Source organism: Rufibacter sp. LB8 (genome assembly GCF_014876185.1).
Classification (GTDB): Bacteria; Bacteroidota; Bacteroidia; order Cytophagales; family Hymenobacteraceae; genus Nibribacter.
This window is the reverse complement of sequence record NZ_JADALJ010000001.1, coordinates 1,440,012-1,497,682: the sequence shown is the minus strand read 5'-3', so window position 1 is coordinate 1,497,682 and position 57,671 is coordinate 1,440,012. Positions and strand designations below refer to the sequence as shown.

The following is a 57,671-nucleotide window of genomic DNA, read 5'->3' as shown; positions in this document are numbered from 1 at the left end:
TTTGGCAAAGGTCCACCCAGTAGGAATGGGAATACGTTAAGTGCACATGCCAGGCCTGGTCCACCGCGTCTGAGGGAGCCATGGTTTGGTTGGAGATGCAGCAGAGGTATAGAAACTTCTTGTATTCGCGCATCACTTTTAAGGCATGGCCTTGGGTACACCCGTTTTCGCGCGCCAGCCTTGCAGAGAAAGGAAATGGGGCATACGGGTCATTTAATTCAAAGGCATCCAGTTTTTCCCATAAGGCAAGGTCAACGGAAGGGGAGTCCCACATGGCGCAGCAGTTTCTGAAATTTTATGGCAGGAATATAAGGCAAAGTCTCCAAAGTTCTGGCTTATACCTTCAGCTAAAATTCCCTGTTTTCGGGCTCATTTCTGGAAATGAGCCCGAAAACGGAAGCTGAAAAAATAATTTCTAGAAGAAGTTATGAAAGGACACGAGAAGGAAAAGTCCTTTTCATGGGAACCCAATTTGGGGTACTTAAAATCAGGAAGAACCTTAGAAGTTGTCTTGTGTTATGGCATTTACGCCCAACGTGTGCAGGAAATCAGAGAAAGACTGGCTGGCGTTGTAGAGTGACATCAGGTAGGTGTGCAGATCTGGTTTGGCGGTGTGGGTGTAATTGAACGCCTCTTTCAGAAATATGTCTACGTGCCATTCAGCAGATTTGGCCTGGACAACCGCGCTCTGGGGCAGGTCTGAGAGGTGCTTGAGGAAATACTTGCATTTTAGGGCAAGCACTTCCGCTGCCTTGCCAGATTCTCCAGAGGCAATGGCGGGCATTCTGAATTCCTCCAGAATTTTTACACCTAGATATTTTTGACTTACGAACAAAGCCGGATTCGACATGAACATCAATTATAAATAACCCTTAAGTATACCTATTAACAAGGGCTGATAAGTGTCTTTTAGTTTAACCCCAGTATTCACCGGTTGAATGAGAGGGTTCACTCGATGAGTAATCTTTTCAAGGTTCTAAAAATTCAGTGAAATCTGATTTTCAGGTCCCTTCCTTGGTGTTTTAGGTTATTCTTTCAACCATTGTTCTGGCGGTAAAATTCATTTCCTGGGTGAATAATTCGCAACTCACTCGCTGTCATGAATCTCCCAATTTGGCGTCTGTCACATTTTAACGGGGGTTCATCACATTTTTTATTTCGGCCAAGTGCTTTCCCTTATCATTGTTTAAAATCTGTACCAAATGAAAGAATTGTTCACAAGACCATCATTCCTGCAAAAAGTTGAGTTTTGGGCGGCCACGGTCATCTTTGTCTTTTCGCTGTTTTTCCTGAATACCGGCAGCGCCCACAGCAACGAGATCCTTTTCAAGAAAGTAGGCGTGCCGTTTGGCTATTACCGCAACTTCATCTTCCCGGAGATGGTGCAATACGTGGTGCTCTACCTGGCCTTTCTGTTTCTCAATTTCAAAGTGATTCCCAAACTCCTGGCCAAAGAGAACGTGGTGCTGAACACGTTTTGGGTAGTGTTCACGTTTCTGGTGACCGCGCTGGTGCTGGGCATCACCAATACCTACCTGCAACGCTATGAGCTTTCAAGGTTTTTATGGGAACAGGATGGCTACAGTTTTATCTTTCAGAAAAGTTTAAGCCGGGCGTTTGCGCTGTTGTTGATGCTGGGGCTGTATGCCTTTGTGAAGTTTGCCAGCCTCTATATTCTTGCCAATTCAGAAACCCTGCAGAACCGCTTTAAAGTGCTCACCCGTGACGCCCTCACAGCCATTATTGTCTGGATGGTCTCTATGTTCCTGCTGGTGATTGTTGACGCAGACCCAGAGTTGATTTTGACCTGGGGTTTGATTGGGCCGTTTGGGATATTATTTTACTGCTTCTCTTTTTACCGGCTGCTGCCAGCTTCTATCAACAGGAAAAGACCGTTTATGGCTTACCTGGGCAAGAGTCTATTCTGGTTGGCCGTGTCTTTTTTTCCGTTGGTCATTTTCATGATTTTGATCTGTGACTGTGAGGAAGATGCCCTGGGGTTTGGGGCAGGTAATGCTATTTTTCAGTTGTTTATCACCGTTCCTTTGTGTTGGATGCTCTACAAACGGCACATACTTGGCAATGAGCAGGTGCATGTGCTGCAGAAGGAACTGGGCCGCTCCAACGCCAACTTAGATTTTTTGCGGTCCCAGATCAACCCGCACTTTCTGTTCAACACGCTTAACACGCTCTACGGCACCGCCCTGCAGGAAAACAGTGAACGCACCGCCCAGGGCATACAGATGCTAGGCGACATGATGCGGTTCATGCTCCATGAAAACCACCAACACAAAATACTGCTTTCCAGGGAGATAGAGTACATGCGTAATTACGTGGAACTGCAGTCTTTGCGTACTTCGTCTTCGCCTAACATTGACATTCACACCAACATTGAAGACGTGCTGTCTGAGCGGTTCATTGCGCCCATGTTATTGATTCCGTTTGTGGAGAATGCGTTCAAGCACGGCATCAGTTTAAAGCAGAAATCATGGATAAAAGTGAGTCTGCACATGGAAGGCACCACGCTGTTCTTTGACGTGTACAACAGCAAGCACCCCAAACCCGCCCATGACCCCGAGGAAGGAAAATCTGGCGTGGGTCTGGACAATGTGAAACAACGGCTGGCGCTCCTCTATAAAAACAAACATGAATTGGTGATCAGGGAAACCCAGGAGGAATACTTTGTGCACCTCACCTTGCAACTCTAAAAGATTGTCGCCAAAGCCGTACCTTTAGGAAGACACCTCACAATTTTTTGCATGAAGGCAATTGCCGTTGATGATGAACCCATGGCCCTGGAAGTGGTGCGCTCGCATGCCGCCAAGGTGCCGTTTCTGGAACTGAAAGCCTGTTTCACAGATGCGTTTCTGGCGCTGGAATGCCTGCAGAAGGAACCCGTAGATGTGGTGTTCCTGGACATACGCATGCCGGACATCACGGGCTTGGAGTTTGTGGCCAGCCTGCAGAAGAAGCCATTGGTTATTTTCACCACCGCGTATTCTGAGCATGCCGTCACCAGTTTTGAGTTAGATGCCCTTGATTATCTGCTCAAGCCGTTCTCGTTGCCCCGGTTCATCAAAGCCTGCAACAAAGCCCAGGAACAACTGTTGCTCCGGGGCGGGGCCCAACAGCAAGCCAAGGACTATATTTTCCTGAAGACGGGTTATGAGCAAGTGAAAGTGCAGTTCCAGGATATTCTGTATTTAGAGGCCGCGGGGAACTACGTCACGTTTGTGCTAGCGGGCAAAAGCCTGCTCTCGCGCCTGACCATGACCGAAGTGCAGGAACTTTTGCCCGCGCAGGAATTCATACGGGTGCACCGCTCCTTTATAGTGGCCAAACACAAAATTGACAAGATTGAACGTCACCAAGTTACCATTAAAGGCCAGCACGTGCCGGTGGGCGCTTCGTTCATGCAGGATCTCCACTTTTAGTCATCCCAGTTTGGGGTTTCCGCGCTAAAAAAAGAGTTGCCACTTCCTGTTTTTAGGCTCATTTTCATAAATGAGCCTAAAAACAGGAAGTGACAGAAGCACTAGCCTGGTGACCGGCCTTCAACAAAAACACACTTAATTCCTGAAAGCGCTTTGGGAAGCAGGCTTTAGGTGGATGAGAAAGCGGGTGCCCACGCCCAGTTGGCTGCTGACCTTAATTTCGCCGCCCATGGCCTCAATCTGGGTTTTGACCAGAAACAGGCCCAGGCCACGCCCCTCCACGTTGCGGTGAAACCGTTTGTAAAGCTTGAACACCTTGCCGGCCGCTTTGTCTTCGTCAAACCCTGAGCCGTTGTCTTTGACCGATACCACTACCCATTCAGATTCTGATAAAATTCTCACTGTAATTTTCAGGAGCCTTTCTTGTGACCGGTACTTGATGGCGTTGGAAATAAGGTTATGGAACACACTGAACAGGTAGGCCCGGTTGCCCAGCACCTGGCTTTCGTCTGAAATCTCCACGTGAATTTCTCCTCCAAAGGCTTCTAATTGCTCCAGCAGGGTTTGGGTGGCTTCCCATACCAGCGGCGCCAGCGGCACAGGTTCCTGGCCTACGGCTCCTTTGCTAAACCCCACCGACAATATAATGCTCAGGTCTTTCAAAACGGCGTCTATGGCCTGCACGCTGCTGTCCAGGTTGGCCAGGGCTTTGTTGAAATTCTCTGAGGAGCGGTCCAGCACGTTGAGCAAGCCGGCCAGGCCAATGGCGTTGGCCACCGGTGCGCGCAGGTTATGTGACACAATATAGGTGAACTGCTGCAGGTTTTGGTTCTGGAGGTAGAGTTCCTGGGTGAGGCGCGCCTGGCTTTCATCGGCCTTTTTCTGGGCGGAGATGTCGGTTTGCAGGGCAATATACCTAATTATATTTCCGGCCGCGTCTTGCACGGGCGTCACGTTGATCCTGACCCAGAACTCAGTGCCGTCTTTCCGGTAGTTTAAAAGTTCCTGGGAGAAGGTGGCGCCCGATTTATAATTCTCCAATTGTTGGTTGGAGGCCACCGGACTCGTGTTGGGCCCTTGCAGGAAATCGCTGGGGCGCTTGCCCAAGACTTCTTCCAGGGTGTACTGGTTCATGTTGGTGAAGCCTTCATTGACCCACTCAATTTCACGGTTCCCGTTCATGATCACCACGCCATTGATTGTTTTGCTGGCCACCAGAGACAGCATTTTAAGTTCGCGTTGGTAATTGACCCGGTCAGTGATGTCCAGCATATATACGGTGAGGCCGTCTTCTGAGGGGAACATTTTCACGCCCAGCCACACGCCCCGGTGCTGGAGATACGTCTCAAACGCCAGAGATTTGCCCGTGCGCAACACTTCCTGGTATTTCTGAAAAAATTCGCCTTCCATTTCCTCTGGGCAGCAGTGGGCCATGTGTTTTCCCATGCATCTGTCTTTGTCAATCTGCAGGAGCCGGGCGCATTCACTGTTGATGAGCGTGAAACGCATCTGATGGTCTAGGGTGAAGAAGGCGTCTGTGATACTTTCCAGCACGGTGTTGAGTCGCTGGGCCTGTTTCTGAATGGTGCCGTACGCCCGCACCATGGCGGTAATGTCTTTGGAAATGGTCTCTACCCCAATAATGCTCCCGTTCAAGAAGATGGGGTACATGGTGGTATCCAGAATTTTCTCCTTGCCTTCATGGTCCACAGTCTCCAGGTCAAACCGAAGCGTGCCGCCCTGCAATGCCTCTGTGAAATACCGCTGCGCCAACTGCCCCGTCTCTGCGGGCAGAAAAGAAGCGAAGGGTTGACCCAACACCTGCTCTCTGGTAAAACCGAGCACTTTCTCAAAGGCGGAGTTCACTTCGGTGACCGTGCCGGCGGGGCTGGTATGGAACACCGCGTCTGGGTTTTTCTCAAAGAGGTTGTGGTACTTCTGTTCGTTTTCCTGCAGCCTGATGTTGTTGATCATCTGGTCTGAGATGTCTCTGGAGCTGATGACCAGGGCCTGTATGCTGGGGTTGTGCAGCTGGTTGCTGGCAGTGGTGTCAATCCAGCGCCAGGAACCGTCTTTGGCCTTAAACCTGAACCCGGAGATGCGCAGAAACTCCTCCTGGTCTAGCACTTGCATCAGTTTTTCCTGCAAAAACGCCAGGTCATCTGGGTGAATAAATTCAAGGGCGCTTTTGCCCACCATTTCTTCCGGGGCATAGCCCAGCAGCCGCGTGGTGGAGCCGCCAATGTAGGTGTAAGTTCCTTCGGAGTTCATGAGCGCCAGCATGTCGGCGCCTTGTTCTACCAGGGCAGAATGCAGTTCTTCGCGCTGCTGGAGCAGGAGTCGGGTGTTGTTGCGCTCCGTCACATCGCGGCCTACCAAAAAGAAAACCTGGTCCTCGGCAGACCACACCATTGACCACTCAATCTGCACCGTCTTGCCGTTTTTGTGAAGGTGCGAGGTTTCAAACTGACTTTCCTGGTTTATTTCCTTGGGCAGCATGGCGCTGGTGACAGCAGCCACGTCACACGGGCTCACAAACTCAGTAAAGGAACGGCCCTCCACGTCTTCCGGGGCATGGCCCAAGACGCGGTGGCAGGCATGGCTGGCGAACAAGAGGGCACCGGTCGCACTGACAATGCAGTGCAGGTCCAATGAATTCTTGATCATTTTGGCAAATATGCCGTCAGTGCTGTATTCCCCAGGTTTGTCCATAAAACTGAACGCCCTTAGCGCCCATTCTTTTTATTTGCCGTTCCCCGCCAAGCTTATGGGTCACGCTATTAAATCAAATTTTTTAACAGCCTGCTCTCCGTTTTTGCCTAACTACACGTGACACTTCAAGTTCTTTTCTTAAGAAGTAGGGGAATGGTCATTCAATATAAAAACTTCTGGGGAATGCGTTGGTTAAGTTGAAATTTAAATTTGAAATCTATTGAAGGCGTGCGCTTCAATCTGGTGAGTTAGGCAATCATCTTCTGCTTGGTTTTCAGAATAAGAATAGAAGCCTGAAGAGAAAACCAAGTGAAGAAAGTAAGATGATTTGCTGATAAAAGCGTGCAGAAATCAGCATTCCAGCGAAGCAACTATTAGTATCATTTAAAGCTGTGTGAACTTTCCGTTTTTAGGGAAGTGCTACGAACATTTTTGGCTTCATTTTCAGAAATGAGCCCGAAAACGGAAATTTGTTCAAGCGAAATATGCTTCCTGTAATTTAGCGCTTTATGCTTCTGAACCCAAAATAGTTTCAAGTGAAGCCGGCCATCCGAATTGCTGGCAGATTTGCTTCATGTTTTCCGGCAATGGAGCTGTGATCTTAATTTGCTGCTGCGTAAACGGGTGCTCAAAGATCAAAGACGCGGCGTGCAACAGCATGGTAGGGCTCTGCAATTGCTCCAGGAACATGAGGTTGTGCCGCCAGTCGCCGTGTTTTTTATCGCCTATAATGTAGTGCCGAAGATGCGCGAAATGCTTTCTGATCTGGTGCATACGGCCGGTCTCTGGTTTCACTTTCACCAGGCTGTAACGCGCGGTTTGGTAGCGCCCCACGGCAATGGGAAGTTCCACGGTGGCCAATCTTGAAAAATGCGTGACGGCGTCCTGCGGTTCTTTGAGTCCGTTGTCTCGGTCTGGCCTGATGGGGCTGTCCACGGTGCCCGCCTCGGGCGCATAGCCGCGCACCACGGCCACGTAGGTTTTGTCGGGCTGGCGGTCAGTGAAGGCTTGTACCAAAGGCGCCGCCGCTTCCGCAGATTTCGCGAACAGCAAAACGCCCGAGGTGCCGCGGTCTAACCGGTGCAACGGAAAAACTTTGATTCCCAGTTGGTCGCGCAGCAGTTGCAGGGCGAATTCCTTTTGCTCCTCAGCCATGCGCGTGCGGTGCACCAACAGCCCGTTGGGTTTGTTGATGGCCACGTACTGCGCGTCTTCATAAAGTATTTCCAGCTCCACATTCAGAAGTAAGCTCGCAAATTACAGAGATTTTGGGGGAAGTTGGCATTAAGAAAGTTGCGGCAGAGTCTTAAAGTTTTATCGTCCTGAACAGTTCTTAGCGTCAAAGTTAGACAGGCAGGCGCTTCCGTTGAAAATCTTTCCGTTTTCGGCTTCATTTCCAGAAATGAGCCCGAAAACGGAAAGGTTAAAAACTTCCACCTTTCGCGCGCGGCACTTACACCATCCCGCACCAAAAATTCCTGACCACTGCGTGGGTGGGCGGAATGTAGGCAATTCTAACATTTCCGATTAACTTGGGATTCCTATTCCTGCCCTATGAACCCAACCAGAAACCGATCGGCGCTGCTTGTGCTGTTTATTTCCCTGCTATTTTCCTGCTCCACCACTGAGAAGGCATCGTCTACCCAAGAGGCGCAGCGCTGGAAAGAACAGGCCAACCGCGTGACCATTATCAGAGATGATTTTGGCGTGCCGCACATCTATGGCAAGACAGACGCCGATGCGGTGTTCGGGTTGCTGTACGCGCAGTGCGAAGACGATTTCAACCGTGTGGAGCGCAATTATCTGTGGGCCATTGGCCGCCTGGCCGAGGTGGAAGGGGAGGAGCAATTGTACAGTGATTTGCGCGCGAGACTGTACATGACCCAGCAAGAAGCCATGCAGCAATATGAACAGAGTCCCGCCTGGCTCAAAACGCTGTGCCAGGCTTTCGCCGATGGCATTAATTATTACCTGCACACCCACCCCGAGGTTAACCCTAAACTGCTCACCCGCTTTGAACCCTGGATGCCCATGTATTTCTCAGAAGGCTCTATTGGCGGCGACATTGAAAGCGTGAGTACCAATCGCATTAAAGCATTTTATGAAAATAAGGGCAAACTGGGCTACGTGGCCCCTAAAGGAAGTGGTCTGGTAAAGCCTGCGCTGCTGGCTGAGCCGCAGGGTTCCAACGGCTTCGCAATTTCCGGTAAACGCACCGCCTCGGGCAAGGCCATGTTGCTGATTAATCCGCATACGTCTTTCTTTTTCAGGGGCGAGGTGCATGCCGTGAGCGAGGAAGGCCTGAATGCCTACGGCGCCGTGACCTGGGGCCAGTTCTTCATTTACCAGGGCTTCAACGAGAAAACCGGCTGGATGCATACCTCGGCGTACACAGATGTGGTAGATGAATTTGAGGAAACCATTGTGCAAGAAAACGGCCAGTATTTCTACCGTTACGGCACTGAGAAACGACCCGTAACGGTGGGTCAGGTGACATTAACCTACAAAGCTGGCAACGAACTCAAGAAGAAAACCTTCCCCACGTACCGCACCCACCACGGCCCCATCACGCACCAAAACGGCGACAAATGGGTGGCCACGGCCTTGATGTGGAAACCTTCTGAAGCCCTGATTCAGTCCTACACGCGCACCAAGCAAGGCAATTTCAAGGAATTCAACCAGATGATGCAGTTGCGCACCAACTCCTCCAACGGCACCGTGTATGCAGACGCTGACGGCACCATTGCCTATTACCACGGCAACTTCTTCCCGCGCCGTGACCCGGCCTTTGACTACAGCAAACCCGTGGACGGCAGCAACCCCAAAACCGACTGGAACGGCATTCATCCGCTGGAGGAAACCATACGGGTGATCAACCCGCCCAACGGCTGGATCCAGAACTGCAATTCCACGCCTTTCACCAGCGCGGGCGAGTACAGTCCCAAACCACAGGATTACCCCTCGTACATGGCACCTTCGCCCGAGAACTTCAGAGGAATCCACGCCATAAGGCTGCTCAAAAACGCCAATAATCTCACGCTTAATAAACTGATTGACCTGGCCTATGACCCGTATTTGCCTGGCTTTGAAGTCTTGATACCGGGTTTGGTGAAAGCCTATGATGCAGAAAAACCAAGTGACCCGAGGCTCAAAGAAGCCGTGGACGTGCTGCGCGCCTGGAATTTTGCGGTGTCTAAGGAATCTGTGGGCATGTCTTTGGCGCATTTCTACGCCACGCATTTGTTGAAAAGCGGAAGCGCCCCGCGCGCCATGAACGTGATGGAGCGCTTTGCCTATTACGCCAACACGGCCCCTGCCAAAGAACGACTCAGCATTTTCAAGCAGGCGCTAGACCAATTAGAGGCAGATTTCGGGCAATGGCGCACGCCCTGGGGAGAGATTAACCGTTTCCAACGCCTCACCGGCGACATTAAGCAGCCGTTTAATGATGCCCAGCCCAGCTTGCCGGTAGGCATGGCATCTGGCAATTGGGGCGCTTTGGCGTCTTATGGGTCCAGCGCTTTCAACACCAAAAAACTGTACGGAACGCTGGGCAACAGCTTTGTGGCCGTGGTGGAGTTTGGCGACAAAGTGAAAGCAAAATCCATCTTGGCCGGCGGCCAAAGCGGAAACCCCGCCTCGCCACACTTCAATGACCAGGCCCAACGCTACACTGATGTGCAGTTCAAAGACGTGGCCTTTTACAGAGAAGACGTCATGAAACGCGCCAAACGCACCTACAAACCCGGCGAGCGCTAGCCTTCAAACTTCTTGGTTGGAGGTTTTTCGTTTTCTGCTTCATTTCTGAAAATGAGCCCTAAAACGGAAATTCTCGCCACTTCCCAAGCAAATATCTGGCAGGCCAAGCCAGTCTAGAAAATCGATTTAAACTAACACTTCCTAAACCCTAAAACCCCCGATGCCTGAGAAAACTGAAATGTCCCGCAGCCAGATTAAAGTGGGCTTGTACGCCGCCGTGGTGGTGTTTTTGACCTATATCATGATTTTCGGGTTCCGGAAATCGTTCACGGTGGCCACTTTTGACGGGCTGGAAGTGGCGGGCTACAGTTACAAAACCATATTGGTGATCAGCCAGATGCTGGGCTACCTGCTGGCGAAATTCTACGGCATTAAGTACATCTCTGAGCTCAAGCGCACGGGTAGGGGCGCGGTGATTTTGCTGTTGACCGGCATTGCATGGGCGAGTTGGCTGTTCTTCGCGGTGGTGCCCATGCCGTACAACATTGTATTTCTGTTTATCAACGGGTTTCCGCTGGGCATGCTGTGGGGCGTGGTGTTCTCGTACGTGGAAGGCCGGCGCAGCACTGATTTCATTGGCGCCACGCTGGCGGTGAGCTTCATTTTTGCGTCGGGGTTTGTGAAGTCAGTGGGGGCGTGGCTCATGGTGCAGTTTGGGGTGTCTGAGTTCTGGATGCCGTTTTGCACCGGTGCGGTGTTTGTGCCGCCGCTGGTGCTGTTTGTGTATTTGATGGAGAAAATTCCGCCTCCCAATGCCCAGGACGTGCAACTGCGTGCTGAACGCACCGCCATGACCCCTCAAGACCGAAAGAACTTTGTGAAGGAATTCTATGCCGGCATTGTGGCCTGCGTGGTCATTTATGCCTTCGCTACTATTTTCAGGGACATCCGTGATAACTTTGGGGCCGAGATGTGGAAGGAACTGGGCTACTTTAACCAACCCGCCCTTTTTACCCAGACAGAGACGCCCATCACCTTGATTATTCTGGTCTTGATCGGCTCCATGGTCCTGATCAAAAACAACCACCGCGCCCTGCAGACCGCCCATGTGTTCATATTGCTGGGCTTTGTGCTGGCGGGCGGTTCCACTTTGCTGTTCCTTTCAGATTCTCTGGAACCCGCCTGGTGGATGATGTTGGTGGGCCTGGGTTTGTACATGGTCTACATTCCGTTTAACGCGGTGTTTTTTGACCGCCTTATTTCCAGCTTCAAGTACACAGGCAACGTGGGTTTTTTGATTTACCTGGCAGATTCGTTTGGCTATGTGGGCAGCGTGGGCGTGTTGTTCAGCAAGGAAATTCTGAAAGTGCAGCTCAATTGGGTCACGTTTTTCTCCAACAGCGTGATTGGCCTTTCCGCCATTGGTGTGTTGCTGACCATTTTCTCCATGTTGTATTTCAGGAGGAAGTACCAGCAGTTTGAAGCACGGCCAGTGCAAGCGGCGGTTGTTTAAGCTGAATTCTGGCTTCTTCTTTGACACTCCTTTTTAATAAAGCACCACAAAAAATGCTTCATAAACCGCTAAGGTCTATGGAGCATTTCCGTTTTTGGCTTCATTTCTGAAAATGAGCCCTAAAACGGAAAATTCAAGGGTTTAGGCGATGCGCCAGACAATGGTCACGGTTTCGTTGAGGTCAATGTCATCGGGTTCAAAGTCCAGGGTGGGCTCATACAGGGTCATGGCGTCGGCTTCGTAGAGCGGGTAGTCGTGGCGCTTGGAGCGGAGCGTGATCTCGCGGTAAGAGAAGTCAATGTCCAGGATCTCCTGGAGCTGCACGCCGGTGGCCTGGGCAATGAGCGCGGCGTTTTCCTTGGCTTTGGCAATGGCCTCCAGAATGGCCCGCTGCTGGGCCTCCCGCGCGTCTTTCACCCCAAACGCGATGCGGAAGTCCAGGCTTTCCACCTCCTTGCTCACCTTGGCCAGCAGCGTGTTGATCAGGTCGCGCTCCAGGGGCAACTCCAACTCCAGGGCATGGGTAGCCTTGAACCCGTTGAACTCATGCTTCTCCAGTTTCTTGTTCCAGTTGGTGGATTTCTGGATGCTGAAATCCTTGGTCTTGACCTGTTTCCGGTCCACGCCCACGCGCTCCACCAAGGCCCGCAGGTTCTCCACTTTCTGGTTCAACTCAGCCACAGTTTTACTGTATTCCCAGGCTCGCGCCTCGGCGTTGAACGAGATCACAATAATGTCAGGCGACACCGCCACCTGCCCCTTGCCGGAGATTGTAAGTTTTCTTTCCATAGCTGCGGTATAGTCGTTATAAAAAAAACAAAAAAAATTACTACTTAAATAGGTGGCAGTTCCCTACTTCTTGTAAAATGCCGCATTTATTTGAATGCGAATATAATTATCTGACTTTATGAATATGCAGAAATATGATTATTACGCTTTTATTATTAAGGATGGATTAAAAATCTAAAAGTTAATTAACAAATATTTAGATTTTTTAAAGAAAATACCTAAAAGTAGGTATTTGACTAAGGTTTTTCATGAAGTAAATTTACCCCATACTTTAAGCCCTTTAATTTAAAATCATCATGAAACAAAAATTACTCTTTAAACTATTGGCAATTTTATTGCTAATAAGGTTCCACGCCGTTGGGCAAGAGAATATAAAGCCTTTAGCCCCATCTAATCTTATGCTTACTTCTATCTCAGAAACAGAAGTAAGTTTGAACTGGGTAGACAATTCTTCAGACGAGACTAATTTCAAAGTTTACAGGTCCGTTAGATCAGAATTTGACCGAGATACATTAGTATCTATTGTTGATGCAAACACGACATCCTACATAGCTAGTGGCCTTGTGAAGAATACCGTTTATTATTTCAAGGTTGTATCAATGAATAATAGCGGAAAAGCTTCATCTAACGTACAAGCTTTAAATCTAACTTGCCCGCCTGATTTACAGTTCAAAGATATTATAGCTGAACACTCTACAATCTCAATTAATGAAGAATTGCCCTTTAAGGCTACATCTAAAATTATTAATGCCTCGAGTTGTGCTAGTTTTGCTGATAATGTAAATTACAAAGTGTTTATTTCTTCGGATGAAATTTTAGATGCAGAAGATATTAACATCTCAATTCCTGAAAATGGAATTGATAAAAAAAAGGGTTTGAAAAATTTAGAAAATGAATTATTAAAAACCCCTTTTGTTGGCTTAGATCCAGTTAAAATTCCTAATAATATGGCTTTATTAGGTCAGCGTTATTTGATTTTTCAACTTGATCCAGAAAACCATGTCTATGAAGGATCTGAAACAAATAATTTGGCAGTTGTTCCAATATTTATAACTAAAAATGCTGGTTTAAAAATTGAAAATTTTGTAATTGTCAACACCAATAAGGAAAATGGCACAGTTACAGTGAATTTTGATGTAGTTAATACAGGAGAAGGTGCCTTAGGTGAATATTATATAGAATATTTGGCAGATAACTATTTAAATGGAAAAATTCTTATTGCAACAGATGAAGAGGATGGATTGATTCTAGGGCAAAGGAAAAGCATTAGTAAAACACTGCCAATCTCTTGTGTTAATTATGGTGCAAACAGTTTATTTGTTGAAGTTAATTCCAAGTCATACTATGGCAGCACTGCAATTAAATTAAACGATATTTCTAATACTATAGCTTCAGACCAGTTTTCATTAGTTGGTGAAAAACCCGACCTGCAGATGTTACTTAAAATAAAAAATGTGAAAACTGTAGATGCAGGACAGGATTTTACTGTAGAGTCAACCGTGTTTAATACCGGGGGGGGATTTAATGGTACAAATGTTATTACCTATTATCTTTCTGCAGATGGCAATATTGATGCTAACGACCAAGTACTAGGATCTTCTTCCTTTACTGCTGGACTTAGCTGCAGCGTTACTACTGTATTTAATAGCACTCTTACCGTTCCTTCTTCCCTTAATTTAGGAACCTATAGGGTTATAGCTAAAGTTGATGGTACTTCTCAACTAGACGAAATTAATGAAGAAAATAATTTAGCTTCAGATGTATTAGTTGTTTCTAAAGATCCAGACTTAGTATTGCAAAATTTTTCCATCAGTAATTTATCCCCTGCCGCCTACGAAAGCACTACAATTAATTTTGTTGTTAAAAATCAAGGACAGGGACCAGTTAGTGTAATCTATTTAGATGTATTTGTTTCTAATGATGATAATTTTAGCCCATCTACAGATGCTAGATTATTTTCTGGTACTAACTCAAATCAGCAGTTTGTCAAAATTCCAGCATTGGCATCAGGTGAAGTTTATAGTGGTTCAGTTAGTTTAGATTTTTCCACTTGTGGTGTTGAAGGGCAGAAGTTCCTTTTTGCAAAAATAGATGGATATTATCCTGATTTTGGTGATAACACAATCATTGAAACTAATGAAACCAATAATTATAATTCATCTGGAATTAAGGTTAATATTCAATCAAATCCTGATTTACAGGTTATAGCTCCATCTGAAAAATTAACTACTACTACCAATAAATTTAAAACTAATATTGGGATAAAGAATAATGGAAGTTCAGCTAAAATTAATAGCCAGTTAAAATTTTATCTATCTGATGATAGGCAGTTAGATCCTTCAGATAAGCTTTTGAAAACTATCACAATTAATGCTGAATCATTGCCATGTGAAGCAACACATTCCATTAGTGGTACAGAGATTATCCTGCCAGAAAGTTCAACATTAGGATCATATACTGTATTAGTTGTAGCAGATGCTGATAAAAATATTTTAGAGCAATCAGAAAACAATAATCTTAATTTCTTTGAAGTAGAGAGAATTGTTAATAGTAATGCTGGTCCTATTACCCCAACTCCAGAGCCATACACTATCACAACAGGCGCTCTTGCTGTCACCTCCATTCGGACGGGGATATCCTTCGCTGTACCATACACCAAGACGGGGGCTTACGAGCGCTATGTGAATGAATTCCGTGTGGAGCTTTCGGATGCGCAAGGCTCTTTTTTAAACCCGGTAGTCATTGGAGCATACGCAGTTAGAAACCCTATCCATGCCAGGGTTCCTGCCGGTACGCCATCAGGAACGGGCTACAGAGTACGCGTGGTAAGCACTTCGCCTTATATCATTGGTACTGAGTCTCAACCTTTCACCGTAGTAGGCGTAGAGTCCAACACCATCACAACAGGTGTATTAGCCTCTTCTGTCCAAAGAGTTGGCATTTCGTTTGCAGTGCCTTATACCAAGACAGGTACCTACGAGCGCTATGTTAATGAATTCCAAGTTGAACTCTCTGATGCATCCGGCTCTTTCAGTAATGCCGTTATCATAGGAGCATATGCTACACGTAACCCTATTTACGCGCGTATTCCAGCTAATATTCCATCTGGTAACGGTTATAAAGTTCGGGTGGTAAGCACATCGCCCAAAGTTATTGGTACTGAGTCTCAGCCTTTCACCGTTATAGGGCAAACATTTGCGGCTGCGTCAATTGATGAAGAGGAGAATCCAATTAAGATAGCCGGTACCACAATCAGTAATGAGTTTAAGCTTTCTGTTCACCCTAACCCGGTTATTCTTGGAACTGAAGTGATGGTTTCCCTTGGAGATGCAGTTGAAGGTGCTTACTCAGTAAATGTTTTTGATCTAACGGGTAAAAATATACACACCGGTAGGCTTACACATACTGGCGGGGTATTGCAGAGTTCCGTACCTACCAGTGGGTTAAAGCCAGGTTTATACTTAGTGAGAATATCATCAGGGGACTTAAGCTTTCAAGCCAGATTACTAGTACAGTAGAGATAAACCTGAGGAGCGATTTAACTAGCTAACTAGAGCAATTTGTCGCTCCTCAGATTCTTTATTATAGACTCCACCCATTATTTTGTTTAAACTTAATCCTGTTATTTACATATCCAAATTTCTTATAAATTTTATATTTAATAATAAGATTCCCCGCGCAGTTTTGTTCGGGGAATTTTAATTATTAGTTAGACTTGAACAGCTATTTATATGAAAAAGTGGGTATTGTAAGTTTAAGTCTTAAATTATTTAAGGTGTTTAGCTTGCGAATGATAAAACAATTTAGTGCTTGTTTAAATTTTAACTTTCTGGTTATCAGCCCAAACGATTGAGAATAACTTGGCAGTTCTGCCAAAGCACCCAACTTTCGGCGCTTTCGGTCGTTTTCTCGTGGTCTTTGTCGAGCCTGCTGAAGAAGGAGAACATGCCGAAGGCCCGCTCCGTGACCCACCTCCACCTCACAGGGGCGAAACCCTCCGTTCCCGGCGGCTTGGATGACACCTCCAACTCCACGCCCAGCAAACTTTCCTCCACCCAGGCCATGAAGCCCTTCTGGTAGGCGGCGTCGGCCAGTATCTTCTCCATGCGGTGCAGGTAGCCCTTCATCGGCTCCACCACCCTGCGGGCCAGGGCCCCGTCCGCCCTGTTGGCCCCGTGCACCACCACGCCCCACACCAGGCCTAGCGTGTCGGTGACCACGTGCCGCTTCCGCCCGTTGACCTTCTTGTTGCCGTCCACGCCTGTCTCCTGTGAGATGAACGGGCCTGCCTTAACCGACTGGCTGTCAATGCTGACCATGCTGGGCGAGTCCGCCTTGCCCTGCCTTCTCCGCTCCCGCATGTTCAGGGCCCAGTTAAGCCTCTCCAGCGTGCCGTCCGACTTCCATAGGCGGAAGTAGTAGTACACCAGCTGCCACTTGGGGAAACACCCCTGCGGCAGGTTCCGCCACTGGCATCCCACGCGAAGCACGTAAAATATGGTGTCCGCTATAACCCGAAGGCTGTGCAGACGTTTCCTATCAGTGGGCAGCGATGACTTCATCGCCTCCCATTGCGAGTCAGTCAATTTCCTGTACTGGGATTCCATAAGCACCGAAGTTTGGTCAATTAATGCTTACGGGCTGACTCGCTTTTTTTATCCCTTTCCAAAATTTAAACATGCTCTTAAACTTAAATAGGTATTTTGATTCCTTTAGATACGATTACAAAAGGATATATAAGTGTGTTGTTACGGTAATAACGGAGAGGGAGCGGAATTGATGCACGAGTAAGCCTTTGGCTTCGGTTATATAAAGATTGCAACATAACAAAATAAAAAAGCCACTCCATTTTCATGAAGTGGCTTTTTTAGTAGTCCCTAGGATACAATTCTCGAACCAATTCATAGAAGCGCTTGAAATTCTTTCTTGTAGCTTCAAAGGTATTTAATAGTTACAGCTATAAAATAGTATGGGTTGTAAATCGAAGATTTAATATTATTTGCCAGGCACTTTTAAACCAAACTATTTTAAATAAAAGGGCAGCCTTTTTCTAGTATCAAAAGCACTCTTTCACTTTCAACGCAGACCTTCTCTGCAGTGGATTAAAAAGAATCTTGGTTTTTAAGGTCAAGGAAACTTCGAGCCAAATGAAAATCTTTATTTACCTTGCTTAAAGCATACTATCCCAACTTTACTTCAAATACATGAGTTCTTACCACGATGTAATGCAGGTCTGCCTAAATGGCCATGTATCGACTGCTAGGTACAATTCCAACCCACATTCAAGGAAAAATTACTGTATTAGCTGCGAGGAGCGTACCATCACAAATTGTCAGAATCCAGAATGCAGGGCTCTGATTCCCGGTGATGTGATTCATTCAAATATAGCTATTCTGGGCGGCTTCGGGCCTGTCGCACCAAAAATATGCGACGTATGCGGACAGAAATTCCCATGGTACGAGCAAAGAAAGAAAGCAGACGAAGAATACATAGCTGCAAACAAGCGGAGAGCGGAGGAAGAAAAGCAGCAGAGTAGGTTGGCTGCATTGAAATCTATAGAAGTTACTGTACAAGGCCACGGGAACGTCATCAACCTTGGTTCAATGGTAGACAATGTAATCTCAAATTCCCAAAAACTTTCCAAGGCTGGAGAAGAAGGAGTTGCTGAAGCCTTAAAAGCTCTGTCAAATGCCATTGAGAGGTCAAGTGCGTTAGTTGAAAATGAGAAAAAGAAGTATTTAGAGCAGTTGACCGTTTTGAGCGAGCAAGCGATAATACCCGAAAATGAACGATTGCCAAAATCGGTTTTGCAGCCTCTTATTAGCTTTGGCTTGGGAACATTGGGAGCAGCAAGTGATCTTTCCCAAGTTTGGAGTACATGGGAACCCGTTTTGACCGGTTTTTTTCTCTCTTGACCTTCTTGCCAAAGTCAACTTAGGTAAGCAATAAGTGCCAAGTAAATTATTTACCTTGCTTAAACAACTAACACCGACCAAAATGAAACTACTTTTCAAAACGGCTGCGCCAAATAAGCTAAAGAAAGATATTATTGCCTTAATAGAGGATAAAAGCCTCAACACATGGGCTATTCACGAGGATGAAGACACTAAATATTTAAAACACACTAAACAATGGGGGGAGAAGGGTGTAATCCAATTATTGGCTAATTCTGAAAAAAAGCACCTTAGCGTCGAGGTCCTGAAATTCAAGAAAGAAAAAGCAGAAGTTAAAGATTTCGAGGGGTATTATTTGGGGCGGTTCTGTGAAATCATCTTTGTTAACTTCGCAACAAAATATTCCTCCATCGAGAGAGAGTAGTAATAAACTAGCACAATGACTAAAGAAGAATGGCAAACCCTGAATACGCGGTTGGTTAATATAGTTTCTGAGTTCTCTGAAGCCTATTCGATGTATAAAACCGGCAGCAACAATACTAAACGGGATAGAGGACTTAGAGATGCAGAAGCTAACATTCATCTAGCTATTGCATATATAAAACAACATGCAGAGGCTTTAGAACTGCTAACTGGAGGGCCGAATGTTCATTGGCAAACAAGAACATTTAAATTTGATGAATTCAAACAACTTCAGTGGTTTGGTAAAGATATGCCAAGGTTCCTTGAGAAAATCGATGAAAAGATTTCCAGTTTTGAAACACCAATCTAGGACTAAACTTCATTCTGAATCTGTTAAGGGAAAGTCCTTGCAGAAAAGATGGGAATAAGATTGGCTGGCCTTTTGAGACAGTTGTTTATAAAAGAGCTTGAGGAAGATGAGAAGAAATAATGGCAAAAAATCAAAGAGGAAAATGGAGAAAAACAGTTGGCAGGCTCAGAGAGGGTTTGAAGTGTTTTTTTGATGGTTATGAGATATTTTTTGAGGCTTAATTTTTTAAGAACAAAAAAAAGAGGGGAAAGCTTGTTCAAATCGATTTCAGCCAGCCCGTCTCCAGAGTTGAAAACGGTAGTGTGTATATAGAGAATATGAGAAAACACTTACTCCTTTTATTGCTATTCATTTCTGTTTCAGTTATTAGTTACAGTCAGTCTTCCAGGGCTAGAGGATCCCAGCCATCAAATAATGCACTTCTAGATACTATTAAGTCTTTGAGATTTGAACTCAAAGCCAATTCAGAAAAACAAGAGTGGAAAAATACGGTACTTGAAGAGAGATTAGAACAAGCCTCGGAAACAATTTCCAATCAAAGCTCACTACTTGGAGGATTTGGAACTGTTTATTCAATTGTTACATTGGTATTTACAATAGGAGGATTATTGGCTCCGTTGGCAGTCTATTTTTTTGGAATCAGACCATACCAAAAAGAATTAAAGGACTTGGAGGGTTATTTAGATAAAAGACTGGAAAAATACCTAACCAATAACCGTCAACAACAAATTGAAAAAGCTATTTCAGATTTAAAAGGGCCAAATTATGGTTTACGAACAAACGCGGTAAATTTCTTCCAACTTACACAACACCTGGGATTTTCAGATACTCAAATATTCGATTTAATTAGTATGTTGAAGGACCCTTCCATTGATGTGGATACTAAAACCAGCATTGCATATGCGATTTCAAATTGTGAGAATCGGTTCTCCACTGAGTTCTTTTCAGATGCAGTGAACCAATACTATATCCTACATATTAGAATTGCAGCAATACGTTATTTTGCAAACACTGGGATTGAGAATCATCTTGAGGTATTCCGTAAGGCTTTAAGGTTAGCAGAGGATAAATCTGAAGAATTCAGGATTTTATTTTCATACTTAGATACCAAATCAAGATTAATATTGATAAACGATGGGGAGTTTATTAATGAGTTAAATGCCGCATCACTTGCAATTGTTAAAGAGTTTTGGCCTGCGTATAAGCAATCTTGGCAGATTAGCGAAAAGGAACTAAAGGAATCCTACCTTTATAAAGTCTCCGAAGAATCTAAAAAAGAATGATTAGAGTTTCTGTTCTGTAAATAGCCTTGCCCACGCTGCGAGGCTTTTTAAATCTAAATTGAGGAGAATAAAAATTTCTAACTTTGAATTAACCTTTGGCTTTAGAAAATAGCTAAAATCGCTTTGCTTCAATATGGATGTTGATGACCTCTACAGATTATTAGTTAAACTAACGGATCTGCCTAATGAAAACGAATGGGTTGAATTCAAAGAAAACAATGGTGATCCGGAATCTGTCGGAGAAAGGCTCTCTGCTATTTCTAATAGCGCCAGTATTCATAATCAGTCATATGGGTACCTGGTCTACGGCGTTAATGATAACGATCATTCGATTGTTGGAACTTCCTTTACTCCAACTAGAGAGAAAAGGGGTAATGAACTAATCGAACATTGGATCGCGCAGCGGCTTAATCCTAGAATTGATTTTAGGATTTATGAATTCGATTTTGACGGTAAATCAATCGCCATCTTTGAAATTCCTGCGGCTATAGACAGGCCTGTTCAGTTCCAGCATATTTCATATATCAGGATTGGGAGTGTTACAAGAAAACTTAGAGATTTCCCTGAAAAGGAGAAAAAAATCTGGAGAAAGGAAATTAATAACCAGTTCGAGCAAGGTTTGGCAACAAAAACGATTTCTGGCGAAGATGTTGTCCGGCTTCTTGATGTTCAAACCTATTTTGATCTTTTAAACTTACCTCTCCCTTCAACAAGAGATGCTATTTTAAAAAAGCTTCTATCCGACAAGTTTGTTGTAAAAGATGGCAATTATTTTAACATTACTAATTTAGGTGCAATTCTATTTGCAAAATCCCTACAGGATTTTGATAGGTTAGCTAGAAAGGCTATTAGAGTTATCCAATATGAGGGCAAGAACAAGCTCAACACTCTTAAAGATCAACCTGGTGTAAAAGGATATGCGTCCGGTTTCCTTGGGTTAATAGATTATATAAACGACAAACTACCATCAAATGAAGAGGTAGGAAAGGCTTTCAGAGAGACAGTAAGGATGTATCCTGAAATTGCTATTAGGGAACTTGTAGCAAATGCTTTGATCCATCAAGACTTTCATGAAACGGGGTCTGGTCCAATAGTTGAAATTTATATTGACAGAATAGAAATTACCAATCCTGGTACACCTATTATAACCACAGATAGGTTTATTGATGAATATCAGTCTCGTAATGAGGCACTCGCATCTTTTATGCGGAGAGTAGGCATCTGCGAGGAAAAAGGGAGTGGAATTGACAAGGTAGTTGCTCAGGCTGAGCTATTCCAATTGCCAGCCCCAAATTTTCAAGGCCTTATAAAGAATACTAAAGTGACTCTATATGCTTATCAAACATTAAATGAGATGGATAAAACAGATAAAATTAGGGCCTGTTATCAACATTCTTGTTTGAAGTATGTATCTAATGAAAGAATGACAAATCAGACTCTTAGAGAAAGATTTGCTATTGAAAGCCATAACTATTCAACTGCTTCTCGGATTATTGATGATACTAAACAAGCTGGACTTATTAAGGATTATGATCCAGAAAATAAATCGAGGAAGCATGCTAGGTATCTTCCATTCTGGGCGTAGTCACTAAAATAGCTCTTATGTGATGGTTATGTGATAGGTAGATCGGAATCAAGTTAAAAACTGCTTAAAATGCTTAAAAACAGCGATTTCTTATGTGATGGTTATGTGATAAATAATAATTAAAATTATAAAGTGCAATTTAATAAAGAAAAATTAATGTACTAAATGACTCTGCACTGAAAGTGCAGAGTCATTTAGTTTAAGAGCTTAGTCTGGTTTAGTTTCGTCCCTTCAAAAACTCTGTTTTCTCCCTCTCACTCTCTAAAAGTCGCTCCAACAAAGCAATCTTTTCATCATAAAGGGCAACAATTTTATCAATTGGATTGAAAGTACACTGATAATGTAATGAGGTGGAGCTGTCGTGGTAAGTATTACCGATAATATTAAAAACCGCCTCTTCGCTAAAGTTCTTAATGGCTTCAGGCTGAACGCCTAAAATCTTAGCCACTTTCGCCAGTATATCTTCCTCCACCGTTTCGCTGGCTTCCATCCGGGACACTGTCTGCTGGCTCACGCCCAGCTCCTGGGCCAGGACTTCCTGCTTAATGCCTCGCAGTTCCCGGATGCGGCTGATCTTACGGCCAATATGTGCTGGTTTCATAGTCGTTTCCATAGTGCCAAATATAGGGTTTTCAGGTGAGTAAGAAAAACACCGCTGCTGGTAGAATACCCGCGGTATGGGTTCGGTACACGGAGGCAAAGCGCCATATTCAAGTAAACTAAAGAGGCAAGCCTATGCACCCTGTGAAAACAAACATGCTTGATGGGATTATTCACCTGTCGGAAGAGGAGCGGGAAGAACCTGTCTTGGTTATCTTTCTGTTGTTCAGCATCAGCTCCCTGGAGAATCTTCGTCTGGATTTGTGGCAATACCTGAAAGCAGCCACTACCAGACTGGGTTGGCCCATGCTGCCCCAGCCCGGAGACGCCCCTTTCCTGCAGAAAATGCTGGAAAGACTGATGGAGGCCTGCTGGCTGCTGCTAAGGGAGAAAGAAGCAAGGGACGGCCAGGTGACTCTACCGTCCTTTGCGCCCGCATCGGAGGAGTGGTGGCAAGACCAAAGGCAGGTGCAGGGGGAACGGGAACAGCTTCAGGCAGCGCATGGTGGCCGTATCCGGCTGCTCCGGTTACGGGAAATGGAGAACCCATACCTGGTGATGAAAGTATTCTTCAACGCCATGCCCCTGTCAGGCTGGAAAGCTTTGTTAGACGATTGGACGGAGTACGCCCTGCGCCGGGCGAGCCTTTTCGAGGAAACGGAGAACCACAACCTGCTCGTGCATTACGAGCTGTTGGAGAAACTGTTGGAGATGGCCTATTGCATGAGCGCCAGCCTAGAAGGGAAAGAGCAAGTAATACTAACAGGCGTACACCATGAAGAATCAGCAACCGCCTAAGGTAGTCAAAGCACTCTCGCCAGATTTGCGCCAGGATTTTCTGACCTTTCTGGAAGAGGTTCCGCCGGGCCGGTTAAACCGAACCCTGCGCGTGTTATTGCTAGATTACCTCATGTATAACAAAACAGGGCTGCCACACAGATTCCCTATCATGATGTCTGACCTCTGCAAGCTCACTGAGGTATTGGATACAGCGCAAAGAGACACCCAGGGCTGGCATAAAGCGGACGAAGAGTTTGAGTAGAAACCGGCTCAGGCCGCAGTCCTAATGCCACTCTTAATAGCACCCTACTGCATCTTAACGGCCTTTTATACAAAATTATGGCAGGCAAGGTTGAATCACTGGGACTCTGTGACCATACCCGCTCTGTCCTTACGGGTGTAGTGCGGGAGATTATCGCTTTTCTGGCAGAGACAGTGCAGCCCGAGAAGATTTTTCTGCTCAACCATCCCACCTTAGATGGGGCAGGAGCCACTGGGTATGTAGACCTGCTGGTGGTGGTGCCCTGCAGGAGCCACATCCTTTTCGCCGAGCACCAGGGGCTGGTGGAGTTCTCCAACCTGCGTAGCCACCAGGTTGTCTGCTCGCTCCACCGCTCAGACGCCGTCAGCGCGGCACTAGCGCAGGGGCATATCCATTATTCACTTTCTTGCACACCAAACAGGCTGGTATATAATAGTGGGGATAGCCCATTGCCTGTTACGCCCCAGCACCTTTTGCAGGCCCTGAGGGAGCAGGCCACCCTGAAGTTTGAGGAAAGCTACGGCAAGGCCCTGGCCTTTTATGTCAGTGCCCAAAGCTGTGCACATGAGGTTATCGGGATTTTTCTGCTGCACCAGGCAGCCGAGATGGCCTACCGGGCGATACTGCACTCGCTGATGGACAAAGCGCCTCATACCCACTCCATCAAAGCCCTCATCAAGCATAGCAGACGCTGTACCCCACAGCTATATTCCGTCTTTCCCCGAGACACCCCCGCAGAAAAGCAACTGGTGCACCAACTGGAGGATGCCTACCTGAAAGCCCGGTACGAGCCAGGGTACAGTATCAGTCCGAATGTACGTGAGCTTCTGTTCGAGCGGGTAGGGAAGTTGCTTGGGGTAACGCGGCAGGTGTTTGACGGGAAGGTGAAAAGCTTCTTTACCTAGGTTATTTGCTGCCTTGATACAACCTGTTTTATAGTTAAGCCTTGAGGAGTGCATGAACCTTCTTCCAATGCCTGGATACCTGACTAGCAATTTTGTTGTCAGGAATAATGTTGGCAGCCATTCCGGCGTATGAGATATAGTTGCCCCAATCGTATTTGTGGGAAACCTTCCACCTGTTGCTATGAAGCGGATCCCTCTTATAAACCCTTTTCCTGCCTGCTCCTAAATACGTGTACTTTTTGTACAGTCTTCGCTTAAAAATTTCCTGCCTATTTTTCTCGTTGCCGAATCTGGAGAAGAATTTCCCTCTTCTGACGCTTCTCTTCAGTTTCCGGTAGTAGGACGCTAGACTTGCGGTTTTCAGGTAAGTGTGTTTGCCGTCGAAGGAGAACCCCAGATACTCGAATTTAGTGTTCGACTGCAGGCTACCGGTTTGAAGGTTTTTCTCCTGGCAGTTATACCTGTTTTCAATTTTACTGAATCTGAAAACCTGGGTTTTGTCTGACTGGAAACAAAGTTGGCATTTTCCGATTTCGAAGTTTAGCAGATCAATTACCGCCTGCTCGTACTGGGCTTCACAGACTACCACCATGTCATCAGAGTATCGCCTGTACATACCATTAAACTGCTTAATCAATGTGTTGATTTCATGGTCGAAGTTCAGCAGGTAAATGTTTGCCAGAACAGAGCTGATGGGTGAGCCTTGCGGAATGCCTTTTTCTCTAAGCTGACCTCTGGAGCTGTCTGAGTACTTATTGCTTTTTATCAGGTTCTTCTCCCTGATTCTATCTGATATGACGTCCTTGGTACAAAAGGCGACAGCACCCCTGTTCTTCAGGTATTTTCTCCGGGTAACTTTACCCTTCTTTTGAAGCTTAGACTTCGTTTCTATAATAATCTCATTTTTGAACTCAGAGAAAATATCACGTTCCTCGACAAAAGAGAACTTCGTGATATTCCTGAAGACATTGTAGTGGTCATCATCTAAGTCTAAACCTTTACCGACTACGCCGCGCCATGCCTTCTTCAGGTACTTATGGTTAAGGTTGTCAAAGAAGCTTTTGATATCAAAGGTAATTGCCACTAGCTCATCGTTACCGCTTCCTTTAATGAACTCGAAAACCTCAGATGCAAAATCGATATTGCATTTGTTCCTTGACTTGGGGTTAGCCGGATTTAATGGGATCCTCCTGTATGCGGTAACACAGTCCTCCAGTTCTAATTCTCTGAGCCTTGCTTCATAGGCAGAAGATAGCTTATTGGCGTAGAAACCATAAATATTAGAGTCTAGGTGATTGGCATAATAGATATGCCTTACCTTCTGGCTCGGTTTCCTGAACTCACTACGTGACCCATCGGGTTGCTTTTCCCTCCTGAATTTGCGTACGGTAATTGTTTTATGAATGAAGGGGAAAAAAGCGTGACTTTTTATTTTGTCAGGGTTTTTTACATAGTCATATACCCAATTTCTATCCGAAGGCACTAACGGTGTGCCGATGTGGGGGTACCTTTTTAATCTGAACCAGTCTTTCTTAGTCACGGCTTTCCTTCAAAAAACTATAATACAGGGATAGGTAGTGGCGCGGAGCAAGCTGACTTAATGGGACAGCACATGCATAACACGATACTCTCCTGACGTTAAACTCAGAGTATCACCCCTTCAAGCCGGGAAGAATATTATTCATAACTTCACACATAACACAGATTAATGCCATGCTAAAGAGATCAATAATAAAGTACCTAATAACAGTAGCCAGATATATATTGTTGTATCTGTTGGAAGAAACTGGTGTTTCTGCATTGTTATATGGAATGCGTTATCCTTATCAACGTATGTCTTGATAAGCAGTATTGGAAAAAACGTGCTGTCCAGCTCTACCTATCACCTGTACTATAGATTCAAAGATATAAAAAGCAAACGTATTGCTTGTATTTTTTATAAGACCTTTATCATTATATTAACTTATCCGTCTGAAGCTTATTTCTTATTAGCCTATGGCCTACACGTGATTGTCCCTATTGCGACAAGCTCTAAGAATTAGAAAAATACATTGTAATCTGTTTGTGGTTCGGAGGCAATTCCATCAATTAATTCTGTTCATCGCAACAATATGTAAGCCTTGGGACCTTGGTATACAAGTTTTCACTTGGCTTTAAAATAATTATATTGAGAATTACGACATTTGCATAAACCTATGCAGAAGGCAAGGCCCATGATTCAGGCCACTGCCAAGATGTAAGGATTGAATATTCAATGGAGACTGACTACTGGATGTGCGGTGTTAGTGTGGCCTTCTCTTGGAAGGGCAAAAAAAGGGCTCATAAGAGCCCTTCGTCCGCGAAGGAGTAGTATTCCTCGCTGGTGAGGATCAGGTGGTCCAGAACGGCGATGTCCAGGAGGCTGCCTCCTTCCTTGATCTTCTTGGTAAGTTGGATGTCCGCCGCGCTGGGGGTAAGGTTTCCGGAGGGGTGGTTGTGGCAGAGGACGATGGCCGAGGCGCAGGCCTTGAGCGCGGCCACGAAGATGAGCTTGGGGTCGGCCACCGTTCCCGCGACGCCTCCGGTGGAGAGCTCGTAGAGACCCAGCACCTTGTTGGCCCGGTTGAGCAGCAGCACCTTGAATTGCTCCACGAACTCCAGCTTCCCATTGTCCCAGTTCCCCTTGAGGAGATCATAGATGTCGGTGGAGCAGGTGACCTTGGGTCTTTCATCGGGTTTAACTTTTGAGCGGTAGGTGAGCTTCACTTCGGCCACTCTGTGATTCACGGATTTCCTGGCTGTCGTTTCCATAATCGTTCGCGTTTAAAGGTTAGGGAATTGATTATGGTGCCCCACTTGCCCGCGGGGCGGACTTAGGGCAAGGTGGAGACAGAGAAAATGCGGAGGGACCCCGGCAGGGGATACCCATTTTGTCTGTACTACCTTGTCCCGTGTCCGGACCACGGGCTAACTTCGCGCCGGAATGAATGCCCTTTCCTCTCGCTTAGGAGCCATAAGGGAAAGCCGCTGGTGAGAGGAGTCTCCCACCTTTATCCAAAGAGAGAATGCAGTTACCACCGCCAAGCTGTGGGAATGTGGGAAACCCGGCCGAGGGTTTTCCATATTTCCACGGCCCTCGCCTGGGTAGGGTAAAAGGAAGTATCATGGAAGGGGTATGTGACTTAGCTGCACCTTTAAAGGAGCGCTTGAGTTCATGCCTGGGCATGAGGGTGTTTACCCTTTAACACCCTAAAAGCCTTAGAGGAAATCTCGCTTTTCAGAAGTCAGAAACCGCAAGTTCCGCAGCGGTTTCCGCCCTTGCCCGATAGGGTCATAGGGCATTTTTGTGGACAAAAATACATCTTGCCGAACACACTGGTGTTCGCTTAGCTGGTAAAATAAATTCGCTTCTCAAATGATGAAAGCATTAAGGATGGATATGGTAAATCCAGTTTGAAGATTGGCCTTAACCAAGCTTTTGTTCCTGATGGAAATATTTATGAAAGGTAGAATTTACTGATTGACGTAATAAAACTTGACGGGCATGACATAGCTAATCATCCAACATTTTGCGTTGGATCCAAACTATTCAGGTGCTATAAAAATTTTGTTGAGTAACCTGTTTCCTTACAAAGCTTTGGTTAAAAATATATGAGGGTACCACCATATAGATGCCATATAAAAAACTCAAAAAGACAGTCTTCCTTCAATTGAGAATATGGCTTGGCAACCTATAGAGTCTCGCAAATCTTGTAAAGAATTTAGTTACAATTAAGATCCTTATATTCAATATTACAGCTCAGGAACGTTCGTTGCTGAGCTGTAAAATAGGGGGTAACTTAGCAAAAAAGAAAAAATGAAATGGGCGGCAGGGGAGAAAAGTCATATGTTTTTGCAATTGCAAAACAGCACCTGAAATTCCAACAGCCACTCTTATATATATATGGAGTATCAGAAGTACATCGCCTACTACCGGGTGTCGACCGCCAAGCAGGGCAGGAGCGGCCTTGGCCTGGAGGCCCAGCGCGCCGCCGTCATCTCCTTCACCAAAAACCCAGACGGCATCATCCGGGAGTTCACCGAGCATGAGTCCGGCAAGAATGACGACCGCCCACTGCTGGAGCAGGCCATTTTGGCGGCCAAGAAGCAAAGCGCCACTTTGATTATCGCCAAGTTGGACCGGTTGAGCAGGGAGGTGGCCTTTCTTTTCCAGCTTAAGAAAAGGGTAGAGAAGAATAACATCAACTGGCTGTGCCTGGACATCCCCGAGATGAATACGCTCAACATCGGTATATGGGGAACCATGGCCCAGCACGAGCGGGAGCAGATAAGCAAGCGCACCAAGGTTGCGCTTCAGGCACTGAAAGCCCGTGGCCAGCAATTGGGCAATCTGGATAATTTGACTGAAACCGGCAGGGAACTTGGCGTTGAGGCCATCAAAAAGAAAGCAGCCTCCAATGATAATAACAGGAGGGCAGCCGAGTTAATTTGTCTTTACCGGGATCAACGAATGACTTGGCTAGGCATTGCCGAGAAGCTAAACCAATCCGGCTTCAAAGCTAGCAGGGGCGGAATATTTCAGGCAATACAAGTTCAAAGAATTCATCACCGTTATTGCGAGAAGAGCATTTAAATACAGAAACGCATTTAGACACCCTCGTCTCAACTTCTAGGAATTAAAAGGCTCCTGATTTTTTAAAATCCCATTGCATAGTCTTGTTCTGAATCTGGAGAGACAAACAATTAATTTAAGGTACAAGAGGGTTATGCAGAACCTAAGATCCAATCTAGGCTCAGTGAATCTGCTTCAGCTTTACATATCCTCTATCCTAGACGCTCATCTATTGTGGGGAATAACAGGAAAGGATTGATTTGCTTCTAGCATCGTGATAGAATGGAACTTGCCCTATTATATCATATACCCATAGTTATTCACCCTTTTTGATTTGTAAAATGTAGGTAGGGGTAAACCTAAGCAATACATTAGAATTGTCATTCGCCTTATACATCCTCCACTGCCCAGACGATCAACTAGTTTTTGGAGATCATTATAGGTTTATACGGGCCATATTTATGCTGATGTTCACTATAAGAGTCCTTGTAAGGACCAAACGGATGGTCAAAGGGTTTTTTTGATATATCTGGCCAGTCCTTTCGTGTATCTTTCTTAGGCCGGGGCATGGTATTCACATACGCGGCTACATCCCAAGCCTCCTCATCGGTCAGCTGCGGATTGCGGTGGGTGGCTCCTAAAGGCATGTTGGCCTTCACATAGCGCGCAAAGTTGGAGATACGGTAAAGCCCGGCCCCATCATTGTAACTGTTCTTTCCCCAGAGGGGCGGATACTGGAATTCAGGGTTGCCGGGTGTTTTAATGCCCTGACCCTCCTGCCCGTGGCACGTTTGGCATTTCTGCACGTACACGGCCTTGCCAAGTTCAGGACTAGTCGCACGATCCAGCACCTCCATTTCAAGAAGCCCAGATCCTTTGACATTGTCGCCTTTTTTCACGTCTTTCCCTACCCATTTAATGTATGCCACAATGGCCTCCATTTCTTTGGATTTAGGGGAGAGCGATTGACCATTCAAGCTGCGCTCGAAACAGTCGTTTACCCGCTTTTCAATGTTCTCGCTTTTGCCTGAGCGGGCCCGCACTTTTGGATAGGAGGAAGCGACCAGCGAATAGTTGTTGCCAAAGGGCTTGGTGCCGGCCCCGAGGTGGCAGTTTTGACAATTCATGCCGTTTGAGATTTGTAGGACACTGCCGGTAGGGCCTATGTATTTGGCAGTGTGGGCCACCAAATCCTGGCCATATTTTATTTGTTCGCCTGCTGCTCCGGCAGGAATTGTTGACTGGTCCGGGGCTTCCCATAAGTAATCCTCTACCAAGGTTGAGGCAGTGAAGGTTGTAGCAGAGGACTTAGAAAGCGCAATGGATGGGCCAGACTGCATTGCGTTAGATGGGTAGAACAGAGTAAATATGACTGCCCCCAGCAATGTAAAGACCGCAAAGACGGTAAAACCTACCGCTTTGGTCATGTTAAATAAAAAGTCAATTAAGTTTTTTTCCTCATTGAGTTTCATCGGCTTGTCAGGTTAGGTACATTCATAGGTAAAATTTACCGATTCAACCTAAGACGTTCTGTGACTTTAGTCACGCTAGCCCGGAAATGAAAAAATTTTTAAATGTGATGCCGGGAGAGTCTACCATAAGCATCGAATCATTCAAAAGAGGCAGGGCAAAATGACACCTTGTTACCTTAATGTAGGCTTTTTAAGTGTTGTTATGCTGGAAACATAAAAGGACAATGCTAAAAGCAGCTTCTTTAACTTTAAGTGTTTATTGTCTAGTAATTGATTGAGACATCTAAAAATCTCTAGTATAAAGTGTATTAAAAAAAGCGGGAAGCAATACTCCCCGCTTTTTTAGCTTACCTAAACACATAGTCCACATTGGGCAACTGTGAAAGCACCGGCGATGCCAGGTCAAGGACCTTGGCTCTTCCGTCAATATTAGGTGAAACAGTGCCATTTTTCTTCAAGTATTCCTCCATTACATCATGAACGGTATAATCTAATACCTTAGGATGTTTGGCATTTGGCATGCGACATAATACATGGTCTGGCTCACCGGTTCTCCTGCAGGCCGCCATGGTGTATTCACGCTTCAAATCAAGCGGTTTTCCTCCCACTGTGATAGACTGAACACGCTCTCCTTTTGGTGCGTTTGCTTTGAAGGTCAGCTCCATGCCAGAGAATCTAATGACCCAACCACCGAAACGCTCCAGTGGCTTCTCCGCAAAAACGTTGTGTAATTCCTGTTCCATCCAGTTTTGTATCTGCTGGCCGGTTACCCTTCCTGTTTTTACATTCTCGTTCACGGGTAGCATGTTCCAGATGTCACTATATGTAATAGGTGCTTTGCCTGAAGCATCAGGCACAATTGGAGTACCGAAACGAAAGCCATTTGAAATGGCAATGTCAGCACCAGTCTTCCAGCGAACAGCATCAGTTATCATATTATCCAAAGCATTTTCAACCACCAGGTAGCGGTACAAAGGTTGCGTGGTATAGCCTAAAACACGGTCCATCTGTTTTTTGTAGGGAGCTATTTGCTCGTCTACTATTTTCTGAACAATAGGATCTGCGGGGTATTTTTTTGGATCCACATCAATTAGTTCGTAGTTCTGGCCTACTATTTTTCCGTCTTTCACCTGAAGGTCCAGGCGACCAACAAAAGAACCGAAGCCCCCCGGCTCTACCACCTGGGCATACTTGCGCTTAAGTGGCTTTCTGATTCTTTCATGCGTATCGTTGCCCAGTACAAAGTCCACGCCTTCAATTTCGGGTTGGTCCGCTAGGTATATTTGCTTGGAAATCCCCAAGTGCGTTACCAGGAACAAGATGTCAACGCCTTTTTCCTCTTTCAACTCTTTGATAAGGGGCTGCATGTTGTCTTCCAGATTCTTAAAAAGGAGACCTTTGCTGAAGACGGGGTTCTGGCGGATAGGCACCTCGGGGTCATTGTAGGAGATAAAGCCCAGTTTTACACCTTTCATTTCCTTGATGATGTAGGGAGGGTACACCATAGCAGAGGTAGACTCATCATAGATGTTTGCGCACACTACCGGCTTTCCATAGGACTCCATGATACTGCGCATTTTTTGACTGCCAAAGATGACTTCCCAATTACCCGGAATCAGGAAATCATAATCCATGGCCCTGATCACAGGGGCGATGGCGTCCCCTTCAGACATAGCCGCAACGGCACTACCCTGTATCAGGTCTCCGCCGTCCACAATCACAGTGCCATCGGGGTTTTCTTTTTTCACCAGCTTAAAAAGTGTCTGAATATGGGCCATGCCGCCACGTTCTTTAAACACAAACTTTCCGTTCTCGACAAACATCTCCTGGTGGGGCATCAGCTGTCCGTGGATGTCTGCCGTCTGTAGGATGGTGATGGTTTCAACGCCATTTGTATTGTCAGTGGTTTTACCCTTTTCCAACGCCTGGCAAGAGCTCAATGCAACAAAGCCAATTACGGGTAGGGTAGAAAGTATAAATCTTTTGATGTGTAGCATCATGTTATTATAGTTTAATAGAAAGGAAGGATAAGCTTAACATAGGAAGGCTTACCTGAATTTTGGCTGTTAAATTTTACAAATATACCCTATCTTCAAGCTCAAATACTGTAGGTATAAGCCTTACATGAGCCGGGAGGGTGTAGATAGAGGAAGCAAACCACTGTTTGACGTAGCCCAGTAATTGTCCTAAAACTGGAAGATATTTAGCTGAGCCGAGGTGGGTCAGGCTCTAAATATTTACTAAGAGAGAAATATATTGCCTGCTTGTAGCCAGACTTTTGTAAGTCCAGCAAAAGGGGAACAGACACGAATTCATCAGCAGGCGCCGTGCTTATCATTTTTACAGAACATTGGATTTCAATAGTCTCCTTTTTCAGCCCGTTTTCTGTATCGGGTGCTTTTTTAAGTAGCTGTTTTAAAAATACGGTTTCATCACCCGATGCCGCTAGCCGCTTTTGAGCTTCTTTCCTCAGACAAACCTTTTTTATTGACACACCTGCACGCTCTCCTGGCACGAAGCTGATTACCGTTAGCATCGAAAGATGAAGGATTATCATCAACAGGGCCCATATATGCAGGTAGTGCTTCAAGTAATGCATTTAAGCTTTAGAACGGATTGTTATTGTAAGGTTTTACAAAACAAGCAAAATGACTTTTACCTCACAGTGACTTTTGTCACTTAGGTTCAAAACGCAATGTGTGTACTTGCAGACAGTAGAATTCTTAAAACTTAGAATTGAACGATAGCTATGAATTATGTAATGAATGTGATGGCCTTCCTGCTGCTCTTTGGGTTCAGCAGTTGCCAGCAGGAAACAGGTGGTACGAAAGTAAACTTGACTGCAACCGAAGTTAAGCGATTGATAGAGTCTAACCAGGACATTGTAGTGCTGGATGTACGCACCCCCTATGAATTCCAGGAAGGAAATCTGAAAGGCGCGGTTAACATAGACTACACTTCCCCGGATTTTGAGCAGGAAATAGCCAAACTGGATACGGCCGCCACCTACCTGCTATACTGTAAATCCGGCAACAGAAGTAGTAAAGCAACAGCAGTCATGAAGAGCAACAATTTCAATAACCTTTATAATGCAACTGTAGGGTTTGATGCCCTCCGATCAGCAGGGGTTCAAACCAATTAAACGGTGGAGACTGCAAGTAAAAGGTATAGTCAACTGGTGGTTTTCTGGCTCTTGTTGCTGTTAATCCTAGTAACTGACCTGATTAGTGCCCCACTCGCTTTATTCTCAGGGATAGTATTGGGACTTATTATAGGCAATCCGTATCCGGCAAGGCTGAGTACGGTCACCAAGTACTCTTTGCAGGCTTCGGTGGTCGGGTTGGGTTTCGATATTAACCTGTATCAGGTTGCTGAAACCGGTTTCACAGGGTTCTTTTATACTGCCATCTCGCTCATCGCTACCATGGTGGTCGGGTTACTTTTGGCGAAGCTGTTGGGAGTGGGGAAAAAGCTCAATCACCTTATTTCTGCTGGTACGGCTATTTGCGGGGGAAGTGCCATTGCAGCGGTTGCACCGGCTATAAACGCCTCAGAGAAGGAAATTTCAGTGGCGCTGGGCGTCGTGTTCATCTTGAATGCCTTGGCTTTGTTTGTTTTCCCGTTCATCGGAGAACAGCTGCACTTGTCACAGGAACAGTTCGGGGTTTGGGCCGCCATTGCCATCCATGATACCAGTTCGGTGGTAGGGGCCGCCACGGAGTTCGGTGAAAAAGCACTGGAAATTGCCACCACGCTTAAACTCACGCGGGCTTTATGGATACTGCCGGTGGTGCTTATCACGGGCTTTCTGTTTAAGTCTGAAGGCAAGGCCAGCTTTCCGAAGTTCATATTTTTCTTCCTGGTAGCATCCCTGTTCAGCACTTTCCTGAGCGGCCTGAGCGAAGTGTATAGCTGGCTGACTATGCTGGCCCGGAAAGGCTTGATAATAAGCTTGTTCTTAACGGGTGCAGGCATTAGTCTATCACTACTTAAAACCATTAGCATCCGGCCGTTTCTGCAAGGGATTGTGCTTTGGGTGGTTGTGGCTAGCAGCTCACTGCTGGCAGTTTACTATTTGGTTTAACAGGCACAAGACTGCCAAAAAAACGTAGCTGGAAGAGTAATAAATGTAAGAATAATAACTAGTTAAACTTTTAGGGGTAGCCAATCCTTTGTGACTATGGAAAAGCAAACGAACCTAACCATTCTTCAGCTCAACGACACCCATGCCTACCTGGAACCGCACCAGGAGATGTTTTGGGAGGGTGGCACCACAAAATACCGTCAAGCAGGAGGCTTTGCCAAAATAGCAGGGTACTTAAAGCAGCTCCGCCATGAAAAGGAGGATGCCGTACTGGCGCTGGATTGCGGTGACACGTTTCACGGAACCTACCCCGCAGTTGCCTCGAAAGGCGAAGTGATGGTTCCGGTGCTGAATGCACTGGGCCTGGCCGCCATGACGGCACATTGGGAATTTGCCTATGGCCCGGAGCAGTTCAGGAAACTGACACAGATGCTCAACTACCCCATGTTGGCCATCAATGTGTATGAGGAAGCTACGGACAAGCTGGCCTTTGAACCTTACAGCCTGAAAGAAATAAATGGCTTGAAGATAGGGATCATCGGTATTGCCTGTAACATCGTTGATAAGACCATGCCTCCCCATTTCAGCGAAGGCAACTATTTTACGCTGGGCAACAAAGAACTACCCGATTACATACACAAGCTAAAGCAGGAAGAAAAGGTTGATGTCATTGTTCTGATTTCCCACCTGGGCTTTCCGCAGAATATGAAGCTGCTTTCTGAAGTAGAAGGCGTAGACGTTTGCCTGAGTAGTCACACCCATTACCGTACTTCTGAAGCCGTAAAACAAGGACAAACGATTGTGGTAGAGTCCGGTTGCCATGGCTCCTTCCTGGGACGCTTGGATCTGACCATAGAGAACGGCAGAATATCCAACTATTCACATGAGCTGGTGGAAATCTCAGAACAATTACCAGATGACGCCCCCATGCAGGAGCTGGTACGGCAAGCTATTCAGCCTTATAAGACAGAGTTAAGCCAGAAAGCGGGGGAGACGGCTACGGTGCTGGACCGGAACAACATCCTGGAATCTACCATGGATAATTTTCTGCTGCAAAGTATGCTGCACGCAACAGGCGCAGAGCTGGCTTTTTCTAACGGCTGGCGTTACGGGGCACCCATCGTTCCCGGGCCTGTCACCCTCAACGACCTTTACAACATCATCCCGATGAATCCATCTATCCAAACGGCGGAACTGACAGGACAGGAGCTGCAGGAAATGTTGGAAGAGAACCTGGAGAAAACATTCTCGCCTGACCCGTATGCGCAGCAAGGTGGATTTGTAAAACGGTGTTTAGGTTTAAGGGCCTTTATAAAGATAGAAGCACCTAAAAACAACCGCATTCAGAAGCTCTTTGTGAACAAGGAAGAACTAGACCTGCAACGAATCTATAAAGCATCTTTCGTGACAGAGCAGGGCGTGACCTCAACGTATGGCACCACCCGCACCGACACAGGTATAAAGGCCATTAAGGCCATGCAACAATACCTGGGAAAGCATTCACCTGTGCGTGTTGATTTGCTGGGCACTTTCACGGCAGTATAAATCCTATTAACTAGACTTTACTTCTATGAAATTAAATAGGAAACTAGGCGTCCCTTTGGGGATGGCAACACTCATATTTGCCAGCGCCTGTACAAACCAAAATCCAACATCAACTACCGCAAGTGAAATGCCAGAAAACCAACAGAAATCCATCAGCATTTTACATACCAATGACATGCACGGCACGTACATGCCTTTCATGACCACAAGGGATAACGCTACCGCCCAAACCGGAGATGCTGGTCGTGACACGCTTATCACATTCGACAAAGCAGCAAAAATAGGGGGCTTTGCCTACCTGGCCAGCGCTGTGAAGAAAGTGCGGAAGGAGAAAGGTGCGGAAAATGTGTTGCTGGTGGATGGGGGCGATACCTTTAGTGACGACCAACTGGGCAATCTCACCAAAGGAGAGGCCATGATTCGCTTCATGAATGCGGTGAACTATGATTTGATGGCGCTGGGGAACCATGACTTCGACTATGGTTTGCCACGCACGCTCGAACTGGAGCAGATGGCAGTTTTCCCGATGCGGGCCGCCAATATTATGGATGAAAACACGCAGCAACCGATTTTCGGGGATCCTTACATCATTACAGAAAAGAATGGGGTGAAGGTGGCTATTCTGGCGCTTGGCTACCGCAACACACCCAAAACCGGTAATCCCGACATTGTGAAAGGCCTAAGTTTTAAGGTGGGACAGGAAGTAGCTAAAATCTATGTGCCTGAGCTCAGAAAGAAAGCTGACATAGTGGTGGTGCTTTCGCATGAAGGGGCGGCGGTGGATTACAAAATGGCCCGCGAAGTAGAAGGGATTGACCTGATCATTGGTGCCCATAGCCATGACATATTGGAGCCAAGAAAAAAGATAGGGCAGACGTTTGTGGTGCAGGCCATGTCAGATGGAGCCGTGCTGGGCGAAACAGAGTTGATAATCAGGGACCAAAAGCTGGTTGATGTGAAAACGCACCACCATTGGCTCTGGAACAACCAGCTTCAGCCAGATGCAGAAATACAGGCGTTAATTGACCAACAGCGCACACCACACCTTCAAAAGCTACAAGAGCTGGTGGTAGAAAGTAAGGCGATTATAGGCAGGCAGTACAAATCTGAAAGTCCGTTCGATAAACTGGTAGGCAACCTCTTACTCAAAGAGTTTAAAGGAGACGTGGCCATCATGCCGGGCGTAGGGTATGGTATTTCCTTTAAACCAGGCCCTGTGACAAGTGAGGAAGTGTACAAACTGTTGCCACACCCATCCAAAATTGTAACCTTGACCATGACAGGCAAGCAGTTGAAATCAACCCTGGAGCAGGCCGCAAAAAACCTGAAGCCCGAGAATAAACTTGAAGCGGTGGGTGGGCTCATCCAGACGGCTGGCATCCGTTACCAAATAGACCTAACCAAGCCCATAGGAGAACGAGTGAGCAACGTCCAAATTAAAAGCCAGCCAGTAAAGGATGCGCAAAATTACAAGGTTGTCACCCACAATGGCCTACTGACCGGACTGCACAACTTCAATGAAATTGGCAAAGGGCAGAACATCATCAAAACCGGGAAACCGCTCACCGATTTTATCATTCAGAAGTTAAAGGAGATGAAGACCGTAGCTATGCCAGATAATATGGGCGAAGTGGCCATCAAACGCTAAGCAACCATTACCTTTCAACAAAAAAGCGCCCCGTCATCGATCGATGACGGGGCGCTTTTTCTATTATTTGTACTTGAAGTTTAATACTTGATATAGCTCCAACCTTCTTCCTGTTTGGTAACGATTTCACCTATGCCCATGACGACAGTTGGTGTGTTGGGCAACAGCTGGCTCTTTTCAACTTTAGCTCTTTTCATGGTATTCTCACATGCAACAAACACTACTCCTTTGGCCTGTAGCGCCTTAATCGCACTGGCTTGGGTTGACTTTCCGGCTACAAGCAGGTTGATGGCTTTGCCATGTACCACCACTTCAATCTGAGCATCTGGCCAACCACGTTTGATGTTGTTTAATTGTCTGATTAAGCCGGCATGCATGGCGGTATCTGCTACTGACAAGTCATACACAATCTTGTGTTGCTTGGTTTCCTCAGTTTTTTTAACGGTCGATGTAGCCTGTGCCTGAACATTGGAAAGTGGAGCTAGAAACATGACTAGCAAAACCATTATGACTAATTTCAATTTCATAATTCTTTCAAATTAAGTTAAACAATGATTCTGGTGTTATTTGATGGATATGTAAGCCCAAGCTTGTTTTAAGGCATGAAACAAGCCTGGGCCTTACTATTACTTTGAAGCCAGCTTCTGCAAGAAGTCAATCACCTCGGGCGTGTCATATTCGGCCATGCCGTTCTGCTGGGCCACTATCTTGCCTTGCGGCGAGATGATGTAAGTGGACGGGATGGCCGGGCTGTTGAACTCCTCGGGCATCTGGCTGGCCGGCAGGTACACCGGGAAGGTGAAACCCTTCTTGGCGATGAATTTCTTCACCTTGTCCATCCCGTTCTGGTCCACGGACAGCATCACGAAGGCAATCTTGTCAGATCCTACCTTCTCGTAGAGGCTCTGGATGTTGGGCATCTCGGCAATGCACGGCGGGCACCAGGTAGCCCAGACATTCAGGAAGATGACCTTGCCTTTGAGAGACTCAAACGCTACCACCTTGCCCTCTAAGTCTGTCATCTGGAATCCGGCTCCTGCCATAGGCGAAGAGGTAGAAGTCAAAGTAGCCGGCGTGGAGGTTTTTGGGGCAGTGGGCATCTCCGCGTTTTTGAGGCCGGTGGCCAGCAGCAGGCGTTGAACCCTGCCAATAACTTCGGTGTGCAGGCCAGTGGCGTACAGCACGGCAAAAATGGCCAGGGTATAGACCCAGCCCGGGATGCTTTTGAAGGAAAATTTATTTCTGTACATCTTTTTCTTTTTTAAGGTGTTTTCTGGGAAATTGGCCAAAACGGCTACAGCTCCACCGTGGTATAGCCCTGAGCCTGCAAGTCAAACATGTAGGTGAGGCCGTTCGGGATGATGGTGACACCTTCCACCAGCGTGGCGGGGTCGATGTTGAACTGTTTCAGGGACATGCCGCAGACTTTGTATTGCACGCCCGCCACTTTTCCCTTCTCTATCTCAGCGGCCATGTCACTGCCCTTCACGAAGGCCTCCACCGATTTGGCGCAGGCCATCACCACAAAAGAATCCCTTTTATAGTCACTGGTGGGCGTCATGGTCTGAGCAGTGTGCACGGCGGCTTTCACATGGTTGGGCTGACTGATGAGCACCGCGTAGTTTTTGGCACTTGCCTTGGAAGGCACCTGGGTGCTCGTTTCAGCGGTAGCACAAGAGGAGAGAAACGGAAGCAAGGCGATGGCAAAGATGGCCAACATTTTGCCGGCTTTGGATATATTCATGTTAGGAAAAAGTTTAGATTGAATGAATTGGTCCAAGCTGTAATAGCGTGCCCCGTTCACAGAAAAGAAAAACAGCATGCCCAACAGCGCTATGTTTTTGAACAAAGGACCGTTGCCTGCCTGGCTGTCCACCTGCACAGTGAGGGTAATGGGAATGAGTATCAAGGCCAGCAACATTGCCGTCCACTTAGTCTGTAGCCCTGCTAACAAAAGCAAACCGCCTATCAGCAGACCTACCCCAGACAGAATGATAAGGGTCTCTGGCGAGGCAATCCAAGAGGTTAGGTGCATGAACGGGGCTTTCTGCAATTTGGCTACCGCTTCTTCGGTCTGAAACAGATGGTTTAAACCGGCCATGATGAAAATGAGGCTACCCAGCACGCGCAAGACCAGATAGGATATTTTTTGCAAAGGTGTATTTTCCATTGGGTTGATTATCTTAAAATGAGGTGAGAAAGGCATGGACAGTCCAAGCCCCTTTTCCTTTTGTGAAAGGAATCAAAAGCGCAGTGGAACCCTCCATCGGACAAAGGATGCTAGATCGTTGAAGCCACCGCGAAATCATCAGGTTAAGAAAATCGGGGAGGGTTGGGTTCCTGCTCCAAGGGAGGGGGGAGGTAAGCCACCGCTAAAAGGCTGCCTTTCACTTCCGCCTCAGGATAGAAGTGAACAGCGGGCATAGCCATGGCGTTTACAACTAGCGCATAAATCGCTGAGCCACAATCAGTCACGGTACCGGCGCTGTTTTCTGGGGAGGAGTGGGTTTGATGGGTAAGGCACTTCTTTTTACAGGTGCGCCTGGCCGTGTATTTTTTGTTGTCACACGCTTTTTTTAGGACAGACTGCTCCGGGCCTACCCACCGGCTTACCGCTTGGGGCGGCTTGTGCAGGGTGAACAGCAGTAGCAAAACGCTAATACCTAAAAGCAAATAACTCTTCATTTTCTCTTTATCTATACAAACAGTACTTCTCAATGAACTTGATTTTTTTCGTTTTATTGGGCGGTGATGCAGGTTTGACTGGGCCAAAGCACTTTCGTGGTGCAGCACATGCGCACCTCGGACAGGATGCCGGCCCCAACGGTCAACAAAGCCGTACCCAGCAAAACCGCATCCAAGCCGAACAAATCACTGAACACGCCCGCCGCCACAGCCCCCGCCACGTACCCGAAGTCGCGCCAGAACCGGAAGATACCCAAGCTCTGGGGTCTCTGCGAAGGATGCGTATTCTCCGCCACCACAGACAGGAAATTAGGGTACACCAGCGCCGTTCCGGCTCCAAGCAAAACTAAGGCTGTTACTAGTATCGGAATTGCTCCAGCGAAGAGCAGCAGACCGATGGCTATTCCTTGCAGGACCATGCCCAGGGTAAGTAACTGCTTTTTACAGTACACATCGCCTAGCTTGCCCGTCACTAGTTGGCCCAATCCCCAAACCACGGGGTAGATACCGGCCAGCAGTCCGGTCTGCGCCAGGGAATAGCCTTTGGTGGCCAGTAACACCGGTAACAGTCCCCAGAGAATGCCGTCGTTAAGGTTATTTACAAAACCGTTCAAGGTCACCGAGCCCAGGTTGCCATTGCGGCAGGTAGTGTCTTTCCAGATGTTAGATAAGAGCGGAATAGTAGTCTGCTTAGCTTCAGTACTGGCATGGGATTGCGTGTCTTTTACCAGGAAAATAGTGAGCAACAAGCCTATAATGGAAAACCCGATGCCCGGAATAAAGGCGTAGGTCACGTTCCCCGACTCAGCCGCAATATAGCCCGCCAGAAACGCCACCAGCCCTATGGCCAGATACCCGGCGAACTCGTTGATGCCCATGGCCAGCCCTCTATTCTTTTCACCCACTAAGTCAATCTTCATGACCACGGTAGAGGACCAGGCCAAGCCTTGGTTTAAGCCCAACAGCACGTTAGCAAAGATGACCCAGCTCCAACTCTCAGCGTAAAGCAACAACCAAGGCACGGGCAAAGCAAAAAACCAACCGAAGGTCAATAAAGCTTTACGGCTGTACCGCTTGGCCAGGCGCCCCATCATGAGGTTGGCAAACGACTTGGCCAGCCCAAACGCCACGATAAACGACAGCAGGGCCGTATGTCCGCTCAGATTGAATACTGTTTCGGCAAACTCAGGAATCACCGACCGCTCCAAGCCCACCATGGCCCCCACAAATCCGTTGACCAGCACCAACAGCCAGAACTGTGATGCGTTTTCTTTCAAGCCAAGCTTTGTTTCGGGTAGGGCATTCATAGGTTTAGATGGGTCAGATTGGATAGTCAAAGTAAACCGTTTTTGGCCTGTTTTAATGAAAACAGGCCAAAAACGGAAAAGAGATTAGTGAGGAAGTCGGTCTTTGAGGACGCCGTACATATACGTACCTACCACGCCCCCGAAGATGGCAATCAAAATAGGCCAGTACGCATAGCCCAGGTTCACGAACAAAGGTCCCGGACAAGCGCCTACCAGCGCCCAGCCCAAACCGAAGATGATGCCCCCAAACAGATACCTTGGAATGGACTTCTCCTTGGGCGTAAAGGTGATGGGATTGCCCTGGTAGTCGCGCATCTTGTATTTTTTGATCAGGTAAACGGCTATGACGCCTAACACCACGGCCGTCCCAATGATGCCGTACATGTGGAATGATTGGAACCGGAACATTTCTTGGATACGGTACCAAGAGATAGCCTCAGACTTGCTCATCACAATCCCGAAGAGAATCCCCGTCAATATAAATTTCAGTCCTTTCATAGGGCTATTTCTTTATGTCTTTGATGAAAAATTCTTTAGAAAATAAGTGGGTACAGCAGGAATGTCATGATAAGGCCCCCAATGAAGAAGCCAATCACGGCCACCAATGATGGCCACTGCAGGTCAGACAAGCCACTGATGGCGTGCCCAGAGGTACAGCCACCCGCGTACCGTGACCCAAACCCAATCAATAATCCGCCGCCCAACAAGAGTGCTATGGTCTTAAAGCTGAGGAGTGATTCCATCCCGAACAGCTCCTCGGGTTGCATTCCCTGCGGGGCAGAGAAGCCTAGTTGCTGTAGGTCCTGAATGGTGGCCTGCGAGATCTGCACCGCCTCGCCAGTGGAGAGGAAGGTAGAAGAAATCCAACCGCCCAGGACGGCGCCCACCAAGAAAAGAATGTTCCAAAGCTGGTTTTTCCAGTTGAAGTCAAAGAACGGCACGTGTTTTCCGGCTCCGCAGGCAGAGCAGATAATCCGGAGATTCGCAGAGAAACCGAATGACTTCCCAAAGAAGAGCATGATGACCATGATCAGGGCAATCACCGCCCCAGACACGTACCAAGGCCAGGGCTGACTAAGTGTTTCTAACATAATTATAAATCTTTCTAGAAGGCTGTTTCGCTACTATGGTTAAACTTCTTTGAATTACCTGGGCCAGGCACCTACGCCACCCTGCAAATTATGTGCCTTCAGGCCTTTCTCTGCCAAGAGCTGGCAGGCGGAGCCGCTGCGGTTGCCGCTGCGGCAGAAGACAAAGTACTCTTTGTCCTTGTCCAGCTGGTCAATGGCCGATTTGAATTCAGGGGACATCACATCCAGGTTTTTTGCGCCAGGAATGGTACCAGACGCAAATTCGCCAGGAGTGCGTACGTCCAACAGTTCGGCTTTGCCGGCTTTGTTATAAGCCGTTTTAAACGATAGCCCATCTAAATCTTGATAGTTCTGCGGGGCTGATTTAAATAAATTAAACATGGCTATTTGTCTTTTGAAAGGTGATTTGGGCCAGCAATGAAGCCGGCCCTTTTTGTTTTGTCTGTCTTTTCGTTTTTGGCCTGTTTTTCAGAAAACAAGCTAAAAACATTTTTATGTCCTATGCTTTCAGCTGGTTTTCAATTACTCTACAAAGGTCCAGATTTTGTAGGGGTGGTTCAGTGACTTATGTCACCCTGGTAAAAAATGTTAAATTTAAGCCAGCGCCCAAGATCTGGGGGGTATTCGGGCGCTGGCGTTTTCTTACTTCAAGGTAGAAGGACACACGAAGGCGGTTCTGGGAACGTTGGTCCCTGAGATGCCTTTAAAGCCTTCCTGCACGTTCACCAAGTTGTCATAACCCCGCGCTTTCAAGATGGACCCTGCAATCATGGAGCGGTAGCCACCAGCGCAATGCAAATACACTTCCTCGTCCTTCGGGATTTCTGCCAGATAGTCATTCAGGTAGTCCAGAGGAGCGTTGCTAGCCGTCTCCACGTGCTCAGACTGGTACTCGCTTGGCTTGCGCACATCAATTACTCTTATAGTGCTGTCCTCCTTATAGCGCTGTTCAAACTCTGTTGGTGAGATAGAAGTGATGGTGTCTGTCTCCTTACCAGCATTTTGCCAGGCGGTGAAGCCACCCTTCAAATATCCGATGGTGTAATCATAGCCAACACGTGCCAGGCGGGTCACTACCTCTTCCTCACGGCCTTCTTCTGTTACCAGCAAAATCTGCTGCTTGATGTCTGGGATCAAAGTGCCTACCCATGGCGCGAAGTTTCCGTCAATGCCTATGTTGATGGCGTTGGGGATGAAGCCCTTGGCAAAGTCCTCCGGGTTTCTGGTGTCCAGCACCAAAGCACCGGTCTCGTTGGCGACTAACTCAAACGCCTCAGGGCTCAGGGCCTGCAAGCCTTTCTCCAAGACATCAGCTATGTTGTCATAGCCCTGCTTGTTCATTTGTACGTTGAGCGGGAAGTAACTTGGCGGAGGGGTAAGGCCGTCAGTCACCTCCTGGATGAACTCCTCCCGGGTCATGTCTGCGCGCAGGGCGTAGTTGGTTTCTTTCTGGTGGCCCAGCGTGTCAAAGGTCTCTTTGCTCATATTCTTGCCGCAGGCAGAACCCGCCCCGTGCGCCGGATACACCAGCACCTCATCGGCCAGCGGCATGATCTTGTTGCGGAGTGAGTCATACAGGTGGCCGGCCAGTTGGTCCTGGGTCAGCTCAGACTTGGCGGCCAGGTCCGGTCTGCCCACGTCCCCGATGAACAGCGTGTCGCCGGAGAAAAGGGCGTAATCCTTGCCGTTCTCGTCTTGCAAGAGATAAGTGGTGGACTCCATGGTATGGCCTGGGGTGTGCAATACTTTGATGGTCACCTCACCCACTTTCAATTCTTCGCCGTCTTTGGCGATGTAGGCGTCATAGGTGGTCACCGCGTTGGGTCCGAACACGATCTGTGCGCCTGTCGCCTTGGCCAAGTCCACGTGTCCGCTCACGAAGTCGGCGTGGAAGTGCGTCTCCAGGACGTATTTGATTTTCGCGCCGCGGCTTTCGGCTTTGACAAGGTACGGCTGGATTTCGCGGAGCGGGTCAATGATAACAGCTTCGCCGTTGCTTTCTACATAGTAGGCGCCCTGCGCCAGACACCCGGTATATATTTGTTCTACTAGCATGGTTTTTTGGTGATTGGTGTTTGAATTTTACGCTACAAAAGTATAAGGTAATAATCGTCCGGTCAGTGACTTAGGTTACATAAGGCCAGGCCTGGAAGAATTATTAAAAGAAGAGCTCTTTGACAATGATGTACACGCCCATCACCAGCACAAACCAACCGAAGGCGGTCTTGAGCTTGTCGGCGTGGATCTTGGCGGAGAAGTAAGAACCTATAAAGATGCCCACGATGGAAAGCGAGGAGAAAATGCCCAGAAACGCCCAGTCAATCTCATAGTTGGCCACATCACCCATAAACCCGAAGAGGGACTTGGCCGCGATGATGAGCAGGGAGGTGCCCACCGCCATCTTCATGTCCAGCTTGGAGAAGAGCACCAGCGCAGGGATGATCAGGAAACCGCCGCCCGCGCCTACCAAACCGGTCAGGGTGCCCACAACAGCGCCCTCAGCTAAGATGCCGGCATAGTTGAATTTTGGTTGGGAAAGGGTTTCAGATGTGCCATTCTCTTCAAGGATGCCGTGGTCCACGTTTTCGTCCGCCGCCGCCCCGCCATTTACTTTTCGGTACTGCCGGATCATGCTGATGGAGGCAAACACCATCAACGCGGCGAACAGAAGCATCAAAAGGATACCTTTGGTCACTTCATAACTGCCCACGGTGAAGATGCTATCAGGGATGGCGGGCACGATGTAGCGCCGGGTGGCGTACACGGCCACAATGGAAGGCAGGCCGAAGACCAGGGCTGTCTTCAAACTTACCAAGCCTTGTTTGTAAAAGCGGTAACTGCCCACCAGGCTGGTGAGGCCCACGATGAAGAGCGAGTAAGCGGTGGAGATGACCGGGTCCAGGCCCAGCAAGTACACAAGGGCCGGTACGGTCAAGATGGAGCCGCCCCCGCCGATCAATCCCAGTGAAATGCCAATGATAAGTGCCGCTATGTAGCCTAATATTTCCATTTTTGTAGTGTTTTATCTTTAAACACAACAAAGGTATGGCAAGCGGCAAGGGAGTTCAGTGACACTTGTCACACACCTAGAAAAGGTCCAAATTTTTAATCTCTAGGTAATTCCGGTGCAAGGCCACGGCCCCGGTCTGCTCCAGTTTCTTGAGGAGCCTGGAGATGACCTCCCGCGAGCTGTTGAGCTCTTCGGCTATCTGCTGGTGCGACAGGCGAACCTCCTTGCCTAATACTTTCTGGTGGCGCTTCAGGTAAAACACCAGGCGCTCGTCCAGGCTTTTGAACACGATGCTGTCCAGCGTCTGGAGGAGTTCGTCAAAGCGGGCGCGGTAAGAGGCAATGATGAAGTTATGCCAGCTGGGGAATTTCACCAGCCACTGCTCTGATACGTGCGCTGGGATCATGAGCACCTCGGCAGGGGTGATAGCTTTGGCCAGCACCTGGCTCTGCTCATTGCGCGCGGCGCACATCATGGAAAGGGCGCAGGCATTACCGCCCTCCAGGTAATACATCAGAAACTCATCGCCTTCCTCGTCTTCCCTGTATACTTTCACCAGTCCGTCCAGCACCAAGACATTGGATTTCAGGTACTGCCCGGTGCGCAGGGCCTCGTCTTCCGGCTCCAGGTGTTTGATGACGCCCGCTTTGGCAATCTCCAGTAACAAGGCTGGCTCCAGCTGCGGGAACTTCTCTTGGATGTGGTTTATTTTATCTTGGTCCATAGTTGTAGGGTGAGGCAAGGCAAAGTGTTACAGTTTGGTGCCCGTGAACTGAATTACGCAAGAAGGGCCACGATGGTACTTGCCTTCCTGTGCGATAATCTCCGTTTTCTTTAACTCATCTATTTGTATACCGCCAAATTCCTGATGGATGTCCTCCACCGAAAAGAGCAATTTTGTCTGTTTAGGCCCTCCGGAACTATACTTCTGCTGGTAATGAATCTGGTCCCTGGCGTATGCCTCAAAAATTACAGTCCCACCGGGTTTAAGTGCCTCCAGTAACTTGAAATGCACCATTGCCCTGGTTTCCTTCTCAAAATGGGCGTAGACCAAGGCCAGGCAGTCAAACTGCTCTGGGGCCAATGCAATGTTCTGGGCGCTCTCTACTTGATACGAAATACTTACCCCGTGCTCACGGGCCAACTCCAGGGCTTTGCGCTGCCCTACCAGGCTGTAGTCAAAAGCAGTCACCTCCCAGCCTCTGGTGCTTGCGTATACGGCGTTGCGGCCCTCTCCCTCGGCGGGGAGCAACAAGTTGCCCTCAGGCGCGATGGCATCCAGTTTCTCTTTGAAGTAATGATTTGGATTGGTTCCGTAAGCGTAGCCGGCTTGGGCGTACCGTTCGTTCCAAAAGTCTTCCATGGTACAGGTAACAAAAGGGGTATTCAGTAATTTTTGCAAAGAGCCGAAGGTGCCATTAACTACATTCTTAGGCTGTTGCTTTGTTGGTTTCTCTGCGATTAGCTGATGCTGGGTATTCAAAAGTAATTCTTCTTAAGATTGAAGGCCAGTTATCCGCTTCTGGCCTGTTTTTACCAAATCAAGCCGAAAACAGAAGGCCGCTGCGTTAGGCTGAGAACAACAGCGTGGCGCAGCGGCAAATGTAGCGTCTTCCACCTGTGGAATAAGTGACTTTTGTCACACGGCAGGTTAGGCGATGTAGAAGGCTGTATCTTTAGAAGTTTAGCTGGGAAACAAAGTTGATTTGGTGGAAGTTGGTGTTGTAATACATTCTCTCTAAGGGCAGACTGGTATTGGGGGAGAGTTTGCCTATGTATAGCAATCGCAATACTACCCCCTTTAAGGCAGGCAGCAAAGGGGTATATGTAACATCTAGGAGAGTGCCCCAATAAGAGACGGCGCCATACTTGTTGAGCGCGGCATTCCCATACCCGGGTAGCCAGGCCTTGGCCAAGGCCAGCTCGGAGCTCAGGCCGGGAGCCCAGTTACGCGTGGATTTCACAACCAGAATATCTGACTGGCCCGTGCCCTCTAGGCGCCCTCTGGACAAAGTGGCAAAAAACTGCTCCCGGCCCCATTCCCTGGGGAAAGTGAACCGTCCGTTGCCGCCCGTATGCAGGTAATTGGCAGACAGGGCCCATTGAGGAGTAGAGTAGCCCACCATGCCGCCCGCCACCCATTCCTGCTGGTCGGGGAAGTAGGTACTGTCATGGGCAGGATGGCCGCCGTTGCCCAACTGGAACTGGTACAATCCCTCCAACCCGACTATCATGCGCTCAGAAATAGGCACCACTACCCGGCCATAGCTGGTATTGGCAATGTTCTCAATCCAATAATTCCAGGCTTGCCAATGGCTATTCTGTATCCCCTGGCCCTGCAGCCCTGCTACGGCAACACCCCTGGACTCAATGTGGTGGCGGTACCCGGAGGGGCTTCCGTCTATGTTCACGCCGTTGCTGTACAACCCGATGGTGTGGCGGGTGTTGCCCCACTCAATGACCCCGCGAGGCGAGAAATGGTCCAGCCAGGCAGCCGTGAGTTTGGTGTGCTGGCCTACCGGCACCTGCGCCATGACCCCTTGCACCGAGTACGGCTTCATGCGGGTGTCCTGGGGATTGATGAGCGGAGAGGTAAAGTCAAACCGTCCTATTCGGACGTGCAGTTTCTCTGTGCGGTACTCCAGATAGGCGGATTCCAGGCGGTCCAGGTTGTCTTTGTTGTGCGGGTTCTCTATGTCAAAAAGCTCCACCTCATTGCTGGGATACTTTCCCGCTATGGGGTCTTTCTGATCCAAATGGCTAGAGAAGAGATTGTAGGTGAAGATGCCGGAGATGCCTAGCCTAAACCCGTGGAACGATGCCGTGCGCACCCCGATCTCCGCGCCCAGGGCATTGGCGTAATGGTCAGAGAGGCTTCGGTGGTTAAGGGTTGCCATGAAGTAATTCCGGACGTGCCCGTGCAACTCTCCCTTGGTGAAAAGCTCCTGCACGTTTTTTACGCTAGACGTGTCCGGCAGATTAGCCTCATGGCCGTGCTCCTGGGCAATTACCCGCGCTGGCAGCAGGATGATATGTAAAAAAAGCAAGGGGAGAAGAAATCGGGTGAAAGGGTTCATATACTAGGGGTAAGTAACAATTGATAATAACCTAAGTAGCAGCGCAAGGCGGTACGGTCTGTTTTTCACAAAGGACGGCTACCGGGGCAGCGCAGACAGTGACTTAGGTTACACAAGCCATAAACATTTAGAATGGGCAGGACCCGCCGCTTAAACCACCTGTGCGCGCATGCGTAGGTAACAGGATAATCAAGCACTAGACACCATGGAATATCATATCTCCAGGAAGATTACCGGCAGCTTTAACGAGGCACTGGACAAAACGAAAGCAGCCCTAGCCAAAGAAGGGTTTGGGGTCATCTCAGAGATTGACCTGAAAGGGAAATTCAAGGAAAAACTTGGGGTGGACTTCAGGGAATATCGCATTTTGGGAGCCTGCAACCCAACGCTGGCGCACCAGGCCATTGAGCAGGAAGACAAGATTGGCGTGCTGTTGCCCTGCAACGTGCTGGTGCAGGAGCATGAAGGCGGACAGGTAGAAGTCACGGCCATCAACCCCATGGAAACCATGTCTGCCATTGGGAACGCCAACCTGGAAACCATCGCCAACGAGGTAAGCCAGAAGTTACGGGCAGTAATAGACCAGTTGTAACGTTCGCGGTTTATCCGATTGAAAATAAAAATCCTGTTTTCGGCCTTATTTTATGAAATCAGGCCGAAAACAGGAAAAATCTTTTTCCCTTTAAAAAGCCGGCATCTTTCCTTACAGAGAGTGCCGGCTTTCTTATGGATAGTAAATCGATGCTTACAAAGAACTAAACTGGTTGATGGCCTCGCTCAAATCCAGCACCTTGGCTATAGGAAATTCTGCTTCCACAATGCTACTTCCGGCCGCTGACCGGTAGCCGCCGGCGCAGTGAATGACTACGGGTTTGCCGGTGGGGATTTCCTGGGCACGGTCCCGTAGCTCCGGCAACGGAATATTGAGGGCATGGGCAAAGTACTGCTTTTCCTTTACCTCTGAGGCGTTCCTGATGTCCACAACAGTGTACTTGCCCGGGTTTTCTTTGAAGGCAGTGGCATCTATCTTGGGTGAGGTAACCGAAGCTTTCCCCTCCAATACAAACGCTCCTCTTATCTTGCTTTCATAGCCAATCCTGGAGGCCTTGTCAATCAGCTCCTCCAAGGTCTTGTCATCCTGGGCTACCAGGTAAAAGGTTTCCTTGGGGTCCACGATACTTCCCAGCCAGGTCTCGAACTTGCCGCCGTTCTGGATGTTAAAGGCTCCCGCCAGATGTCCTTCCTTGAAGTCCCCTTGCGGACGCGCATCTATGATCAAGGCACCTTCCTCCGGGCTGAAATTCTTCCCCAGACGCTTCACGGCCTGTACGCTCTGCTGGTAGTTGGGTGCGCCCTGCTTGTTTAAGCCCACATCATACCCAAAGTATTTGGGAATGAACGGCTGGTCAGCGGTGAGATAGGTCACAAACTGGTCTTCGGTCATTTCCTTCAGGGCCGGGTTACTGAACTTCTCATCGCCGATGGTACTGCTGTTGGCTTCGCTGAGGGCTTTACCGCATAGCGTGCCGGCGCCGTGCGCGGGGTACACCACCACGTCATCGGCTAGCTTCATCAGTTTCTCGCGGGTGCTGTGGTACATCTGCCGGGCCAGTTCCTCGCGCTTGGCGGTGAGGTTGCCGGCATTCTCCCGAAGGTCCGGGCGGCCCACGTCGCCAATGAACAGGGTATCACCGGTGAAGAAGGCGTTGTCCTTGCCCTCATGCTCCAGCACCACACTGATGCTGTCAGGGGAGTGACCAGGCGTGTGCAGCGACTTCAGTTTTACCTTTCCGATTTCCAGCACCGCGCCCTCGTCAAAGGCTTGGTGCGGATAGTCTGCGCCTACCAGGCTGTGGGCGTAAATAATAGCGCCGGTCTTCTCATGAATCTCCAGATGCGAACTCACGAAGTCGGCGTGGGGATGGGTTTCTATCACACCTACAATCTTGGCTCCGTGCTGGGTAGCGTAGTCATAGTATTGCTGGGGATTTCTGGCAGGGTCTACCAAGACAATCTCTTTCTGGCATTCGCTTAAGATGGCGTATGAGTAATGCGCCAATCCTTTGTCTTCAAACTGCTGTATTTTCATGGTGCTTCGTCTTTTATGTTAGAGGATGACACAAAGGTAGAGCATAGATATAAGGCGTTCAGTGACTTTGGTTACACAAGCAAATATCCCTATGGCAAGGTTTTTAGATTAATAGATAAGGGTAACAATAGTGTCTAGCTAAACGCCAGTTTTAAATATCATTAACCTTCCGTTTTACTAGATGTGGGACTTTTGAGGGATTTGGGTGGAAGGACCTTCATACTTAACAAATATGTTAATCCAAAGGAGCCGCGCCAATCTGAAGAAAACAGGTAGCATGCCCAATGATGTAACCAGGATCAAACCTATTAGCATCCCCATGGTCACTTCCTCCACAAATAGGGAAAGAAGAAACAGCGTGACAAGAAACAGTCCTACATTCAGTGCGAAGCTTACATACATAGCTCCGTAATAGAATCCCGGCTCCGGCTCAAACGATTGGCCGCAGCAGGTGCAGTATTCTCGCATGGCTGCAAATTTGGTTGAATACAAAGTGGCCTTAGGAAACATGTCGCCCTCCCGGCATCTGGGACATTTGGACTTGGCCAAGGAATACAGTAATGATCTCTCTTGGTTCATGGCTTTGTGGTTTACTGTAAAGAGTCCTACAAAGCTATTATAAGACTAGGGAGAAGTCTGTGACTCAAGTTACATATTTTGAGCAAGGGGGGGGACCTTATATAGTATTAAAAAGGGGCGATATTCAATGAAGCCATAGTTGGTCCCTAGGCGAATTACAAAGATGGGGTGCCCAACTACTTAGTGATGACTGGTGAATAAAAATAAGAGTCAATGGGCACAAATTAGGATTTTTGTCAAAAAGTCAATGAGAAGTAAAAAGAGGCTGAGTTAGATCCAAGATTAGGCACCGCAGTTAGTTTACCTTTTCCCTTCTTTAATTTTCTTTCAGCCAGATTATACAGAAGCAAAGAGCCTTTAGCAGAAACATAGCCTAAGGCGGCACCCGCCATGATATCCGTGGCCCAATGGGCATTATCATTGATGCGTGATAGCCCCACGAGCGTCGCCGTGCCATAGGCCAGGGGGGGAATCAGCGGGTGTTCCTTACCATACACGGAGGCTACGGACGTGGCCACTGCAAAGGCGACCGTGGTATGTGATGAGGGAAAAGAAGTATTCTCTGAGACCGCCATGCCCCAGTCATAAAAATGGTTCTCATCGGTTTCGCTGGGCCGGTAACGGTGCACCTGGTTTTTAATGAGACCCGTAAGTCCTCCCGTGATAAGTAAACTGGTAAAAGATACCGACCCCACTTTTCTTAGGTTAGGGTTGCCCAAGGCAAACCCAACCAATGCCGTAGTCCCTGTAATTGGCAAAAGTAGTCTCTGCCTACCCATCGGCTCTACCACCCGCGCAACAGCATCTAGTGTTTGAGCCCTATGGCTCTGCATGTGTTTCTGAAGCGGTTCGTCTATCCAGGCATATGTGGCAATCCAAAGGGAAGCACCAGCCAAAACAGCGCCAGTAACTTTAACTGTCGGGGAGAACTTTGATATATGAAAATCTGCGCGGGTTGAATCTGAGGAAGAAAGTGCCATCGGTAACGTGTCTTGTTTTGCAACGATAGACGCGCCAGATTGGGCATGTCCAGATAAATTGCAAAACAACACCAACAGAAAGATGACCCTTATAGTTACCAATTTCATTTTCCACCAATAAATGCCAAGCTTTATAAGTAATCTAGCGTGTAAAATTATTTTATAGTCACCGCCAACGCAATAGCGTCTGCCACTAAGCCCGTGTCTCGGTTATAATGGTCATAGCGCAGTTCCAAGGTGTTCAGCTTACTAACGCCCAGAATCCCGTCTGCCGAATTGTAACGAAGGTTCAAGCCAAATAGGTGGCTGGCGAACCCGGACAAATCATAGTCACTGGTATAGAACTCTTGTTGGGCGGTATGTTCTTTATAGGGGGCGAAATAATCTGCGGCAGACTGGGTGTAGAACCGGTAAAAGGGAGAAATCGATAGGAAGGGTGTCAGCTTGTAGGGTAGTTCCACCTCAGCGGTATGCGCCAAGATGCCCCAATCGTCTGAGTAGAAACGGTAAAAGCTCTTCACTAAGATGCGGTCAGTGGCAAAGTAATTCAGACGTATGGCCACCGGGATTTTAACGCGGGTGTCGGGCAGCTTCTCTACATTAACCGAATTATCTGTGAAATACACCCTTTGGTAGGGCGTGGCCAATTGGCCCGTCTGGTACGCCAAATCCAACATCACCGAAGCCTGCAAGCGTTTATTGATAACCTGGGCCAGGGAGATAGAGCCGTTATAGGAATTACGTGGATTGGTTCCCCCCGCATCAGGGTTGGCTACCGGGCCCGATGGAGTTTCTATTGTTCTTAGTTCAATGGGGTAGATCATGCTCCACGAATCGAGGAAGGCACTCAAAGATAAGCCCACCTCGCGATTACGGTCTTTGGACAACTTGGCGAAGTTCACGTTCACACCCTTGGAGAAGTAGTCATACTCAGTGGAAATAGAAATTCCCGCGCCCATAGAATAGCCTTTCGCGTCATCCTGCATCACCCAGGACAGGGAAGGGTAGATACGGTTGTCTGCCGCGCTGGCAGATGAAATAGTGGAAGGGTCAATCAGATCAGAGGAAGCCGAGGAGTAATGGTCAAACCCTACTTCCAGCCTAAAGGAGTGCAGCCTATTCTGGGCATCCCCTTTAGCCATGGTGATGTCAAAGGTGGTGGCTACGTCGGTAAGCTTCTCAGTGCCAATGCCGCCCGTCACTGCGGAATTATTACCGTCCTGGGTGTAGTAGCTGGAGACGAAATTGATCTCCTGGGTTTTGAGTTTGCGGCTTTTGAAGGCAATGCTGTCCGGTGCGGTGGTCTGGCCAAAAGAACTGAGAATGGTCAGGAAGAACAGTGAGGCGTGCAAGTAGATTTTCTGCATCTTTTTAAATTTCTTAGTTACAGCCGCAGCCGCCTCCTGTCTTTCCGCCATTAGCCCCGGAGGCACCCTCACGGTATAACAGGAAATTCAACTCTGTTTTCTGCACCTTACGGGCGTTCAAGACCATCTCAGCGTCATTCAGGTACATCTTGTTGTATTCATGCACCGTCTGGCACGAGAAAAGGCTCCCTGCCGTGAATAGCAATAGGAGCCTTGCGCAAATTCTGGTTCTTGCATCCATTAGTTAAGCCTTATATTTTTAGAGCAGTGTACGTGGTTGTCATCATCTACTATGAGGCAGGCGATGTCCTTCATCTGATTAACGAGGTCTAAGCCCACTTTTACCCCCATGACCATAACAGGTGTAGCCATGGCGTCAGCCAATTCTGCGTTAGGGCATAGGATCGTGACGCTCTTGATACCTGTAACGGGCAATCCGGTTTTTGGGTTGATCGTGTGGCTGTATTTTTTTCCGCCGATGATGGCGAACTTCTCGTAATTGCCCGAGGTAGCCACCGCCATGTTGGAGATATTAAGTTGCGAGAAGGGCTGGTGCTTGGCGTCAGGGTCCGCGATGCCAATGGTCCAGGGTCGGCCGTCGGGTTGGAGCCCCCAGGCACTAAGGTCTCCTGCGGCATTCACAATGCCGCTGTGGATCTTCGATTTCTGTAAAACGTGTTTAGCCCGTTCAGCGGCATAGCCTTTCCCGATGCCGCCAAACCCGATACGCATGCCTTGGTGCTTCAGGAAAACGCTTTTGTCCTGTGGGTTGAGGAGGATGTTATGATAATTAACAAGCCTTATGGACGATTGTGCGACTTCCTTCGAAGGCAGCGCTGTCATGGTTGGGTCAAAGTTCCAGAGGCTCGTGTCTACCCCGCCATAGGTGATATCGAAAGCACCCTGGGTTAATTCGGATATACGGATAGACCGCTGGACGAGCTCATATACCTCTGGAGAGGGAACGACGGGCGCAATACCCGCCATGGCGTTTATGTGGTGGGTATCGCTGGTATCAGAATAGGTGGTGAGCAGCCTTTCTACGCGCTGGATCTCGGCAATGGCTTCGTCAATGGCGGCATCTGCCTCTTGTTTGCCAGCGCTGGCTACCGTCAATTCAAACCGATTCCCCATCAGCTTCTGTACCCGCCTAAATAATTGCGGCATGTGTACTGATGGGGAATCCGATTTGTTCACTTATTTTGTGGCTTTTAGTTGCGCTATAAAGGCCGGGGCGTCTTTAGCGGGAATTCCTTCCCATTTCTTCACCACCTTGCCGTTTTCGTCTAACAGTAATGTTAAAGGAAAAATACCGCTTTTGTTATACTGTTCAGCCAATTTTTCATTTAAGCTCATCTGTGCCTTGTCCAGCTGGTTTTTCTTCAACCTGGGAAAGTCGGCGTTTAGCAGAACTAAGTTCCCCTCAGCGAATTTCTGGAACTGCGGATCCTCAAAAATCTGCTTCTCTAACTTAATGCAAGGTCCGCACCAGTCAGAGCCGGAAAAGTTGACCAAGATGTACTTATGGCTATCATGGGAGATTTTTTTTGCCTGCTCTATATCCTTTAACCAAGCTGGATTGCCCGAAAGGGAAAAGATGCTCAATAAAATAATAAGTAAGTTCATGGCTTTTAAGTTACGTGGAAGATGTTAAATGTAGCAGTCTTCTATTCTAAAGACAAATACCATGCCTCAATTGGTTCCTGGCCTGCTTCTAAGAAATCATTTTAAGGGGTTCGAGAAAACGTGTGGAAAAAATGTCAAAAAAGTAATTGATTATAAAAAAGTGCCAAGAGAATGTTTTTGGGGTGCTATCTTCAAATCAGGAAAAAACCAAGGCTAATCCCTAAATTTCTAGGCTTCATAAATCTTCGTAATTATTAGATTTTACCTATACTATAGCTTCAATCCTGTCAAGAGGCGTAAGAGAGGGTAGCCCTAATGCGGGTAATTTTATTTTACTTTCATTCAGTGGCTGGCAGTAAATTTTGAAAACATACTAGGAGTAAGAAAATGATAACCATAGATAATTATTTAGACAGCCATTACATACACAGAAGCAATTGGTTGAGGGCCGCCGTTCTAGGGGCAAATGATGGGATTATATCGGTTTCAAGTCTTGCCATTGGCATAGCGGCTGCAAGCACGTCCAGAGACCCGATTCTCTTGGCAACGGTTGCCGGACTAGTGGCCGGTGCATTATCCATGGCAGCAGGAGAATATGTTTCGGTAGGTTCACAGACTGATATTGAAAAAGCCGACATTGAAAGGGAAAGGCAGGAACTGGAGGCAATGCCAGAGGCTGAACTGAGGATACTTGCGGAGATCTATGAGAGAAGGGGGTTAAAGAAAGAAACTGCCTTGCAGGTTGCAAAAGAATTAACAGAAACAAACGCATTGGCAACACACGTGCGTGATGAGTTGGGGATTAACGAGTTGAGCCAGGCTAATCCGATACAGGCGGCCTTTGCCTCGGGTGCGGCTTTTATGGTGGGTGGACTTTTGCCCTTATTGGTGACAATCTTCGCGCCGGTTTATAACATGGAGTATTTCCTATACGGCTTTACCATTTTATCACTAATTGCCCTTGGGGCTGTTTCTGCCAAAACAGGAGGTTCTAGCAAGCGCAAGGCAGTAGTGAGAATAGTAGTTTGGGGAACGATCGCAATGGGTTTGTCCGCGTTTGTTGGATACATTTTTGGCATTAATGTTTAGTCTTAAATTTCAAGAATATAAAGGAACCCAATTTGTTTCTAACATCTCTACAAGTTTATTACTTAACATAATGTAATTTATGAACCTACTTTTATATTAGTTCTATTGTGATTTATATTCAATTCTATATATCATTTTCTGGTTGATTTTGGCTAAATTGTCTATGGATCAATAGGTAGAGGCATGAAGACAGCGATTCTTTATATAAGAGTAAGCACCGACGAGCAGGCCGACAAAGGCTACTCCCAGCGGAGCCAGCAGGAGGTACTAGAGCGGCATTGCGAAAAGAACGGCATACAGATAGGGCAGGTGATCCTCGAGGACCACTCGGCCAAGACCTTTGAGCGTCCCGCCTGGTCGGCGATGCTCAGGAGGCTCAGGGAATCCAAGGGCTCAAGGCCGGATCTGGTATTGTTCACAAAGTGGGACCGCTTCAGCCGGAACGCGGGCGACGCCTACGGGATGCTCACCACCCTGAAAAGGATGGGGGTGGAGCCGCAGGCCGTGGAGCAGCCGCTGGACCTGGCGGTGCCAGAGAACAAGATGATGCTGGCCATCTACCTGGCCGCACCCGAGGTGGAGAACGACCGGCGGGCGCTGAACGTGCTGCACGGCATGCGTAGGGCCCGCAAGGAGGGGAGGTGGATGGGCGCCGCCCCCATCGGCTACGCCAACAAAGTCAGGGAGGACGGCAGGAAGTACATCGCCCCGAAGGAGCCGGAGGCAAAAATCATGGAATGGGTGTTCCAAGAGCTTGCAAAAGGGGTGTACGCGGCCGACCAGATACGCAAGATGGCCAACGCCAGGGGGCTGAAGTGCGAGCGCAGCAACTTCTGGAAGATCATAAGGAACCCCGTCTACTGCGGGCTGGTGCCGGTGGCGGCCTACGGTGGGGAGGAGGCCACAACAGCAAAAGGCCAGCACGAGCCCATCATCCCCGAGTCCCTGTTCCTTCAGGTGCAGGACATCCTGGACGGGAACAGCAGGCCCCAGGGCACGAAGGTATGCTCGCCGGAGGCGATGCCCCTGAGGGGCTTCCTCTCCTGCCCCCTCTGCACGCGCATGCTCACCGGCAGCGCCTCGAAGGGAATGGGCGGCTACTACCACTACTACCATTGCTCCTCCGAGTGCGGGGTGCGCTTCCGGGCGGGGGAGGTGAACGCGGCCTTCGAGCGGGAGCTGGCCCGGTTCCAGCTTAACCCC

The 57,671-nt window shown here is 47.8% G+C and carries 53 protein-coding genes (2 of these 53 cut by a window edge); 21 read left to right on the top strand and 32 right to left on the bottom strand.

Annotated features, from left to right (window positions below; all coding sequences use genetic code 11):
* Both IMY23_RS06480 and IMY23_RS06475 read right to left on the bottom strand, forming a co-directional pair.
* Positions 1–274: the beginning of a hypothetical protein gene (locus tag IMY23_RS06480; RefSeq protein WP_192821302.1), read on the bottom strand. The gene continues 476 nt to the left of window position 1, outside the view; the window shows 274 of its 750 coding nt (coding positions 1–274); it begins with the start codon at positions 272–274; the stop codon falls past the left edge of the window.
* 225 nt (positions 275–499) lie between these two features.
* On the bottom strand, positions 500–835 hold the full coding sequence (locus IMY23_RS06475; protein ID WP_192821301.1) for a hypothetical protein: 336 nt from the start codon (positions 833–835) through the stop codon (positions 500–502).
* Positions 836–1,202: 367 nt separating this feature from the next.
* Here IMY23_RS06475 and IMY23_RS06470 point away from each other — a divergent pair, with 367 nt between their 5' ends.
* Both IMY23_RS06470 and IMY23_RS06465 read left to right on the top strand, forming a co-directional pair.
* Positions 1,203–2,708 carry a sensor histidine kinase gene (locus tag IMY23_RS06470; protein ID WP_192821300.1) on the top strand — a complete coding sequence of 502 codons (1,506 nt, stop codon included), beginning with the start codon at positions 1,203–1,205 and terminating at the stop codon, positions 2,706–2,708.
* Positions 2,709–2,759: 51 nt separating this feature from the next.
* Complete coding sequence (locus IMY23_RS06465) at positions 2,760–3,434, top strand: LytTR family DNA-binding domain-containing protein (RefSeq protein WP_192821299.1); 675 nt, start codon at positions 2,760–2,762, stop codon at positions 3,432–3,434.
* 135 nt (positions 3,435–3,569) lie between these two features.
* Here the strand turns inward: IMY23_RS06465 and IMY23_RS06460 are convergent, their stop codons facing one another.
* Positions 3,570–6,146 carry a PAS domain S-box protein gene (locus IMY23_RS06460; RefSeq protein WP_192821298.1) on the bottom strand — a complete coding sequence of 859 codons (2,577 nt, stop codon included), beginning with the start codon at positions 6,144–6,146 and terminating at the stop codon, positions 3,570–3,572.
* 507 nt (positions 6,147–6,653) lie between these two features.
* On the bottom strand, positions 6,654–7,382 hold the full coding sequence (locus tag IMY23_RS06455; RefSeq protein ID WP_370589834.1) for a pseudouridine synthase: 729 nt from the start codon (positions 7,380–7,382) through the stop codon (positions 6,654–6,656).
* Positions 7,383–7,700: 318 nt separating this feature from the next.
* Between IMY23_RS06455 and IMY23_RS06450 the strand changes: the two genes are divergently transcribed.
* Positions 7,701–9,905 carry an acylase gene (locus tag IMY23_RS06450; protein ID WP_192821297.1) on the top strand — a complete coding sequence of 735 codons (2,205 nt, stop codon included), beginning with the start codon at positions 7,701–7,703 and terminating at the stop codon, positions 9,903–9,905.
* 160 nt (positions 9,906–10,065) lie between these two features.
* Complete coding sequence (locus tag IMY23_RS06445) at positions 10,066–11,358, top strand: DUF5690 family protein (protein ID WP_192821296.1); 1,293 nt, start codon at positions 10,066–10,068, stop codon at positions 11,356–11,358.
* 141 nt (positions 11,359–11,499) lie between these two features.
* On the opposite strand, the gene IMY23_RS06440 is transcribed toward IMY23_RS06445, so the two are convergent.
* Complete coding sequence (locus IMY23_RS06440; RefSeq protein ID WP_192821295.1) at positions 11,500–12,147, bottom strand: SIMPL domain-containing protein; 648 nt, start codon at positions 12,145–12,147, stop codon at positions 11,500–11,502.
* 296 nt (positions 12,148–12,443) lie between these two features.
* On the opposite strand from IMY23_RS06440, the gene IMY23_RS06435 reads away from it, so the two are divergent.
* Positions 12,444–15,665 carry a CARDB domain-containing protein gene (locus tag IMY23_RS06435; protein ID WP_192821294.1) on the top strand — a complete coding sequence of 1,074 codons (3,222 nt, stop codon included), beginning with the start codon at positions 12,444–12,446 and terminating at the stop codon, positions 15,663–15,665.
* 318 nt (positions 15,666–15,983) lie between these two features.
* On the opposite strand, the gene IMY23_RS06430 is transcribed toward IMY23_RS06435, so the two are convergent.
* Complete coding sequence (locus IMY23_RS06430; protein ID WP_192821293.1) at positions 15,984–16,754, bottom strand: IS5 family transposase; 771 nt, start codon at positions 16,752–16,754, stop codon at positions 15,984–15,986.
* 597 nt (positions 16,755–17,351) lie between these two features.
* On the opposite strand from IMY23_RS06430, the gene IMY23_RS06425 reads away from it, so the two are divergent.
* The 5 genes from IMY23_RS06425 to IMY23_RS06405 all read left to right on the top strand — a co-directional run bounded on the left by IMY23_RS06425 (position 17,352) and on the right by IMY23_RS06405 (position 21,681).
* Positions 17,352–18,062, top strand: coding sequence for a DUF2321 domain-containing protein (locus IMY23_RS06425; RefSeq protein ID WP_192821292.1), 711 nt, complete (start codon positions 17,352–17,354; stop codon positions 18,060–18,062).
* An 82-nt stretch (positions 18,063–18,144) separates the two neighbouring features.
* A complete protein-coding gene (locus IMY23_RS06420; RefSeq protein ID WP_192821291.1) occupies positions 18,145–18,465 on the top strand; it encodes a hypothetical protein in 321 nt (106 codons plus the stop codon).
* Between the two features lie 15 nt (positions 18,466–18,480).
* Positions 18,481–18,813, top strand: coding sequence for a hypothetical protein (locus tag IMY23_RS06415; RefSeq protein WP_192821290.1), 333 nt, complete (start codon positions 18,481–18,483; stop codon positions 18,811–18,813).
* Positions 18,814–19,130: 317 nt separating this feature from the next.
* Positions 19,131–20,096 (top strand): hypothetical protein, encoded by a 966-nt coding sequence (locus tag IMY23_RS06410; RefSeq protein ID WP_192821289.1) that lies wholly within the window; start codon positions 19,131–19,133, stop codon positions 20,094–20,096.
* A 133-nt stretch (positions 20,097–20,229) separates the two neighbouring features.
* Positions 20,230–21,681 carry an RNA-binding domain-containing protein gene (locus IMY23_RS06405; RefSeq protein ID WP_192821288.1) on the top strand — a complete coding sequence of 484 codons (1,452 nt, stop codon included), beginning with the start codon at positions 20,230–20,232 and terminating at the stop codon, positions 21,679–21,681.
* Between the two features lie 217 nt (positions 21,682–21,898).
* On the opposite strand, the gene IMY23_RS06400 is transcribed toward IMY23_RS06405, so the two are convergent.
* Positions 21,899–22,294: a helix-turn-helix domain-containing protein gene (locus IMY23_RS06400; RefSeq protein WP_192821287.1), complete on the bottom strand. Its 396-nt coding sequence runs from the start codon at positions 22,292–22,294 to the stop codon at positions 21,899–21,901.
* A gap of 131 nt (positions 22,295–22,425) precedes the next feature.
* Between IMY23_RS06400 and IMY23_RS06395 the strand changes: the two genes are divergently transcribed.
* The 3 genes from IMY23_RS06395 to IMY23_RS06385 all read left to right on the top strand — a co-directional run bounded on the left by IMY23_RS06395 (position 22,426) and on the right by IMY23_RS06385 (position 24,228).
* Entirely contained in the window at positions 22,426–23,079 is a 654-nt protein-coding gene (locus tag IMY23_RS06395; RefSeq protein WP_192821286.1) for a hypothetical protein, read from the top strand.
* A complete protein-coding gene (locus IMY23_RS06390) occupies positions 23,057–23,323 on the top strand; it encodes a hypothetical protein (RefSeq protein WP_192821285.1) in 267 nt (88 codons plus the stop codon). The genes IMY23_RS06395 and IMY23_RS06390 overlap by 23 nt, the downstream gene beginning before the upstream one ends.
* A 77-nt stretch (positions 23,324–23,400) precedes the next feature.
* A complete protein-coding gene (locus IMY23_RS06385; protein ID WP_192821284.1) occupies positions 23,401–24,228 on the top strand; it encodes a HEPN domain-containing protein in 828 nt (275 codons plus the stop codon).
* A 34-nt stretch (positions 24,229–24,262) separates the two neighbouring features.
* Here the strand turns inward: IMY23_RS06385 and IMY23_RS20300 are convergent, their stop codons facing one another.
* Both IMY23_RS20300 and IMY23_RS06375 read right to left on the bottom strand, forming a co-directional pair.
* Positions 24,263–25,768: a reverse transcriptase domain-containing protein gene (locus tag IMY23_RS20300; RefSeq protein WP_192821283.1), complete on the bottom strand. Its 1,506-nt coding sequence runs from the start codon at positions 25,766–25,768 to the stop codon at positions 24,263–24,265.
* A gap of 779 nt (positions 25,769–26,547) precedes the next feature.
* Positions 26,548–27,018, bottom strand: coding sequence for a RadC family protein (locus tag IMY23_RS06375; protein WP_192821282.1), 471 nt, complete (start codon positions 27,016–27,018; stop codon positions 26,548–26,550).
* Positions 27,019–28,150: 1,132 nt separating this feature from the next.
* Between IMY23_RS06375 and IMY23_RS06370 the strand changes: the two genes are divergently transcribed.
* Positions 28,151–28,840 carry a recombinase family protein gene (locus tag IMY23_RS06370; protein WP_192821281.1) on the top strand — a complete coding sequence of 230 codons (690 nt, stop codon included), beginning with the start codon at positions 28,151–28,153 and terminating at the stop codon, positions 28,838–28,840.
* A 398-nt stretch (positions 28,841–29,238) separates the two neighbouring features.
* On the opposite strand, the gene IMY23_RS06365 is transcribed toward IMY23_RS06370, so the two are convergent.
* The 3 genes from IMY23_RS06365 to IMY23_RS06355 form a co-directional block, all read right to left on the bottom strand.
* The gene (locus IMY23_RS06365) at positions 29,239–30,291 is read right to left on the bottom strand and encodes a c-type cytochrome (protein WP_192821280.1); all 1,053 of its coding nucleotides are present in this window, start codon (positions 30,289–30,291) and stop codon (positions 29,239–29,241) included.
* A gap of 347 nt (positions 30,292–30,638) precedes the next feature.
* A complete protein-coding gene (locus tag IMY23_RS06360) occupies positions 30,639–32,291 on the bottom strand; it encodes a bifunctional UDP-sugar hydrolase/5'-nucleotidase (protein ID WP_192821279.1) in 1,653 nt (550 codons plus the stop codon).
* 203 nt (positions 32,292–32,494) lie between these two features.
* Complete coding sequence (locus tag IMY23_RS06355; RefSeq protein WP_192821278.1) at positions 32,495–32,881, bottom strand: hypothetical protein; 387 nt, start codon at positions 32,879–32,881, stop codon at positions 32,495–32,497.
* A 159-nt stretch (positions 32,882–33,040) separates the two neighbouring features.
* On the opposite strand from IMY23_RS06355, the gene IMY23_RS06350 reads away from it, so the two are divergent.
* The 4 genes from IMY23_RS06350 (at position 33,041) to IMY23_RS06335 (ending at position 37,568) form a co-directional block, all read left to right on the top strand.
* Positions 33,041–33,433, top strand: a complete 393-nt coding sequence (locus IMY23_RS06350) for a rhodanese-like domain-containing protein (protein ID WP_225986427.1) — start codon at positions 33,041–33,043, stop codon at positions 33,431–33,433.
* Between the two features lie 3 nt (positions 33,434–33,436).
* Positions 33,437–34,375, top strand: a complete 939-nt coding sequence (locus IMY23_RS06345; protein ID WP_192821277.1) for a putative sulfate exporter family transporter — start codon at positions 33,437–33,439, stop codon at positions 34,373–34,375.
* A 96-nt stretch (positions 34,376–34,471) separates the two neighbouring features.
* Positions 34,472–35,920, top strand: a complete 1,449-nt coding sequence (locus IMY23_RS06340; RefSeq protein WP_192821276.1) for a bifunctional UDP-sugar hydrolase/5'-nucleotidase — start codon at positions 34,472–34,474, stop codon at positions 35,918–35,920.
* A 127-nt stretch (positions 35,921–36,047) separates the two neighbouring features.
* A complete protein-coding gene (locus IMY23_RS06335; RefSeq protein WP_225986426.1) occupies positions 36,048–37,568 on the top strand; it encodes a bifunctional UDP-sugar hydrolase/5'-nucleotidase in 1,521 nt (506 codons plus the stop codon).
* A gap of 80 nt (positions 37,569–37,648) precedes the next feature.
* Here IMY23_RS06335 and IMY23_RS06330 read toward each other — a convergent pair whose 3' ends face one another.
* From IMY23_RS06330 to IMY23_RS06270, 13 genes are all read right to left on the bottom strand, one after another.
* Positions 37,649–38,095 carry a DsrE family protein gene (locus IMY23_RS06330; protein ID WP_186631734.1) on the bottom strand — a complete coding sequence of 149 codons (447 nt, stop codon included), beginning with the start codon at positions 38,093–38,095 and terminating at the stop codon, positions 37,649–37,651.
* Positions 38,096–38,194: 99 nt separating this feature from the next.
* Positions 38,195–38,818 carry a TlpA disulfide reductase family protein gene (locus IMY23_RS06325; protein WP_192821274.1) on the bottom strand — a complete coding sequence of 208 codons (624 nt, stop codon included), beginning with the start codon at positions 38,816–38,818 and terminating at the stop codon, positions 38,195–38,197.
* 44 nt (positions 38,819–38,862) lie between these two features.
* Entirely contained in the window at positions 38,863–39,723 is an 861-nt protein-coding gene (locus IMY23_RS06320; protein ID WP_225986425.1) for a DoxX family membrane protein, read from the bottom strand.
* A 158-nt stretch (positions 39,724–39,881) separates the two neighbouring features.
* Positions 39,882–40,340 (bottom strand): hypothetical protein, encoded by a 459-nt coding sequence (locus IMY23_RS06315; protein ID WP_192821272.1) that lies wholly within the window; start codon positions 40,338–40,340, stop codon positions 39,882–39,884.
* Positions 40,307–41,560: an MFS transporter gene (locus IMY23_RS06310; RefSeq protein WP_192821271.1), complete on the bottom strand. Its 1,254-nt coding sequence runs from the start codon at positions 41,558–41,560 to the stop codon at positions 40,307–40,309. The genes IMY23_RS06315 and IMY23_RS06310 overlap by 34 nt, the downstream gene beginning before the upstream one ends.
* Positions 41,561–41,644: 84 nt before the next feature.
* Entirely contained in the window at positions 41,645–42,058 is a 414-nt protein-coding gene (locus IMY23_RS06305) for a YeeE/YedE family protein (RefSeq protein WP_192821270.1), read from the bottom strand.
* Positions 42,059–42,093: 35 nt separating this feature from the next.
* On the bottom strand, positions 42,094–42,651 hold the full coding sequence (locus tag IMY23_RS06300) for a YeeE/YedE family protein (protein ID WP_182514078.1): 558 nt from the start codon (positions 42,649–42,651) through the stop codon (positions 42,094–42,096).
* A 54-nt stretch (positions 42,652–42,705) separates the two neighbouring features.
* Positions 42,706–43,032 carry a rhodanese-like domain-containing protein gene (locus IMY23_RS06295; protein ID WP_192821269.1) on the bottom strand — a complete coding sequence of 109 codons (327 nt, stop codon included), beginning with the start codon at positions 43,030–43,032 and terminating at the stop codon, positions 42,706–42,708.
* Positions 43,033–43,293: 261 nt separating this feature from the next.
* Positions 43,294–44,706: a rhodanese-like domain-containing protein gene (locus IMY23_RS06290; RefSeq protein ID WP_192821268.1), complete on the bottom strand. Its 1,413-nt coding sequence runs from the start codon at positions 44,704–44,706 to the stop codon at positions 43,294–43,296.
* 103 nt (positions 44,707–44,809) lie between these two features.
* A complete protein-coding gene (locus IMY23_RS06285) occupies positions 44,810–45,661 on the bottom strand; it encodes a sulfite exporter TauE/SafE family protein (protein WP_192821267.1) in 852 nt (283 codons plus the stop codon).
* Positions 45,662–45,737: 76 nt separating this feature from the next.
* A complete protein-coding gene (locus IMY23_RS06280) occupies positions 45,738–46,385 on the bottom strand; it encodes a Crp/Fnr family transcriptional regulator (RefSeq protein ID WP_192821266.1) in 648 nt (215 codons plus the stop codon).
* Positions 46,386–46,412: 27 nt separating this feature from the next.
* On the bottom strand, positions 46,413–47,024 hold the full coding sequence (locus tag IMY23_RS06275; protein WP_192821265.1) for a bifunctional 2-polyprenyl-6-hydroxyphenol methylase/3-demethylubiquinol 3-O-methyltransferase UbiG: 612 nt from the start codon (positions 47,022–47,024) through the stop codon (positions 46,413–46,415).
* Positions 47,025–47,337: 313 nt separating this feature from the next.
* A complete protein-coding gene (locus IMY23_RS06270; protein ID WP_192821264.1) occupies positions 47,338–48,708 on the bottom strand; it encodes a porin in 1,371 nt (456 codons plus the stop codon).
* Positions 48,709–48,943: 235 nt separating this feature from the next.
* Between IMY23_RS06270 and IMY23_RS06265 the strand changes: the two genes are divergently transcribed.
* Positions 48,944–49,330 (top strand): DUF302 domain-containing protein, encoded by a 387-nt coding sequence (locus tag IMY23_RS06265; RefSeq protein ID WP_192821263.1) that lies wholly within the window; start codon positions 48,944–48,946, stop codon positions 49,328–49,330.
* Between the two features lie 153 nt (positions 49,331–49,483).
* Here the strand turns inward: IMY23_RS06265 and IMY23_RS06260 are convergent, their stop codons facing one another.
* The 7 genes from IMY23_RS06260 to IMY23_RS06230 form a co-directional block, all read right to left on the bottom strand.
* On the bottom strand, positions 49,484–50,827 hold the full coding sequence (locus IMY23_RS06260) for a rhodanese-like domain-containing protein (RefSeq protein ID WP_192821262.1): 1,344 nt from the start codon (positions 50,825–50,827) through the stop codon (positions 49,484–49,486).
* Between the two features lie 177 nt (positions 50,828–51,004).
* Positions 51,005–51,295, bottom strand: a complete 291-nt coding sequence (locus IMY23_RS06255; RefSeq protein WP_225986595.1) for a DUF983 domain-containing protein — start codon at positions 51,293–51,295, stop codon at positions 51,005–51,007.
* A gap of 347 nt (positions 51,296–51,642) precedes the next feature.
* Positions 51,643–52,494, bottom strand: coding sequence for a phosphatase PAP2 family protein (locus IMY23_RS06250; RefSeq protein WP_192821260.1), 852 nt, complete (start codon positions 52,492–52,494; stop codon positions 51,643–51,645).
* Between the two features lie 47 nt (positions 52,495–52,541).
* The gene (locus tag IMY23_RS06245; protein ID WP_192821259.1) at positions 52,542–53,753 is read right to left on the bottom strand and encodes a DUF3570 domain-containing protein; all 1,212 of its coding nucleotides are present in this window, start codon (positions 53,751–53,753) and stop codon (positions 52,542–52,544) included.
* A gap of 13 nt (positions 53,754–53,766) precedes the next feature.
* On the bottom strand, positions 53,767–53,994 hold the full coding sequence (locus tag IMY23_RS06240) for a DUF4266 domain-containing protein (protein ID WP_186631781.1): 228 nt from the start codon (positions 53,992–53,994) through the stop codon (positions 53,767–53,769).
* Positions 53,994–54,920 (bottom strand): FAD:protein FMN transferase, encoded by a 927-nt coding sequence (locus IMY23_RS06235; protein WP_186631784.1) that lies wholly within the window; start codon positions 54,918–54,920, stop codon positions 53,994–53,996. Before IMY23_RS06235 ends, IMY23_RS06240 begins: the two co-directional genes overlap by 1 nt.
* Positions 54,921–54,950: 30 nt before the next feature.
* The gene (locus tag IMY23_RS06230; protein WP_192821258.1) at positions 54,951–55,379 is read right to left on the bottom strand and encodes a thioredoxin family protein; all 429 of its coding nucleotides are present in this window, start codon (positions 55,377–55,379) and stop codon (positions 54,951–54,953) included.
* A gap of 387 nt (positions 55,380–55,766) precedes the next feature.
* Between IMY23_RS06230 and IMY23_RS06225 the strand changes: the two genes are divergently transcribed.
* Complete coding sequence (locus IMY23_RS06225; protein ID WP_192821257.1) at positions 55,767–56,468, top strand: VIT family protein; 702 nt, start codon at positions 55,767–55,769, stop codon at positions 56,466–56,468.
* A gap of 183 nt (positions 56,469–56,651) precedes the next feature.
* Positions 56,652–57,671, top strand: the 5' portion of a protein-coding gene (locus IMY23_RS20295) for a recombinase family protein (protein ID WP_192823702.1). Its footprint extends 543 nt past the window's final position; 1,020 of the gene's 1,563 nt are visible here — the first part of the coding sequence; it begins with the start codon at positions 56,652–56,654; its stop codon lies beyond the right edge, outside the window.

Bases quoted from the DNA above. Each gene is read 5' to 3' on its own strand.
- IMY23_RS06230 (WP_192821258.1), bottom strand. From the start codon at position 55,379: ATGAACTTACTTATTATTTTATTGAGCATCTTTTCCCTTTCGGGCAAT.
- IMY23_RS06290 (WP_192821268.1), bottom strand. From the start codon at position 44,706: ATGCTAGTAGAACAAATATATACCGGGTGTCTGGCGCAGGGCGCCTAC.
- IMY23_RS06350 (WP_225986427.1), top strand. From the start codon at position 33,041: ATGAATTATGTAATGAATGTGATGGCCTTCCTGCTGCTCTTTGGGTTC.
- IMY23_RS06370 (WP_192821281.1), top strand. From the start codon at position 28,151: ATGGAGTATCAGAAGTACATCGCCTACTACCGGGTGTCGACCGCCAAG.
- IMY23_RS06375 (WP_192821282.1), bottom strand. From the start codon at position 27,018: ATGGAAACGACAGCCAGGAAATCCGTGAATCACAGAGTGGCCGAAGTG.
- IMY23_RS06400 (WP_192821287.1), bottom strand. From the start codon at position 22,294: ATGGAAACGACTATGAAACCAGCACATATTGGCCGTAAGATCAGCCGC.
- IMY23_RS06470 (WP_192821300.1), top strand. From the start codon at position 1,203: ATGAAAGAATTGTTCACAAGACCATCATTCCTGCAAAAAGTTGAGTTT.
- IMY23_RS06445 (WP_192821296.1), top strand. From the start codon at position 10,066: ATGCCTGAGAAAACTGAAATGTCCCGCAGCCAGATTAAAGTGGGCTTG.
- IMY23_RS06435 (WP_192821294.1), top strand. From the start codon at position 12,444: ATGAAACAAAAATTACTCTTTAAACTATTGGCAATTTTATTGCTAATA.
- IMY23_RS06260 (WP_192821262.1), bottom strand. From the start codon at position 50,827: ATGAAAATACAGCAGTTTGAAGACAAAGGATTGGCGCATTACTCATAC.
- IMY23_RS06245 (WP_192821259.1), bottom strand. From the start codon at position 53,753: ATGCAGAAAATCTACTTGCACGCCTCACTGTTCTTCCTGACCATTCTC.
- IMY23_RS06430 (WP_192821293.1), bottom strand. From the start codon at position 16,754: ATGGAATCCCAGTACAGGAAATTGACTGACTCGCAATGGGAGGCGATG.
- IMY23_RS06360 (WP_192821279.1), bottom strand. From the start codon at position 32,291: ATGATGCTACACATCAAAAGATTTATACTTTCTACCCTACCCGTAATT.
- IMY23_RS06390 (WP_192821285.1), top strand. From the start codon at position 23,057: ATGAAGAATCAGCAACCGCCTAAGGTAGTCAAAGCACTCTCGCCAGAT.
- IMY23_RS06420 (WP_192821291.1), top strand. From the start codon at position 18,145: ATGAAACTACTTTTCAAAACGGCTGCGCCAAATAAGCTAAAGAAAGAT.
- IMY23_RS06330 (WP_186631734.1), bottom strand. From the start codon at position 38,095: ATGAAATTGAAATTAGTCATAATGGTTTTGCTAGTCATGTTTCTAGCT.
- IMY23_RS06225 (WP_192821257.1), top strand. From the start codon at position 55,767: ATGATAACCATAGATAATTATTTAGACAGCCATTACATACACAGAAGC.
- IMY23_RS06340 (WP_192821276.1), top strand. From the start codon at position 34,472: ATGGAAAAGCAAACGAACCTAACCATTCTTCAGCTCAACGACACCCAT.
- IMY23_RS06265 (WP_192821263.1), top strand. From the start codon at position 48,944: ATGGAATATCATATCTCCAGGAAGATTACCGGCAGCTTTAACGAGGCA.
- IMY23_RS06235 (WP_186631784.1), bottom strand. From the start codon at position 54,920: ATGCCGCAATTATTTAGGCGGGTACAGAAGCTGATGGGGAATCGGTTT.
- IMY23_RS06310 (WP_192821271.1), bottom strand. From the start codon at position 41,560: ATGAATGCCCTACCCGAAACAAAGCTTGGCTTGAAAGAAAACGCATCA.
- IMY23_RS06295 (WP_192821269.1), bottom strand. From the start codon at position 43,032: ATGTTTAATTTATTTAAATCAGCCCCGCAGAACTATCAAGATTTAGAT.
- IMY23_RS06465 (WP_192821299.1), top strand. From the start codon at position 2,760: ATGAAGGCAATTGCCGTTGATGATGAACCCATGGCCCTGGAAGTGGTG.
- IMY23_RS06285 (WP_192821267.1), bottom strand. From the start codon at position 45,661: ATGGAAATATTAGGCTACATAGCGGCACTTATCATTGGCATTTCACTG.
- IMY23_RS06305 (WP_192821270.1), bottom strand. From the start codon at position 42,058: ATGAAAGGACTGAAATTTATATTGACGGGGATTCTCTTCGGGATTGTG.
- IMY23_RS06250 (WP_192821260.1), bottom strand. From the start codon at position 52,494: ATGAAATTGGTAACTATAAGGGTCATCTTTCTGTTGGTGTTGTTTTGC.
- IMY23_RS06240 (WP_186631781.1), bottom strand. From the start codon at position 53,994: ATGGATGCAAGAACCAGAATTTGCGCAAGGCTCCTATTGCTATTCACG.
- IMY23_RS06415 (WP_192821290.1), top strand. From the start codon at position 18,481: ATGACTAAAGAAGAATGGCAAACCCTGAATACGCGGTTGGTTAATATA.
- IMY23_RS06440 (WP_192821295.1), bottom strand. From the start codon at position 12,147: ATGGAAAGAAAACTTACAATCTCCGGCAAGGGGCAGGTGGCGGTGTCG.
- IMY23_RS06255 (WP_225986595.1), bottom strand. From the start codon at position 51,295: ATGCGAGAATACTGCACCTGCTGCGGCCAATCGTTTGAGCCGGAGCCG.
- IMY23_RS06325 (WP_192821274.1), bottom strand. From the start codon at position 38,818: ATGTACAGAAATAAATTTTCCTTCAAAAGCATCCCGGGCTGGGTCTAT.
- IMY23_RS06385 (WP_192821284.1), top strand. From the start codon at position 23,401: ATGGCAGGCAAGGTTGAATCACTGGGACTCTGTGACCATACCCGCTCT.
- IMY23_RS06410 (WP_192821289.1), top strand. From the start codon at position 19,131: ATGAGAAAACACTTACTCCTTTTATTGCTATTCATTTCTGTTTCAGTT.
- IMY23_RS06450 (WP_192821297.1), top strand. From the start codon at position 7,701: ATGAACCCAACCAGAAACCGATCGGCGCTGCTTGTGCTGTTTATTTCC.
- IMY23_RS06275 (WP_192821265.1), bottom strand. From the start codon at position 47,024: ATGGAAGACTTTTGGAACGAACGGTACGCCCAAGCCGGCTACGCTTAC.
- IMY23_RS06280 (WP_192821266.1), bottom strand. From the start codon at position 46,385: ATGGACCAAGATAAAATAAACCACATCCAAGAGAAGTTCCCGCAGCTG.
- IMY23_RS06365 (WP_192821280.1), bottom strand. From the start codon at position 30,291: ATGAAACTCAATGAGGAAAAAAACTTAATTGACTTTTTATTTAACATG.
- IMY23_RS06405 (WP_192821288.1), top strand. From the start codon at position 20,230: ATGGATGTTGATGACCTCTACAGATTATTAGTTAAACTAACGGATCTG.
- IMY23_RS06335 (WP_225986426.1), top strand. From the start codon at position 36,048: ATGCCAGAAAACCAACAGAAATCCATCAGCATTTTACATACCAATGAC.
- IMY23_RS06460 (WP_192821298.1), bottom strand. From the start codon at position 6,146: ATGGACAAACCTGGGGAATACAGCACTGACGGCATATTTGCCAAAATG.
- IMY23_RS06425 (WP_192821292.1), top strand. From the start codon at position 17,352: ATGAGTTCTTACCACGATGTAATGCAGGTCTGCCTAAATGGCCATGTA.
- IMY23_RS06300 (WP_182514078.1), bottom strand. From the start codon at position 42,651: ATGTTAGAAACACTTAGTCAGCCCTGGCCTTGGTACGTGTCTGGGGCG.